Origin of the sequence: Sphingomonas aquatilis, from assembly GCF_014196115.1 — a bacterium.
In the GTDB taxonomy this organism is placed as follows: Bacteria; Pseudomonadota; Alphaproteobacteria; order Sphingomonadales; family Sphingomonadaceae; genus Sphingomonas; species Sphingomonas aquatilis.
The window spans coordinates 280,838-337,997 of record NZ_JACIDB010000001.1; the positions used below are offsets into that span (position 1 = coordinate 280,838).

Genomic DNA, 57,160 nt, shown 5'->3' on the forward strand with positions numbered 1-57,160 from the left:
CACCTCGTCTCGCGTCACGGCGTAATCGCCGAACCGTGCCGTGCTGCCGACCTCGATGTCCTCGAAATACTGCACCCGTCGCTCTCCTATCGTTTGAGCACCTGCCTAAACGGTGCGTCGTTCCCGTCCAGCCCCTGACCCGCGGGCAGGTTCAACAGATCGCGCAGCAAGGGATTGATGTCGGTATTGTCGAAGCTGGCCAGGCGCTTGCCGCCGACGAAAGCCGGGCCGTTGGCGATGAACAGCGCCGCCATGTCGGGCGCCTGATTGTCGTAACCGTGCGCGCCGCCGCTGAACGCGGTCTTCACCGCCGTCTTGGTGATCATCCAGCCCGGCTCGGCCAGACAGATATAGGGCGGCACACGCGGATTGGTGCCGTAACGCAGCCGCGCCGGGATCTCCCCCTTGCGCCAGCATTGCATGTGCGCGTGGGGTTTCAGCAGCGCCGTCTCCAGCGCCTGCTGCCGCCCCGGCATGGGGTACAGGCCCATATAGGGTCCGCTATTGAGCGTCCGATACGTGCGCGGGTCCGCGATCCGGTCGATCGCGATCGTGCGCGTGCTGCTGGTCGCGGACATGCCGTGGTCGGCGACGATGACCAGATTCGCCGGCAGGTTGAGGTCGCGCAGACCCGCGACCAGCCGCCCGATCTGGCTGTCGACCTTGGCGGCCGCCTGCGTCACCTCGGGTGATTGCGGCCCATACGCATGGCCGGCGCTGTCGACGATGTCGAAATACAGCGTCACGAAGCGCGGCCGTGTGGCCGCCGGGCGGCGCAGCCAATCGATCACCGAATCGACCCGCTGTTCGCCCGTCACCGCCTGGTTGAACTGCTGCCAGTCCTCGGGCCGGGTGGCATGCGCGACCGTGCCATGGCTGTCGGGCAGCAACGTGCCGCCCCAGCCGACGTTCGCGCCCGGCCAGAACATCGTCGCGGTGCGGACGCCCGCCTTTTCCGCGGTGACCCAGATTGGTTCGGCCTCGTTCCACCAGAAGGGGTCGTCGTTGGCCATGGTGAAGGTCTCGCCGGGGCGTGCCGAGTCCTCCATCGTGTTGCCGACGATGCCATGGTGGTCGGGCACCTTGCCCGTCACCAGCGTCCAGTGGTTGGGGAAGGTCACCGACGGGAAGGACGGCCGCATCGACGCCGACACCCCGCCTGCGGCCAGCGCGTTGAGGTTGGGCGTGACGCCACGGTCGAGATAATCGGGCCGGAAGCCGTCGATCGACACGAGGATCGTCACGGGCGGCGTCACCGTGCGCGGCAGCGGCGCGGGCGGCGCGTCGGGCTCGGCAGGCAAAGTCGCCGTTTGCGACGGCGCGGGCTGCGTCACCGGCGACAGCGCGGGCGGCGTGGCGGGCAGCGCGCAGGCGCCGAGCGCGAGCGTGGCGAGAAAAGCGGTCGGACGAAGGTTCACGCGGCGATCACCCCGATCATGGCAGGCATGCTTGCCTTTAGCCGCGAGCGGGGAGAGGCGACAAGGGCAGAGCAGGCGGCGCTTGCGTCCGCCCGTCCCAGGTCGTGCCCGAAGGCGAGAACGGTGAAGAGACGGGGCAAGGCGAGCCCGGCAGGCCGCCGCCTCGACCGCCCGCTTACACGTTGAACCGGAACAGCATCACGTCGCCGTCGTGGACGACATATTCCTTGCCTTCCTGGCGCAGCTTGCCCGCTTCGCGCGCGCCCGCTTCGCCCTTGCAGGCGACGTAATCGTCGAACGCGATGGTTTCGGCGCGGATGAAGCCGCGTTCGAAGTCGGTGTGAATCTCGCCCGCCGCGTTAGGCGCCTTGGCGCCGGCATGGACGGTCCAGGCGCGCGCTTCCTTGGGGCCGACGGTGAAGAAGGTCAGCAGCTTCAGCAGCTTGTACCCGGCGGTGATGACGCGGGCGAGGCCGGTTTCCTCCAGCCCCAGTTCGCTCAGGAACTCGCCCCGATCCTCGGGCGCCATCGTCGCGATCTCCGCCTCGATCGCCGCAGAGACGACCACCGCCTCGGCGCCTTCCGCCTTCGCCTTTTCGAACACCTTGGCCGACAGCGCATTGCCGTTCGCCGCATCGGCTTCGTCGACGTTGCAGACGTAGAGGACGGGCTTCGCCGTGATCAGCTGCGCCTGCGCGAAGACGCGTGCCTCTTCGGCATCCTTGGGCTGCGTCAGGCGCGCGGGCTTGCCGTCGCGCAGCAGCTCGAGCGCCTGGCCCAGCACCGCCGCGCCGATCTTGGCCTCCTTGTCGCCCTGCTGCCCCTTCTTGATGAGGTTGGGAACGCGCTTTTCCAGGCTTTCGAGGTCGGACAGCATCAGCTCGGTCTCGACCGTCTCGGCGTCGGCGATCGGATCGACCTTGCCCTCGACGTGCGTCACGTCGCCATCGGTGAAGCAACGCAGCACGTGGACGATCGCGTCCACCTCGCGGATATTGCCCAGGAACTGGTTGCCCAGCCCTTCGCCCTTCGACGCACCGCGGACCAGGCCGGCGATATCGACGAAGGCGAGCTGCGTCTCGATGATCTTCGCCGAGCCGGCGATCTCGGCGAGCTTGTACAGCCGCGGGTCGGGCACCGCGACGTTACCGACATTGGGTTCGATCGTGCAGAACGGATAATTGGCCGCCTGCGCCGCTGCCGTCTCGGTCAGTGCGTTGAAAAGCGTGGACTTGCCGACGTTGGGCAGGCCAACGATGCCGCAGCGGAAACCCATGGGTCGTGCTCTGTTTTCTGCAAAGGGAATGGAGGCCGCGGCCTTAGCCATATGGCGCGCGATTGACCAGCCGTTCCGCGGTTTTCGCACTTTGGCGATGGAATCCACCGGCTCGTCGCAGGCCAGCGCTGCCGCAATTGTGCCTTGATTGATACCGCGTCGTCTATGTCGTGCAGCGGATACGTCGCGGGAACGACGGCAGACAACACGCACGCTGCAACGGGGGCTTATGCGTCGGTCGGGGTGGATGATGGCAGGGCTGGCCGCGGCGACGGCCACGGGGGCACAGGCGCAGGTCGCGCCGCTTGCGATCCTGACCGCGCCTACGCCGATGGCGGCACAGCGAACGCCGCTGCTCGCGCCGATCGCGCTCGGCGGTACGCTCGATCGCACGACGCCGCTCACCGCACGGCTGCGCCTGCGGGTCGCGACGATGACGACCAGCGCGGGCCCCAATGAGCGCGTGCATCAGCGTCTCGCGAGTTCGATGGTCGAATATTATCCCTTTGCCGACAGCGGCTTCCACCTGTCCGCCGGAGGGCGACTGTACGACGTGCGGGCCGGCGAGCAGGTTGGCAACCGCCCGCTGATGCTGTCGCAGCGTCCGACGCTGGGCGCCGGTGGCGGCCGCATCGGCCTGCGCCGCACCCCGGCGCTGACCTTCGGCTATACCGGCACGATGCTGGCCGACACCACGATCGGGCTGGAGGTCGGCGCGATGAAGGGCCGCGCCTATGAAATCGGTGGTCGGCTGACCCGCCCGACCGCAGGCGAGCGCGGCGGCGTGGGCAATGGCCCGATCAACCCCGTGGTCAACGTCTCGTTCGGCCGGCGCTTCTGATCCGATCCTGCGATCGCGGCACGCGACCCGTTCAATCGCGCCGCCGCTTCGCCTAGGGTCGCCGACGATGCTGCCGCCCTTGCCCCATGGCGAATTGTCCGCCGACCTGATCCTGCCTGCCTTCGCACCCTGGTTCGATGTCGCGGGCCTCGCCGTGTTCGCCGCCTCGGGCGCGCTTGCCGCGGCGAAGCGCGGGCAGACCGCGGTGACGCTGGCCTTCTTCGCGCTGATCACCGGCGTCGGCGGGGGGACGGTGCGCGACCTGTTGATCGGTGCGCCGGTCTTCTGGGTCCACGATCCGCGCGCGGCGACCGTATGTCTTGCGATGGCCGCGGCGATCTGGGTGACGCCCGAACGCTGGTGGCGGGACGAGGCGCTCGCCTGGTTCGACGCGATCGGCCTTGCGGCCTATGCCGTCTACGGCGCGGCCAAGGCGCTGGGCTATGGCATCCCGCCGCTGCCCGCCGCGCTGATGGGCGTGGTGACGGCCTGTGTCGGCGGCATCATCCGCGACGTGCTGGCGGGCGAACCGTCGATCCTGATGCGCCCCGAACTCTACGTCACCGCCGCGGCGCTGGCCTCGGGCCTCTACGTCGCGCTGGGCCTCGTCGGCCTCGCCGGCGCCCCCGCCGCGATCATCGCCGCCGCCGCCGGCTTCACGCTGCGCGCCTTCGCGATCCGCTACCACCTCGCACTCCCCGCCTATCGCGGGCGGGGGTGAGGGCGGCCTGCCGTCGATCCGACACGAATCCGCCACCAACCGCGCGCATCCTGACGCCACCCGCATACGGCGGCTGGAGACGGTCATGCGCAAGACGATCGGTACTTTTCTCGCCCTTCTCACGCTCGCGCCATCTCCAGCGACCGGCCAGACGCCGCGCGATCCGGTTGGCGACCTGTGCGCCGCGCGCGCCGATATCGAGGTGCCTGCCACGCAGGTCTATCATCGCCGCAACGGCGCCACGATCGTCTTCGTCGCGGTCGCGCATGAACATGACGCGCAATCCCCCTCCGCGCAGGCGATCAAGGCGGCATTCGATCGCGTCCACCCGACGATCGTGCTGGTCGAGGGCGCCTCGGCGGACAAGAGCGCCGACCCCGCCTATCGCGCCTTCCTGTCGCAGCGCGCCGCCGACCAGTTTGCGCACGGCCATATCCAGGAGAATCTCTACGCGGTGAAGCTCGCTACCGACGCGAAGACGGCGTTTTCCGGCTGGGATATGAGCCCCCGCGACGAATATCGCGCCGATATCGACGCTGGCTACGACATGCGCGACGCGCTCGGCGCCCACCTGCTGCGCGCGCACGTCGATCCCTTCAGCCCGGTCCCCGCCAATCGCCTCGCCGAGGAGTTGCGGTCGATCCCGCACCTGCGCCAACCCAAGGACTTCGATTTCGCCGCCTGGTATCGCGGCGCTTATGGTGCTCGGCTCGACCCGATGGCCGGCACGCCCTGCGGCACCGGCCCGGCGAGCGCGATCGTCAAATTCGAAAGCATCGCGCGCACCCGCAATCTCGCCCGCCTGATCGATGCGAATGCCACGCCGGGCGCGGTGGTGCTGGTGGAAGCGGGCGCCAACCACTGGCTGGCGCTGCGCGACTATCTGGACCGCACGTCCTGACGGACGGTTAGGCGGCGGGGCGCCAGCAGGGTTCCAGTTGCTTCATGCTGGCCTCGGCCCAGTCCGCCAATGCGCCAACGCTGCTCGAAACGGTGACCCTCGCGCCCTGCGCGTTCGATAAAAGGCGGAGCGTGAACGTCGTTCCGTCCACGGCGACAAGTGGCGGGGGCGGCGGTAGCCGCGGATCGAATTTTGCGGGTGGTGGAAGTACAGACAGTGTGACAGGTACATCGGCCAGCTTTGCAAGCACGCTCATCATCGCAGGACAGGCGACGGCATCGGTCGTCGTCACGGTCAGCCGCCCAAGCGGATTCATGACCTTGCGACGCGCGCGCCAGACCGCCGACGCGCCGTAGCCGCTCCGCCACATGTCGATGATCTCCCATCCGCCACACAGCGAATGATGGGCTACGAGCTGAACATCGTTCATCGCTCTCGGCTCGGGAATGCCTTCCTCCCGCGACGTACCGATGGCCCGATCGATCTGCGTGCAATCGAGCAACCGCTGCGGCGCAGCCGCTTGCGCCGCACCCAGCAGCATGGCCAGGATCATTGCTCCGCCCCCGCGCACGCTGCCCCGACCGTGGCGGCGGGGCCGGTCACGCCCGGCGGAAGCGGCGTCGCGCCGCCCGGTCCGATATGCAGCGTCGCATTGGCGACCTGCCACGGCGTGCCGGCGGGAAAGCGCACGCCGTCCAGCGTCACGTCCAACGGGTGCCGCGCGTCATAGCCGCGCGCGATCAACTGCCCGCCATCGCCCCGCACATTCGCCAGCACGATGTCGCGATAGACTGGGATCGATCCGCCCTGCGCCTTGGGATCGTAGCGCGTGTCGAAATCGATCGGCCGCGCCACCCCGCGCAGGCAGATGTCCTGATAGCGTATGCGCTGCACCAGCCCGCCGCGGCTGGGGTCGCTCTTGATCCGCAGGCCCGATGTCGTGCCGTCGAAGGTCAGCCCGCGCACCAGCACGTCGGACACACCGCTCACCGTCTCGCTGCCGATCGACACGCCGTGCCCGGCATGGACGTGGCTGTCGAGGATCGAGACGTAGCGCACGCCGCCGCCGTTGCCGGCCTTGATCGCGATATCGTCGTCGCCGGTGCTGAAGCGGCTGTGTGCGATCGTCACGTCCTCGCTCGCGCCCGGATCGATTCCGTCGGTGTTGCGGGCATCGGCGGGCGCATCGATCGTTACGCCCCAGGCGGTGAAGCCCCGCACGTGATTGACCGCGACGTGGAAATTCGCCGCATTGGCGAAGCGCGTGGCGTACAGCACCAGATTGCGTCCGCCATCCACCGTCACCAGCCGCGGCACGTTCTGCTTGCCGCCTTCGCGCTGCGCGCGGCGTGCGAGCTGCCACCACGTCTCGGTGCCGCCTGCCATCGCCGCACCGCCCGCGCCGTCGATCGTGCCCGCCCCCATGATCGCCGCATCGGTGGCATCGGCCAGGTGGATCAGCGGGCGACAGCCATGGCCCTTGCCATCGATCGTCCCGCACAATCCCTGTCCGGCGTCGAACCGCCGCGGATCGGGGATCGCGCGCAGCGTCGCACCGGGGTCCAGCCACAGGGTCACGCGCGACGGCATCTCGATCGGCCCGCTCTCGTACAGACCGGGGCCGAGCCGCACCGCGGCCCCGCGACACCGCCGCAACGCCACCTCGATCTCGCGGCTCCGATCGCCGGACGTGGGGGACAGCGTGACGCAAGCGGTGGTGGGCAACTGCGGCTCCACCACGGTTCGCCGATCCTGTGCCGCGGCCGGTGCCGCCGCCACGCCCAACACAAGCACGACCGCAGCATACCGACGCATCGCCTCAGACCCTTACGACACCCACATCCGCGAACCGCTTCGGCTCGGCAGGCGGGCTGGCGGGGTCGGCCAGCTCGCATTGCCAATAGCCCACGTCGATCCACTGGCCCTGTTTGTAGCCGATCTCGCGAAACACGCCAGCGCGGCGGAAGCCGACCGTCTCGTGCAGCTTGATCGACTGGTTGTTGGGCAATGCGATCCGGCCGATCGCCTGGGTAAAGCCCTGCGCGCGCAGCGTGTCGATCAGCGCTTCGTACAGCAGCCGCCCGACGCCCTGCCGCTGCGCGACATCGGCGACGTAGATCGTCGTCTCCACCGCCCAGCGATACGCCTCGCGCTCCGAAAAGCGCGTCGCATAGGCATAGCCGAGCACGCCGCCCGTCTCCGCCCCGTTGGTCGCGACCATCCAGGGGTAGAGCCCCTGCGACGACGCCATCCGCGTCCGCATCGCGCGCGCGTCCGGCGCCTCCGTCTCGAACGACACCGTCCCGGCGAGCACGTGCGGCGCGTAGATGGCGGCGATCGCGCCGGCATCATCCGGCGTCGCGGCGCGCACCCCGATCATGCGCCGAAGCCCAGCTTCGCCAGCACCAGGTCGAACAGCCTGGCGTCGCTGTCGGCGGTCGCGCTCGGCCCGATGCCGCCACATTCCAGGCAGCGCGCCTGCACCGATCCGCTGCGCGCGAGGCGGCTGACGTCGCCCACCGCCTGCGCGACGAGGCCGCGGCGCTCGGCCGCGATCCGCCCGAAGACGTCCGCCGACGGGCTTGCGGCATCGTCGTCGTCCTTGCGGCTGGCCAGCGCGGCGGCGAATTGCGCGGCGGCGCTCGGTTCCTTCTCCAGATATTCGGCATGGACCTTAGCCGGGTCCAGCTTGGCCCGCTTGGCGGCTTCCGCCACCGCATCGTTCAGCCCGCCGAAGCGATCGACCAGCTTGATCTGCCGCGCGGTGCCGCCGTCCCACACGCGTCCCTGCGCGATCGCATTGACCTGATCGACGGTCATGTGGCGCGACTGTGCGACGCGGGTCAGGAACTGGCGATAGCCGTTCTCGATCCCCGCCTGCAGGATCGTGTCGAGCTCGGGCGTGGTGCCGGCAAACACATCGGGCTGGCCCGACAGCGGCGTCGTCTTCACGCCATCCGTCGTGATGCCGATCTTGGCCAGCGTCTTTTCGAACGTCGGGATGATCCCGAAGATACCGATCGACCCGGTGATCGTCGACGGTTCGGCGAAGATCACGTCACCCGGCGTCGACACCCAATAGCCGCCCGATGCGGCCAGCCCGCCCATCGACACGACGATCGGCAGGCCCTTCTGCTTGGCCTGCAGGATGGCGAGGCGGATGCGTTCCGACGCCATCACCGATCCGCCCGGCGAATCGACGCGCACCACCAGCGCCTTCAGGTCCTTCTTGGCGAGGCCGTTCAGGATCAGCTTGGCGATCGTGTCGCCATGCGCGCTGCCCGGGCCGCCTTCGCCGTCGACGATATCGCCCGCGATCGTGATGACGCCGATCGCATCGCCGGTCTTTGGCAGCGGATGCGCCGCGACCCAGCTGTCATAGCCGATGCGGTTGTAGAAGCCCGCCGCCTTCTTGGCATCGCCGCCGACGATGGCCGCGACGCGCGCACCGAAGGCGGTGCGATCGCCCAGCGTGTCGACGATGCCCGCCGCCTTGTTGGCTTGCGCGATGTCACCGCCCGCCGCGACGATCAATGTGTCCGGGCTGGCGAGGAACTGCGCCACCTGTGCCTTCGGCCGGGCCTTGGCGATCGCCTCCTTCCACTGGCTAAAGATCGACCCCAGCAGCGCCTGGCTCGCCTCGCGCGCCTCCGGGCTCTGGTCGGTGCGGGTATAGGGTTCGACGAAGCTCTTGAACTTGCCGACGCGATAGACGTGCGTGGTGACGCCCAGCTTGTCGATCAGCCCCTTGTAATATAGCTGGTTGCCGCCCGGCCCCATGAAGATCGTGCCGCCCAGCGGATTGACCCAGATCTCACTGGCGTTGGCGGCGAGGCGATAGCCCGCATCGGTATAGGCGGTGGCATAGGCCAGCACCGGCTTCTTCGTGTCGCGGAACTTGCGGATCGCGTCGGCCACCTCGTTCAGCGTCGCCGGATAGCCGCCGCCGAAGCGATCGAGGTCGAGCACCAGCGCCTTCACCCGGTCGTCGGTCCGTGCTTCGTCGATCGCGCGCAGCACGTCGCGCGCGCGATACTGGCGCGGCCCCTGCTGGCCCGACAGCATCGCGAACGGCGCCTGTTCCTCGGGCTGTTCGACGATCGTGCCGTTGAGGTCGAGCACCAGCGCCCCCGGGCTGATCGCCTTCATCCCTGGCCGCGCGCTCAGCGCCGCGAACAGCAGACCGAAGAACAACAGCATCGCGATCAGGACCAACCCGTCCTTGATCGCCACCAGCAGCTTCCATGCGCCCCGAACCAGCTTCACGCGATGCTCCTTATCGTTGCCTCTAGCGCTAGAGCAGGCGAAGGCGCCGCGCAACGGGGCGTGTTGGGCCGGTAATACGGATGTAGGCTCCGGTTCGTCAGTTCGGATTGATCCAGCTCGTCTTCTGATAAAAGTAACGGACTTTCCTGTCCGATGGCGAAAACCGGCCACGGGTCATCATGGCGGTGCATGTCGCTGAGTCCAACGACGGCACACCAGAGCTTCTTGCGACCCTGCAGGCGGTCGGCCTGCCGTTCGCATCGACCGTCACCAGAATGCGCACAATGCCCTGCTGACCGCTACGGAAGGCGTCTGCCGGGTAATCGGCAACCTGTATCCAGTCGCGGTTCAGCTGACCTCCCGTGTCGATCATGGCATCGGGATCGGCCCCCCAGGACTTGAGCAGGTCGCGGCCGCACGCCTTCGCGGCAGCGAAGGCTTTGTCGATACCCTCGACTGGCACGGACACCGGAAACATTGCTCCAGCGTCGATCGACAGCTGCTTGGCCGTCCTGATCTGCTGCCATTTTTCGGGCTCCAGCAACAGGCGCAACGCATAGCCGCCCTGCGGCGTCGGCGCAGCGATCCACGACGCTCGCAGCGACGGTCCCGTCGGCGCAAGCGTGATCGTAGCGACGCCGGACTTACCCCGAGACACGGGCGTCGCCGTCAACAGGACGAGGTCGCCGCCGCCGTACACCGGATCGACGTCGATCGCCAAAATCTCAGGCTTCGGCCCATCCCCGAACGCGCGGTTGATGATGCACTGGTTCGGTGCATATTCGACGCCCCATTTCGTCGCCGATCGGTCGACATGCGCCGCCGGAGTCGCGGCTTGCAGGGCGAGGGCGATGATCGCGCCAGCCGGGGCCCCCGCCGTCATCATGGCACCCTCCAGTCGGTGCGCTTAAACACGTAGCGCGTCTCTCGCGACGAGGGTTCGAACTTCGCGCGCGCCATCATGATCCGGCACGTCGTCGCATCGAGCGACGAAGAACGCGAGCTGACCACCACCTTGCAGTCGCGTGGCCGCCCCTTGGGATCGATCGTCAGCAGGATCTTCACCGTGCCCGATTCGCCATTGCGCAGCGCTTCAGGCGGATAGTCCGAATAGCTGATCCAGCTACCGGAGTTATTTGGACCGGAGGTGTCGATCATCGCATCGGGGTCCGCTCCCCAGGATGTCAGCAGCGTCCGGCCGCACGTCTTGGCAGCCGCGATGGCCTTGTCGATCCCTTGGATCGGCACGGATACGGGCGACGCGAACGGCCCCTGGATCGTCAGCGTGTCGCCCGCCGCAATCGCGGCCCAGCCGTCCTGGGTGATCCCGATATCGATCGCCGCCCGCGCGTCCTTTGATCCGCGCGCGAACCACATCTGCTGCAGCGTCGCGTTGCCCGGGGCGACGGTCATCGTGGCAGTGCCGAAAGTCCCCTTCGTCGCAACGCCGGGAACGAGCAGGACGATATTGCCGGTGCCGGTCACCGGACTTGCATCGATGGCAAGGAACGACTTGACCGGGCCGGACCCGAATTGCCGGTTGATGATGCACTGTTCGGGGCTGTAGTCCACGCCCCACTTGCCTGCCGCATCTATACTGCCGCCCGAAGGTGCGGAGGCCTGCAACGCCAGCGCGACCAGTCCGATCATCATGCTTATCCCCCGATATTTTTTGCGAGCCTAGCATTGCGGCGCGCCGCTGCAACGGGAGGCCACTGGCAGAACGATCGCGTCTCGCCTAACCTGCCGCCGCGCACCGCGAAAACGGCGTCGGGTGCAAGTATTGGGGGGAAGATGTATGCGTATCGTGCTGGGCGGCGTGGCGGTGTTGGCGTTGGCGATCGGCGGGGCGGGCGCCTTGCGCGCGCAGACCGGGGCCGGTGCGGTCGATGCACGCGCTTTCGGTGCGCGTGAGGACGTCCGGCAGGTCAGCATTTCCCCCGACGGCAAGCGGCTCGCGATGGTTCGCGCCGCGGCGGGGGCGGGCACCGCGCTCTACGTCGCCGATCTTACCGGCGACGCAACGCCCCGACCGATCCTCACCTCCAGCGGCCGGCCCGATCAGCTGACGGGGTGCAGCTGGTCGACCGCGACGCGGCTCGTCTGCAACATCTCGACGCTGATGACGACCAACGGCATGCGGCTGGGCTACAGCCGCGTGCTGACGCTCAACGCCGACGGCAGCGACATGAAGCCCCTGTCGGGCGAGACGCGCGACCGCATCGACGGGTTCGGCCAGTTCGGCGGCGGCATCATCGATTTCCTCGCCGATGACGCGGCGGGCGGTGATGCGAAGGGCGGTTCGGTCCTGATGACGCGCGATTACGGTGCGCAGATGACCACCGGCTCGATCACCGCGTCCACCGCGTCGGGCCTGGGCGTCGAGCGCGTCGATACGACGACGCTGCGCCGTCAGCAGGTCGAACGCCCCAGCGGCCGCGCCAGCGAATATATCACCGACGGCCACGGCACCGTCCGCATCATGGGCATCACTGCCGCCAGCGACAGCGGCATGCTGCGCGGCCGCACGACCTATATGTACCGCAAGGCGGGCGATCGCAGCTGGCAGCCGCTGTCCGTGGTCAGCGACGATGGCGGGGTATCGCGCGGCTTCGATCCCTATGCCGTCGATCGCGACGCCAATGTCGCCTATGGCTTCGACGATCACGGCGGACGCCAGGCGCTGTACCGCGTCGCGCTCGACGGCAGCCTGAAGCGCGAACTGGTGTTGGATCGCCCCGATGTCGACGTCGATTCGCTGATCCGCATCGGCCGCCAGCAGCGCGTCGTCGGCGCCAGCTTCGCGACCGACCGGCGCGAACGCGTGATCTTCGATCCCGCGCTGAAGGCGCTCGCCGCTTCGCTCGGCCGTGCCTTGCCGAAACAGCCGATCGTCAGCATCGTCGATGCCAGCGCCGACGAACAGAAACTGGTGCTGTTCGCCGGCAGCGACGTCGATCCCGGCAGCTTCTATTTGTTCGATCGCACCGCGAAGAAGCTGTCGCCGATCCTGTCGGTGCGCCCGCCGCTTGGCGGTCGCACGCTCGCCAGCGTCAAGCCGATCAGCTTCAAGGCGGCGGACGGCACGATGATCCCCGCCTATCTCACGCTGCCCGCCGGCAGCAGTGGCAAGGGGCTGCCCGCGATCGTCCTGCCGCACGGCGGCCCCGGCGATCGCGACGAATGGGGCTTCGACTGGTTGCCGCAATTCTTCGCGGCACGCGGCTATGCGGTGCTCCAGCCCAATTTCCGTGGCTCGACCGGCTATGGCGCGGCGTGGTTCCAGAAGAACGGCTTCCAGTCGTGGCGCACCGCGATCGGCGACGTCAACGATGCCGGCCGGTATCTGGTGTCGCAGGGCATCGCCGCGCCCGACAAGCTCGCGATCGTCGGCTGGTCCTATGGCGGCTATGCGGCGCTGCAATCGGCGGTGCTCGACCCGGCATTGTTCAAGGCGATCGTCGCGATCGCGCCGGTCACCGACCTCGAAACCTTGCGCGGCGAACACCGCAACTTCACCAATTTCGAACTGGTCGACGGCTTCATCGGCCATGGCGCCCATATCCGCGACGGTTCGCCCGCGCAGAATGTGGATCGCATCGCCGCGCCGGTGCTGCTGTTCCACGGCGACCTCGACCAGAATGTCGGCATCGGTGAATCGCGCCTGATGGCCAGCAAGCTGCGCGGGGCGGGCAAGCCCGTGACCTTCGTTGAATATAAGGGCCTCACCCACCAGCTCGACGATAGCGACGTGCGCACCGACATGCTCGGCAAGAGCGACGCCTTCCTGCGCACCGCGCTGCATATCGACGGGTAAGGGCTTTGGGAGCCAGCCCCTGCGGCCGGCTCCCCCTTTTGCCTTTAGTTGGTCGCGATGCGCAGCGTCGCCATCAGGCGGCGGCCCGGCATCACCACCAGGTCCTTGTTCAGCGCGGTGCTCAGCCGCTGCGTGTCGTTGGTCAGGTTCTGGCCGACCAGAGCGATCTCCATATTGGGATGCGAGGCGAACGGCCGCACCGCCAGCTGGCCGTCGAGCGCCACGTAACCCGGCGTCGGCGTATCGAACACGCCCGCCTTGTCCTGTTTGCCGGCGTAGATCAGGTTGAACCCGGCATCCAACCGGTCGCCGGTCCAGTTCAGTCCGCCGCCGATGCGATAGGGCGGGATGCGCGGCACGTTGTTGCCATCGTCCAGCGTCGCGCGCGTGTAGTCCGCGAGCACGTTGAACCGGTATACGCCGTGCGACGTGTGGACGAGGTCGTAGCTCGCCTCGCCCTCGAACCCGCGGAAATGCGCGCCCTGCTGGCGGTAGTTCAGCTCGCGCAGGTCGTGATCGTCGTCCTGCGTCGCCTGGCACGCGCCGTCGTCGGTGCAGTACAGGCCGGTCAGGTCGCCGTAGATATAGTTCTTGAACCACGAGCTGTAGACGCTGCCGTCGAAGCGGAACTTGCCCGACCGGATACGCAGCGTGCCCTCCAGCGAATTGGCACGCTCGATCTTCAGCCGGGGATCGCCCGTTTCGAACGTGTTCGGCCCGTCGTGCCCGCCGCGCGCGAACAATTCAGTCAGCGCCGGCGCGCGGCCGGTGCTGGAGAAGGTGACGCCCAGCTTCACCGCGGGGCTGACCGTGTACAGCGCGCCGATCGCACCGCTCAGCGGCGTGTAGCGCGGCGTGGCGGCGACGTTCGACGCGGGCGTGCCGGTCAGATGCACCTGCTCGATCCGGCCCGACGCCTCGACGTGCAGCGGCCCGGCGATCTTCGTGTCGGTGAAGACATATCCCGCGATGCTCTCCATCGTTGCGGGGAACAGGTACGAGCTGTCGTCGCCCACCGCCGAGAAGTTGCGGTGCTGATATTCGACGCCCAGCGCGGTGTTGTCGATGAAGCCGATCCGGTTGGTCAGCAGCTCGGCGCGCGCATTATATTCCTTGTTGCGGAACGTCGTGTCGATCGTGCCGTCCGGCTCCTTTTCGTCATGGCTGTAATTGGCGTAGCTGCCATCCAGGCTCAGCGACTTGAGCACGCCCGATCCCAGCGCGAACGACGATCGCGTCATCACCTTGGTCTGGCGCATGTCGATATAGGTGGTGTCGCTGGGGATGCCGTATTGCGCGTCATATTGCGTGATCGCCGCGCCGACATGGCTGTCCTTGTTGCTCCCGAAGAAATACGACCCGCCGACCGATCCGCCGAAGCCCTTGAAGAAGCTGTTCTGCTGGACGCCCAGCGGTGTGTCGTAATTGCCCTCGTGCCGGCCGAAGCCATCGGCGTGCAGCGCCAGATCGCCGACCGTCGCATCGACCAGCGCCGCGCCCTGATACAGGTTGGACACGGTGCCATAGGTGCCGTTCACCTCGCCCGAGAACGGCCGGTCGGACAGGTGCATCGGCACGCGATCGTTCAGCACGTTGACGACGCCGCCGATCGCCTGGCTGCCATAGCGCAGCGTGCCCGCGCCGCGCACCACCTCGATGCTGCGCGCGGAGAGCGGATCGATCGGCATGCCATGGTCGGGCCCGATGTCGGACACGTCGGAGGAGCTGAGGCCGTCTTCCAGGATGCGCACGCGCGTCGCGTCCATGCCGCGGATGATCGGGCGGCTGGCGCCGGTCGCGAAGCCGGTCGCGGCGATGCCGGGCACCTTGGCCAGCGCATCGGAAATGCTCGCGCCGCCGGCCTTCAGGATGTCCTCGGCATCCACCTTGGCAGAGATGGCGGGCGTGTCGTCGCGATCGTGCTGGATCGGGCTGGCGGTCACGATGATGTCGCGGCCGGTGTCAGCCGTCTGGGTGGCGGGCGCGGCGGTCTGGGCGAGCGCGCAGGCGGGGAACAGCGCGGCGCTGGCCGCGCCGAGGAACAGGAAAGAACGCATCGACGTCTCCGGGAAATCGGGCACAGGCGCGCATCGGCCGCAATCGGCGACGCGCGAGGGGGAGGGATCAGAGCGGAGAGTCGATCGGCGGCGCGCGACTGCGCCAGCCATGGCCGCGCGGCGCGGGCAGGGGATAAGCGGCAATGGCTTGGACGGGCCTGATCGCTGCAGCGGGCACCGCCGCGATCGCCGTCGGCACCGTATCGGGCAGCAGCGGTTCGAACGCCGCGCGCGCATAACAGAGCGCGCAATCCGCGTCCGCCGTCGCCAGCGTCGTCGACCGGTCCGTGCCGTCGCGCGCGGTGGCATGCAGCGGATGGACATGCGCCTGTGCGATGCCCCCCCCGCCCAGCAGCGCACACAACGCCAGCAGCGCAAGCATCAGCACGCCCGGCTGCGGCCGGCGCTGGCAGGGTCGCGTGTGTCTCATCCCGCCCCGTCCCGACACGAGCAAAGCTGTCTGAAAGCTGAACAAGAGACAACATATCATGCTTGTCATGTTGCCCCACGCGCAAGTCGCTGAAATTGCTTACAGGTGCGGATTGCGGCCGGATCGTCGTCGCCTGTCATCATGCCGTCGCACGCCGCGCGCAGACTGCACCGCCATCGGATTCGGATCGTTTCGGACGGGGCACATTGCTGTTACGATCGCGTCGAACCGCAAGGGGACCCAAGGCCATGATCCGCGCCCGCTGCCACGCCGTCCTGCTCGCCTGTACGATAGCGACCCCCGCCGCGGCCCAGCAGGCGACGCCCGCGTCCCCGCCTGTGACCCAGGCGGGCGACAAGGCTCCCGGCCCGGACATCGTCGTACAAGGGCTGAAGGACCGCAAGCGCGGCACGTGGCGCCGCGCCGACGCTGCCCATGTCGTCGTCTATAGCAAGGGAAGCGCCGACGAACTGATCCGCGTCACCCGCAACATCGAACGGCTGCACCAGCTGCTGACCCGTCTGTACCGGCGGGGCGGCGGCGCCGACGATATGGTCCGGCCGCAGATCACGCTGCTCGATCCCGACACCGATCTGTCGAGCCTCGGTCTGCAGAATGCGCGCTGGCAGCAGGGGCCGTTCATGGCGCCCTTCGCGGGCACCGTCTATTATGACCCGCGCGAGGATGGCGAGGTGATGGCCGTGTCGCGCCGTGCCGGGTCGATCAGGCTCGATACGCCACTCGCCCGTACCGCGGCCTGCGACGACGCGGTGCAGAATGCGGACCCGGATTCGAACGCGACGATGACCTGCTCCCGGTCCGCCGTCCGCCAAGCCCCGCTCGCGCTATCCTGGGAACAGGCGCTCTACGCCGCCTACGCCGAACGCTTCATCCTCACCTATGCGCCGGCCAGCGATCCGCGCTGGTATCTGGATGGCATCGGCGCACTCTTTTCCTCGATCGCGATCCGGCCCGACGGCGCGATCGACTATGCCCGCGTGCCCGATCAGTTCCAACAGGTGCTGACCGCCTATGGGCCGGCTGACGTGGCCGGCGTCCTGACAGGCCGCTACCTGACCGACACCGGCGACGCTGCGCGCTGGTCCCCCTATCACGCGTGGCTGGTCAGCCACTTCTTCCTCTATTCGGCGCTGTCGCCCCAGCGCAGCGACCAGTTCCGGCGCTACATGGCGGCGGTGCGACAGGGCAAACCCCTTGCCGAAGCCGCCACGGTCTTCGGCGACCTTGCTGCCTTGCAGCGGGAGATCGGCCGGTACGCGCGCCGCGACTTCGCCTACGCCCATGGCCAGGCGCCGCAGCCTGATGTGCCGCCGCCCGCCGTCACGCAACTCTCGCCCGCAGACTCCGCACTGGTCGAGGCGCGCCTTGCGCTGGGCGGCCGTGGCGACGGCTGGCTCGACACCATCCGCGCCGCCACCACCGGTATCGACGATCCCGACGCGTTGCGCGTCGCCGCGACGGCGGAATGCGGCAGCGGACATGCCGACGCCTGCCTCGCCGCCGCCGATCGTGTGCTGGCCGGCCGCCCCGACGATGCCGCGGCGCTCGCGTCGAAGGGGCGCGCGCTGACGCTGAAGGCAATCGCCGCGACCGGCACCGATCGGACGACCGGCCTCGCCGCCGCGCGGCAGCTTCTCGCCCGGGCGATCACGCTCGATCGGGACGCGCCCGCGCCGCGACTCGCCTATGTGCGAAGCTTTCTCGACGCGGGGCAGGCGCCGCCCGACGATGCGCTGCTCGGCCTCGCGCAAGTGATCCGCCGCGTGCCCGCCGCACCCGTGCCGCGCCTGCTGCTCGCCGAATCGTTACTGAAACAGGGCAAGGCGGATCTCGCCGGCCGTGTCGCCTTCTCGTTGACGCATGGCCCGTTCGATTCCCCGGAACGACGCACCGCGGCGACGCTGTTCGCCTCGACCGGCACCGCTGCACGCGGCATCTAAGTCGCCGCTTTTCGGGCCAGCGCGACGAGCCGCGCCAAAACGTCGACGACTTTCTTCGGTTCCCGTCCCGCCGATCTCTTGACGGTCCCCGGCCCGCGACACATATCCCGGCCGTTGGCACTCGCGCATCGTGAGTGCCAGATTTTTGTAACACTGACTGAAAAGAGGGACTTCGCAATGAACTTTCGTCCGTTGCATGACCGCGTCCTCGTCCGCCGTGTCGAGGCGGAAGAGAAGACGGCCGGCGGGATCATCATCCCCGACACCGCCAAGGAAAAGCCGCAGGAGGGCGAGGTCGTCGCCGCCGGCACCGGGCTGAAGGCCGAAGACGGCAAGGTCACGCCGCTCGACGTCAAGGCTGGCGACCGCATCCTGTTCGGCAAGTGGTCGGGCACCGAGGTGAAGGTCAACGGCGAAGACCTGCTGATCATGAAGGAAAGCGACATCCTCGGGATCGTCGGCTGATTGTGACGTGCAGGGCCGTTTTTGGCCCTGACGTACTGTCCACTTCCACAACTTCCAATTTTCGAAAGGGTAGCCACCATGGCAGCCAAGGACGTAAAATTCGGCCGCGACGCGCGTGAACGCATTCTGCGCGGCGTCGACATCCTCGCCGACGCGGTGAAGGTCACGCTGGGGCCGAAGGGCCGCAACGTCGTGATCGACAAGAGCTTCGGCGCGCCCCGCATCACCAAGGACGGTGTGTCGGTCGCCAAGGAAATCGAGCTCAAGGACAAGTTCGAGAACATGGGCGCGCAGATGGTGCGCGAAGTGGCCTCGAAGACCAACGACATCGCCGGTGACGGCACCACCACCGCGACCGTGCTCGCCCAGGCGATCGTGCGCGAAGGCATGAAGTCGGTCGCCGCCGGCATGAACCCGATGGACCTGAAGCGCGGCATCGACATCGCCGTCGCCAAGGTGGTCGAGGACGTGAAGTCGCGCTCGAAGCCCGTTTCGGGTTCGTCGGAAGTCGCGCAGGTCGGCATCATCTCGGCCAATGGCGACAAGGAAGTCGGCGAGAAGATCGCGGAAGCGATGGAGAAGGTCGGCAAGGAAGGCGTCATCACCGTCGAAGAGGCCAAGGGTCTCGAATTCGAGCTCGACGTCGTCGAGGGTATGCAGTTCGACCGCGGCTATCTGTCGCCCTACTTCATCACCAACCCGGAAAAGATGACGGTCGAACTGAACGACCCGTACATCCTGATCCACGAGAAGAAGCTCAGCAACCTGCAGGCGATGCTCCCGATCCTGGAAGCCGTCGTCCAGTCGGGCCGCCCGCTCCTGATCATCGCCGAGGACATCGAGGGTGAGGCTCTGGCCACGCTCGTCGTCAACAAGCTGCGTGGCGGCCTGAAGGTCGCAGCGGTCAAGGCACCGGGCTTCGGCGATCGTCGCAAGGCGATGCTGGAAGACATCGCGATCCTGACCAAGGGCGAGATGATCTCGGAAGACCTCGGCATCAAGCTCGAGAGCGTCACCGTCGGCATGCTCGGCACCGCCAAGCGCGTCACGATCGACAAGGACAACACCACCATCGTCGACGGTGCGGGTGAAGCCGATGCGATCAAGGGCCGCACCGAGGCGATCCGTGCGCAGATCGAGAACACCACCAGCGACTACGACCGTGAGAAGCTGCAGGAGCGTCTCGCCAAGCTCGCCGGCGGCGTGGCCGTGATCAAGGTCGGCGGTGCGACCGAGGTCGAGGTGAAGGAGCGCAAGGACCGCGTCGACGACGCGCTGCACGCGACCCGCGCGGCCGTCGAAGAGGGCATCGTCCCCGGCGGTGGTACGGCGCTGCTGTACGCGACGAAGGTGCTCGAAGGCGTCACCGGCGCCAACGAAGACCAGACCCGCGGCGTGGACATCGTCCGCAAGTCGCTGACCGCGCTGGTGCGTCAGATCGCGCAGAACGCCGGCCATGACGGCGCCGTCGTTTCGGGCAAGCTGCTCGACCAGACCGACACGTCGTTCGGCTTCAACGCTGCGACCGACCAGTATGAAAACCTGGTCGCCGCCGGCGTGATCGATCCGACCAAGGTCGTCCGCACCGCGCTGCAGAACGCAGCCTCGGTCGCCGGCCTGCTCATCACCACCGAGGCGACCGTCTCGGAACTGCCCGAGGACAAGGCTCCGGCCATGCCCGGCGGCGGCGGCATGGGCGGCATGGGCGGCATGGACTTCTGATTTGGCATCGGGGCAGGCACTGCCTGCCCCGAAGACCAAATCAGAACGGCCGGCGGGTCGGCTTCGCCGATCCCGTCCGACGTCACGGCAGCGGCTCCGCCGCTGCCCGCCAAGCAAAACAGGGGCCGGAGGAGCGATCCTCCGGCCCTTTGTTTGACCCCATAGTGGTGGTACGCTCGGGCTATGGAGTACGCATCCTCCTATGATCCGATCACGGCCGGGGCGTTTGCCCAGTTCGGCTTCCCCGAACACCTCAAATGCGAATTGGTCCACGGCATCATCCGCAGACGTAACGACCGCACTCCCGCCCAAGCGAAGATCAGCAGCAACGTCCTGACGTACTTGCGCAGCAAGCTTCGTGGGACCGACCGTCGGCCTTACGGTTTCGACACAGGCGTCCGTGTCACGGATGCCGACGTCCGCTACCCGGATGTCAGCGTCTGTTACGACAGCTCCGCTACTCACTGTCGTGAGGTGCCGCGCGTCCTCACTGACCCGATCGTTATAATCGAAGTCTGTTCAGGCTCGACCGGCCGCTTCGACGAAACTGTGAAGCTCGGCCAATATCGACACCTGCCGTCGCTCGACACGATCGTCTTCGTCGATCCCGAAGCGGAAACGGCCCGCGTCGTCCAGCGACTCGGCCCCCAGTCATGGCGTGACGACCTGTTCGCCCAGCCCCACGACGTCATGCTGCCGGCGCTCGACCTGACCATCCCGCACACCGAAATCTTCGCCCGGGACTGACCCCGCAACCCCATCGCCGCCCGCTCGTTACGCCGGCCATGAACCACGACGCGACCCGCACCGACATTCCCGCAGACGGTGCCATCCTCGGCTACGGACCGATGCTGCCACTGGTCGCTGCCGGGATCGGCGCATGGCTGCTGCCGCCGCCCTGGCCCTTCTGGGCGACGCATCTCGGCATCATCTGGGGCGCCTTGATCCTTGCCTTCATCGCCGGGGTACGGCGCGGCTTCGGCTTCGGCAATCCGGGCGCGTCGAAGCCGGTCGAGATCGCGACCTGCATCGCCTATTTCACGCTCGCCGGTCTGGCGCTGGTCGTCGAACAGGCGTCGACGGCGCTGCTCCTGCTGCTCGTCGGCTATGTCGCGGCGGGCTTTCTCGATCGCCGCGCCGCGATCGCCGGCAACGCACCCGCTTATTTCGCGGCGCTGCGGCTCCGCCAGCTGCTGATCGGCGCGGCCGGCATCGCCGCGCTGTTCGCCCGGGCCGTCATCGCCTGACGGCCCGGCGCGTCGCTTACTTCTGCATCGCCTCGATCAGTTTCTTGACGTCCTGGCTGCGACCGCGCGGCACTATCATCACGTCGTTGCCGCACGCCACCACGATCAGATCGCTGACGCCCACCGCCGAGATGCGGACGCCGTCCGATCGGATCAGGCAATTGTTCGTGTCGATCGCCAGCACCTCGCCGCGATGGTGGTTGCCACGCTCGTCGCACGGGCTGATCGCCAGCAGCGCGTCCCAACTGCCGACATCGCTCCAGCCCATCGCCACCGGCACCACGGCGACGCGATCGGCGCGTTCCATCACCGCATAGTCGATCGAATCCGACGGCGACGCCCCGAACGCGTCCGCATCCGGATAGACCCGCACGCCCTCGCGCCGGGCTTGCCGCATCGCCGTCTGCGCGGCAGTCAGGATCGCCGGAGCATGCGCCGCCAGCGCGCCCAGGAACATGTCGGCGCGGAACAGGAAGATGCCGCCGTTCCACACATGGTCGCCCGCCGCCAGCATCGCCTCGGCACGGTCGCGCGGCGGCTTTTCGACGAAGCGCGCGACGCGATGCACGCCTTCGGCCAGTGGGTCGCCCACCTGGATCCAGCCATAGCCGGTTTCGGGCGCATCGGGCGCGATCCCGAACGTCACCAGCCAGCCATCCGCGACCATCGGCATCGCGGCGTCCACCGCGGCGCGAAACGCCTCGACATCCGCGATGACGTGATCGGACGGCATGACGAGCAGCGCGTCCTCCGCCCCCGCTGCCAGCGCCGCCAGCGCGATCGCCGGCGCGGTGTTGCGGCCGACCGGTTCCAGGATCACCGCCTGCGGCTTGGCGTCGGCGGCCGCGAGCTGTTCGTCGATCGCATCGGCGTGCCGCGCATTGGCCACGACGATCGGCGCCGCAAACGCCTCGCCATGCGCCCGCCGCGCAGTCAGCTGCAGCATCGTCTCGTCCGCCGTCAGCGGCAGCAGCTGCTTTGGCATTTCGGGGCGCGACATGGGCCACAGCCGGGTGCCCGATCCTCCGGAAAGGATCACAGGAACGATCGTCATATAGGTCAGGCAACTCCTAGGAGGTCTTCTCCTAAACGAGAAAAGACCGGAAACGTAACGATAATCCTCGCCGCTTGTTCAAGCTTTCTTCGTATTTTTCTGCGACGCCGCTGACAGCCTGTCGGAAAAGCTTACAGGACGGCGTCGGAGGAGCCGGGCATGATCCGCCTGTTCAAGCATTACGTGCCGCATGTCGTGCTGCTGCTCGGCCTGGTCGACGCGCTGTTGCTGGTGCTGGCCGGCGAACTCGGCTGGGTGCTGCGCGCCTATCAGATCGGCATGCACGTCGATCCGATCACGACGCGCCTGCCGCAATTGCTGTCCTTCGCCTTCGCCTTGCAGGTCGCGCTGATCGCGGTCGGCGCCTATGGCGTTGCCTCGCTCCTGTCGCTCCGCTTCGCGGCGGCACGGCTGGCGGTGGCGCTGCTGATCGGCGTGTCGTGCCTGTCGATCCTGTTCTTCCTGATCCCGCCGCTCGCGCTGTGGCGATCGAACCTCGCCTATGCGACGCTGATCGCGGCGGTGTTGCTCGTGATCGTCCGCGGCGTCGTTGGGCGTCTCGTCGGCGGAGACCTGCTCAAGCGGCGCATCCTCGTGCTCGGGGCGGGCGCGCAGGCGAACCGGATCCGCGATCTGGCGCAGCAGCCCGGCGCCAACGTCATCGTCGCCGGCTTTATCGCGATGCGCGATGGCGAGACGGTGGTGCCGGATGCGATCCCGCGCGGCGCCATCCCGAATCTCGCCGCGCACGTCCTCGACCATCAGGTCGCCGAGGTGGTGCTGGCGCTGGAGGAACGCCGCAACGCGCTGCCGTTGCAGGACCTGCTGCGCGTGCGCACCACGGGTGTCGCCGTTACCAATATCTCCAGCTTCCTCGAACGCGAGACGGGGCGGATCGATCTCCGCTCGGTCAACCCGTCGTGGCTGATCTTTTCGGACGGTTTCGCCTCGGGCCGCATGGTGTCGAGCGCCTTCAAGCGCGCCTTCGACGTCATCGCCAGTCTGGTGCTGCTCGCCTTCACGCTGCCGATCATCCTGCTGACCGCAGTGGCGATCCGCCTCGAATCGAAGGGGCCAGCCTTCTACCGCCAGCGCCGCGTCGGCCTGTACAACCAGGGCTTCGACATTCTGAAGCTGCGCTCGATGCGTCAGGATGCCGAGGTGCCGGGTCACGCGGTCTGGGCGGAGAAGGACGATCCCCGCATCACCCGCATCGGCCGCATCATTCGCAAGGTGCGGATCGACGAACTGCCGCAGGCCTGGTCTGTCTTGAAGGGCGAGATGAGCTTCGTCGGCCCGCGCCCCGAGCGCCCGCAATTCGTCGCGCAGCTGGAACAGCAGCTGCCCTATTATGCCGAGCGGCATATGGTGAAGCCCGGCATCACCGGCTGGGCGCAGATCAACTATCCCTATGGCGCGTCGATAGAGGATGCGCGCCACAAGCTCGAATACGATCTCTATTATGCCAAGAACTATTCGCCGTTTCTCGACCTGCTGATCCTGTTGCAGACGTTACGCGTGATCCTGTGGCCGTCGGGCGCGCGCTAGCGTCATGGTGATGCTGATCCTCTGGGGGCATGCGCTCGCCGCGCTCGGTTTTGCGGCATTGACGCTCGCCTGGTCGCGTCGGGCGGCGGCGGTCGGCCTGCACAGTCGCATGCTGGTCGCGGCGCTGGCGGTGACGGCTCTGTGGGCGCTGGCGGTGGCGGGGATCGGCGAAGCCGACCTCGTCACGCGCGTCGTACAGTCGTTGCGCAACCTCATCTGGCTGGCGGCGATGCTGGTGCTGGTCCGGCATAGCGGCGCCGGCGTGGCGGCGGTGTATGCGCTCTACGTGGCGACCGCGACGGTCAGCGCGCTGGCGATCGGGTGCGCATTGCTCGAAACGCTGCCGTTCGCGGCGACGACGCTGGCGACGCTGGCCGATCTGCGGCTGATCGCGCGCATGCTGGCGGCGGTCGGCGGGCTGATCCTCGTCCACCAGCTCGCCTTCGTCGGGCGCGAGCGGGAACGCGGGCGGATCGTGCTGATCGCAGCGGCGATCGCCACCATCTGGGGCCTCGACCTGCTCGTCGCCGCGGCGGACTGGGGCTGGGGCGCGTCGCCCGGGGTGGTCGTGGTCCGCGGCTTTGCGCTGACGGTCGCCACCGTGTTCCTCGCAGTGCCGTTGCAGGCCGACCGGCGCGGCCTGTCGCTGTCGCACGACGTCGCGATGCGGCTGTTCGTCGCGACCGCGATCGCCGCCTATGTCGGCGCGACATTGCTCGCGACGCAGGTCGCTGGCCGGTACGCGGGCGATGCCGCGCGCGTGGCGCAGACCGCCATCGTGCTCGGCGCGACCACCGCGCTGATGACCTTGCTGTCGACCCCATGGCTGCGCGCCTGGACCAAGGTGAAGGTCGCCAAGCATTTCTTCGACCACCGCTATGACTATCGCGCCGAATGGCAGCGTTTCACCGCAACTTTGGGGTCGCCGGGCGAGGGCGCCGACCCGCTCGACCGCCGCATCGTCCGCGCGATGGCGGAGCTGACCGGATCGCCCGCCGGCCTGCTGCTGATCCCCGCCGGCATGGCCCTTGAGGCAGGCGCCGCATGGCACTGGCCCGAACACCCGCCCGAAGCGGCAGCGGGCGACACCGCGCTCTTCGCCTATCTGGCCGCGACCGGCCGCATCGTCGCGCTCGACCAAGTTCGCCGCGGCGACGCGCCGGAGGGCGAGGGTGCGGCGGTGCCGGCATGGATGTGTACGCAGGACGAGGCCTGGGCGCTCGTGCCCCTGTTGCACGGCACCAGCCTGATCGGGGCGATCCTGCTGGCCCGCCCGGCGGTGGACCGCGCGCTCGACTGGGAGGACCTTGATCTGCTGCGCGTCGCCGGGCGGCAGGCGGCGAGCTACCTTGCCGAGGATCGCGCGCATGCCGCGCTCGCCGATGCCGCGCGCTTCGATGAATTCAACCGACGCTTCGCATTCATCCTCCACGATATCAAGAACATGGTCAGCGGCCTCAGTCTGGTCGCGCGCAATGCGGAGCGGCATGCCGACAATCCCGCATTCCGCGCCGACATGGTCGAAACCCTCAAGGATTCCGCCGCCCGCATGAACGCGCTGCTCGCCCGCCTGTCGCAGCATCACCGCAGCCTGCCCGAACCGCTACAGCCGGTCGATGTCGCCGTGCTCGCCGCACGCCTGGCCGGCGCCCGCCGCGCGCAGCATGTCATCGAGGTCGCGGGGCAGGGGACGGCGCTCGCGCAGCCCGGGCGGCTCGAACAATTGCTCGGTCACCTGCTCCAGAATGCGGTGGAGGCCTCGCCCGCCGACGCGCCGATCGTGATCGCGATCACGACGGAGGGCGCACGCGTCGAGATCGACGTGGTCGATCAGGGATGCGGCATGAGCGCTGCCTTCATCCGCGACCAATTGTTCCGCGCTTTCGCCTCGTCCAAGCCCGATGGCTTCGGCCTCGGCGCCTATGAGGCGCGCGAACTGGCGAGCGCGATGGGTGGCACGCTCACCGTCACCAGCCGCGAAGGCGCAGGCACCCGCTTCCGCGTCACGCTGCCGGCCGCGACGGTGCTGGAGGCGGCGGCATGAGCGAGGTGCGGCCCGTCCTGCTCGTCGTCGAGGACGACCTCGCGCTGCAACGCCAGCTGCGCTGGGCCTATGAGGGCTATGAGATCGTCACCGCCGCCACCCGGGCCGAGGCGATCGACGCGTTGCGCCTGCACGAACCCGCCGTCGTCACGCTCGACCTCGGCCTGCCGCCCGATCCCGACGGCACCAGCGAAGGCTTTGCGACGCTGGCGGAGATGCTGGCGCTCAAGCCCGATACCAAGATCATCGTCGCCTCCGGCCATGGCGCGCGCGCGAGTGCGCTGGACGCCATCGCGCTGGGGGCCTGGGACTTTTACGCCAAGCCGATCGACATCGATGCGCTGGGCCTGATCGTCGCGCGCGCCTTTCACGTCCACGGGCTCGAGGCGGAAAACCGCCGCCTCGCCGCTCGGGATACGGGTCACGCAGGATTCGGCGGCCTGATCTACGCCTCGGATGCGATGGCGAAGGTGGTGCGCACCGTCGAACGCGTCGCGCCGGCCGACGTCTCGGTCATGCTGCTCGGCGCCAGCGGCACCGGCAAGGAACTGCTGGCGCGCGGGCTGCATCAGGCCTCGCCACGACGCTCCGGTGCTTTCGTCGCGATCAACTGTGCGGCCATCCCCGAAACCCTGCTCGAAAGCGAATTATTCGGCCACGAAAAGGGCGCGTTCACCGGCGCGGTGAAGACGACGCCCGGCAAGATCGAACAGGCCGCCGGCGGCACCCTGTTCCTCGACGAAATCGGCGACGTGCCGCTGCCGCTCCAGGTCAAGTTGCTGCGCTTCCTGCAGGAACGCGTCATCGAACGCATCGGCGGGCGCAAACCGATTCCGGTCGACACGCGCATCGTCTGCGCCACGCATCGCGACGTCGATGCGATGGTCGCCGAGGGCAGCTTTCGCGACGACCTCTATTACCGCCTCGCCGAGATCGTCGTGCGCATCCCCGCGCTCGCCGAACGGCCGGGCGACGCCGCACTGCTCGCCCGCGCGCTCGTTCACCGCCATGCCGCGGCGATGAAGCTGCCGGTCACCGGCCTCGCCCCCGATGCACTCGCCGCGATCGAGGCATGGGGCTGGCCCGGCAACGTCCGCGAACTCGAAAACCGCATCAAGCGCGCGGTCATCATGGCGGACGGCAAGCTCGTCACTGCCGCCGACCTCGATCTCGTCGCCGCGTCCGACGACGGCCTGCCGCTCAACCTGCGCACCGCGCGCGAGGCGGCCGACCGGCAGGCGATCCGCCAGGCGCTGGCGCAGGCGGGCGGCAACATCTCCGGCGCGTCGCGGTTGCTCGGCATCAGTCGCCCGACGCTGTACGACCTCCTGAAGAGCTACGACCTGCATGGCTGATCCGCGCTATCCGATGCTGCGCCGTCGCCGGCGGCGGCGCGGGATGCGGCTCAGGCTGCCGGCGTTCACCCGCGCCCGCGCGGTTGCGCTCGGGGTCCTCCTCCTCGCGCTGATCGCCGCCGCCGCACTCGTGCTGCGCCCGCATGCCCGCCCCGCACCGGCCCAGGCGCTCGCCGATGCACGCACCGCCTTCGGGCTCGGCAATTTCAGCGCCGCACGCAATCACGCGCTTGCCGCGCTGGCCGGCGACCCCGCGTCACGCCCCGCGATGCTGCTGCTCGCCCGCAGCTATCTGCGGCTGGGCGAGGGCGCCGCGGCGGAGGGCACGCTCGCACGGGCCGGCAAGCTCGGCGAACCGGCGGCGACGCTCGCCGGCCTGCAGGCGCAGGCGCGGCTGTTGCAGGGCGATCCGCAGGGCGCGCTCGACCGCGCAGACCAGGCCGCGGCGAACGATGGCGACGCGGTCCGCGCGCGGGCGCGCGCCACGGCGCTCGGCGGCGATGCCGGTGAGGGCGCGCGCCTGCTGACCGACTGGATCGCCGCGCACCCCGATGACGCGCTGGCGATGATGGACTTCGGCCGCATCCGCCTCGATGCCGGCGAACTCACCGGCGCCACGCAGGCGGCGGCGCGCGCGGTGCGGCTCGCCCCCGGCGATCCCGGCCCGCTGACCTTGCAGGCGGAGGTGGTGCGCACCCGCTATGGCCTCACCGCCGCATTGCCCTGGTTCGAGGCGGCGTTGCAGCGAGATGCTTATTATACGTCGGCGCTGATCGGCTATGCCGCGACGCTGGGCGAGCTGGGGCGCAACGCCGATCTGCTCGACGCCGCCCGCGCGGCGCTCGCCGCCCGGCCGGGCCATCCGCAGGCGCTGTATCTGCAAGCCGTGCTCGCCGCGCGCGCGGGCAAACCGGGGCTCGCCCGCGCGATGCTCTACCATGCCGGGGGCGCGCTCGCCGCAACGCCGGGGGCGATGCTGCTCGACGGTGGCGCCGATCTTCAGGCCGGCCGGTATGAGGGTGCGACCGGCACCTGGCGCCGGCTCGCCGAGGCACAGCCCGCCAATCTCGTCGTCCGCCGCCTGCTCGGCGACGCGATGCTGCGCGCGGGCGATCCCGCTGGCGCGCTCGACTGGCTGGGCCCCGCGATCCAGCGCCGCGACGCCGACGCCTATACGCTGACGCTCGCCGCCCGCGCCTATGAAGCGCGCGGCGACCGCCTGACCGCCGGGCAATTGCTCGACCGCGCGGCCCGCGGCGCCTCCGACAGCGCGGGCGGCTTCGCCAGCGACGATACCGTCGGCACGCTGCGCGCCGCAGCGGCGGGCGATCCCGGCGACCCGCATGCGCTGATCGAGGTGATCCGCGGCCAGCTCTCCGCCGGCGACACCGCGGGCGCCATCGCCCAGGCGCGCGTGCTGGTCGCGCAAAGCCCCGGCGCGCCGCCCGCCCAGCTCGCGCTCGGCGACACGCTCGCCGCCGCGGGCCGCTATGCCGAAGCCGCGCCCGTCTATGCCCGCGCCGCCAGCCTGTCGTTCGACGAGGCGACGATGCTGCGACTGGTCGACGCCTGGGGCCGCGCCGGCCGCCCCGAAGAGGCGGCGGCGGCGCTGTCGCTGTTCCTCGAACAAAATCCGCAGAACCTGACCGCGCAAGGCCTGCGCGGCCGCCTCCAGATCGAAAATGGCGAAGCCGATGCCGGTATCGAGACGCTGGAGGCGGTGCGCCGCATCGCCGGCAACCGCGACGCCGCGCTGCTCGCCGATCTCGCGCGCGGCTATGCCGCCACCGACGACGGCGCCATCGCCCGCCGCTACGCCCGCGCGGCCTATGCGTTGTCGCCGATGAACCCCGGCGTGTGCGACGCCTATGCGCTCGCCCTTGCCGCGGACGGCGACCTTGCCGGCGCGCGCCAGCTCGCGACTAAGGCGTTGGCGCTCGCCCCCGGCGACCCGCGCATCGCCGCGCATGCCCGAGCGCTCGCACACTGACCGCTCGCCCGCTGATCGCTTGCGCGCGGCCGAGGGCCACGCCATGACGCACGCCATGGCCGATCCCGCCACCGACCCGCTGCTGCGTATCGCCGCGGCCCTCGACCGCCTGTCGCCCCCGCCGCCGCCGGGCGCCGACCCCGCCGCGCACCCCGCGTATGTCTGGCGGGGGGACGTGCTGGTCGCCGCCCGTGCCTTCGCGCCGCTGCCGCCCGAATTGCTGGTCGGTATCGACAAGCAGAAGACCGCGCTGATCGAGAATTTACGCCGCCTTGCGGCAGGCGCCGCGGCGCAGGACGTGCTGCTGTGGGGCGCGCGCGGCACGGGCAAGTCGGCGTTGGTCAAGGCCGCGGTCGGCGCGGTGCAGGCCGAGGGCGGCGCCATCGCGCTGGTCGAGGTCGCGGCGCTCGACACGCTGCCGCAGCTCTTCGCCCGCCTCGCCAGCGTCACCCGCGCCTTCGCGCTGTTCCTCGACGATCTCGGCGTCGAAGCGCCCGCTGAGGGCCGCATCCTGCGCTCGCTGCTCGAAGGCGGCGCAGAGGCACGCCCGGCCAACGTCCGCCTGCTCGTCACCGCCAACCGCCGCCACCTGATGCCGCGCGACATCGAGGAACAGAGCAGCGCGATCAACCCGCGCGACAGCATCGACGACCAGCTCGCGCTCGCCGATCGCTTCGGTCTCAGCCTCGGCTTCCACGCGCTCGACCAGGACGGCTATTGCGCGATCGTCGCCGGCTACGCCGCCCGCTACGACCTGCCCTTCGACGCGGCGGAGGCGATCAACTGGGCTACCCGCCGCGGCAGCCGCTCGGGCCGCGTGGCATGGCAATATGTCACCGAGGTCGCCGGCCGCCTGGGGCGCAGCCTGCCCTAATCCGAAGGAAGACGCCCCTCCTTCGTCATCCCGGCGAACGCCGGGATCAATGGACACGGTGAAGCAGGCGAGGGCACGCGACCCACAAGCCGCCCGCAACCATAAATCCCGGCCTCCGCCGGGATGACGAAGGGGGGCGACGCCTTTCAAAAAAACCGTCATTCCGGCCCGCAGCGCCCTCTCCCTCTGGGAGAGGGAAGGGGCCCGCCGCTTTAGCGGTGGGAAGGGTGAGGGTGGGTGCGGAACGGTCACCGACTGCCACCAGCCGTCCCGCACCTACCCTCACCTGTCGCCGGCAGCGCGCTCACCCCATCCCCTCAACCTGCTCCGCCAGTTCCAGCCAGCGCATCTCCGCCGCGTCCTTCTCGGCCCGCGCCGCCTCGATCGCCGCGCTCAGCGCCGCGAAGCGTTTCGGATCGCGCGTGTAGAGCGCCGGGTCCGCCATCGCCGCCTCGTCGCGTGCGATCGCCGCATCCAGCGCCTCGATCCGGCTGGGCAGCTGGTCGTAATCGCGCTGGTCCTTATAGCTGAGCTTGGTCTTCGCCTGTACCGGCGCCACCGCGACCGGCTTGGGCGCCGCCTTCTTCGCGGCCGCGACCGGCGTCTTCCGCTGCCGCTCCCAATCCTCATATCCGCCCGCGACCACGTCGACCGTCCCCGATCCGTCGAGGCCCAGCGTCACCGTCACCGTGCGGTCCAGGAAGTCGCGATCGTGGCTGACGATCAGCACAGTCCCCGCATAATCGGCGATCACCTCCTGCAACAGGTCGAGCGTTTCGAGGTCGAGGTCGTTGGTCGGCTCGTCGAGCACCAGCAGGTTCGATTCGCGCGCAAACTCGCGCGCCAGCAGCAGACGTGAGCGCTCGCCGCCCGACAGCGTCCCGACCTTCGCCTCCGCCAGCGAGGGATCGAAAAGGAATTCCTTCAGATAGCCGTGGATGTGCTTCCTCACCCCCAGCACGTCGATCCAGTCGCCACCGTCGGCCAGCACCTCGCGCACCGTCTTGGTCGGCGCCATCAGGCTGCGCTGCTGGTCGATGACGATGCCGTCCAGCGTCTTGGCGAGCTTCACCTCGCCGTCGTCGGGCGCCATCTCGCCGGTCAGCAGCTTCAGCAGCGTCGTCTTGCCCGCCCCGTTGCGGCCGACGATGCCGATCCGGTCGCCGCGCGTGACGCGCAGGGTGAGGTCCTTGATGATCGCACGCTCACCAAAGCTCTTCGACGCATGCTTCACGTCGATCACGACCTTGGTCTTGCTGTCGTCCGCCGCCGTCGCGAGGTTCGCTGCCCCCTGCGGCCCGATCATCGCCGCGCGTTCGGCGCGCATCTCCTTCAGCTTCGCAAGCCGGCCCTGGTTACGTCGCCGCCGCCCAGTGACGCCACGTTGCAGCCAATGCTCCTCGATCTTCAGCTTGGCATCGAGCCGCTGCGCATTGCGCTCTTCCTCGGCATAGACCTGCTCGGTCCACGCCTCGAACCCGCCGAAGCCGATTTCGGCACGCCGGATCGACCCGCGGTCCATCCACAGCGTCTGCTTGGTCAGGCGCGTCAGGAAGGTGCGGTCGTGGCTGATGACGACGAACGCGCCCTTGAACCGGCCCAGCCAGTCCTCCAGCCAGTCGATCGCGGCGATGTCGAGGTGATTGGTCGGCTCGTCGAGCAGCAGTACGTCGGGGTCCTGCGCCAGCGCACGCACGATCGCCGCGCGCCGCCGCTCGCCGCCCGATGCGGACGCCGCCTCCCGGCCAAGGTCGATACCCAATTGATCGGCGATCGCCTCCGCTTCATGGCGTAAGGGCGCATCGTCGCCGCGCAGCACGTAATCGGCGAGGGTCGCGCAGCCCGCCAGGCTCGGCTCCTGCTCCAGCAGGACCACGCGCGTACCCGGTACGATCACGCGCCGCCCCTCGTCGGCGTCGATCGCGCCGGCGATCAGCTTCAGCAGCGTCGTCTTGCCCGCGCCGTTGCGCCCGATCAGCGCCAGCCGGTCGCGTGCGCCGATGTGGATGTCGAGGTGGCGGAACAGCCAGCCGTGGCCCTGGATAACGCCAAGGTCTTCGTAAGCGAGAATGGGGGCAGCCATGATGCGCCCGCAGGTAGGCGGCGGCGCGGGCTGCGGCAAGCGTGGCGAGTGGCTGTGCCTGAATGGTATGCAACCGTGTCATTCACAGGGTGTTCAATGCCTCCCGCTTATGCAAGGCGTCATGAAGATGGTTCTGCCCGTGTTGCTCCTTGCCCTGGCCGCGCCGGTGCCCGCGTTCGCGCAGGCGCCCGACCAGCGTCGCAGCGACCAGGAGCGCGCCTATGACGCCCGCCGCAAGGGCGAGATGCTGTCGCCGCGCGCGATCGAGGCGCGGGTGATCCCGACGATGAAGGGCTATGAATATCTGGGCTTCGACCTCGATTTCGGCAGCTCGGTTTACACGCTCAAGTTCATGCGCGATGGCGTCGTGGTATGGGTCGATGTCGATGGCCGCTCGGGCCAGATCATTGGCCGGACCGGAAGATAAAGAGGGACTGACATGCGCGTTCTGATCGTCGAGGACGAGCCGAATCTCGGGACACAGCTCAAGAACACGCTCGAAGGCGCGGGCTATGCCATCGATCTCGCCACCGATGGCGAAGAGGGGCACTTCTTGGGGTCCACCGAGAATTACGACGCGATCGTCCTCGACCTCGGCCTGCCCGAGATCGACGGCTTGACCGTGCTCGACCGTTGGCGCAAGGAAGGCAAAACGATGCCCGTCCTCGTCCTCACCGCGCGCGACAGCTGGTCGGACAAGGTGGCGGGGCTCGACGCCGGCGCCGACGATTACGTCGCCAAGCCGTTCCAGACCGAGGAACTGATCGCCCGCCTTCGCGCGCTGATCCGCCGCGCGTCGGGCAATGCGTCGAGCGAGCTCACCGCCGGCGACGTCCGCCTCGACACGCGTTCGGGCAAGGTGACCAAGGCCGGCGAACCGGTGAAGCTGACCGCGCAGGAATACAAGTTGCTCAGCTACCTGCTCCATCACAAGGGCAAGGTGGTCAGCCGCACCGAGCTGATCGAACATATCTACGATCAGGATTTCGACCGCGATTCGAACACGATCGAAGTGTTCGTGACGCGCATCCGCAAGAAGCTGGGCCAGGACGTCATCACCACGATCCGCGGCCTCGGCTACAGCCTCGAAGATCCCGACGCCTGACCGGCGCCCGTCCGCCCATCCCACCCCGTTCGCCCTGAGCCTGTCGAAGGGCAGGTGAGCCCAAGCCCTTCGACAGGCTCAGGGCGAACGGCTGGAGAAGGTCCTCATCGTCATGGACACCCCCCCGCTCGCCGAATCGCCGCCCAGCAAGCGCGCGAAGACCACCGGATCGCTGTCGCGCCGCATGATCCTGATTGCGGCGGCGTGGATCGGGCTGCTGCTGGTCGGCGGCGGCTTCGCGCTCGATCGCGTGCTGGTCTCCGCCGTCACGCGCAACTTCGACGACCAGCTGCAATATGTGCTGCGCTCGCTGCTCGCCTCGTCCGAGATCGGGCCGGATGGCGAGGTGCTGTTCGGCCGCGACGCCGCGACCGATCCGCGATTCGTCGAGCCCTATTCAGGCCTGTACTGGCAGGTGTCTGCGCCAGGGGCGCGGGGCAGCAGCGACACGGTCTTCCCCTCTCGCTCGCTGTGGGATCGCCGACTGCAATTTGGCGCCACCCATGATGACCGCAACGTCCATATCTACGACAGCCGTCAGTTTCGTGACGAAAAGCTGCGGATCGTCGAGCGCGACGCGCAGCTGCCCGGCTCTCCGATCCATTGGCGCTTCCAGGTCGCACAAAGCCGTGCGGCGCTCGATGCGCAGATCACCGTGCTGCGGCGGACGTTGGTGCGCAGCTTCGCGCTACTCGGGCTGGGCCTCGTCGTGCTGGCGTGGCTTCAGACCTCCTACGGTCTGTGGCCGCTGCGCCGGGTGCGCGAAGAGATCGCCCGGATGCGCGCCGGCCAGTCGAACCGCATCGACACCGCCATGCCCGACGAGGTCGCGCCGATGGTCGAGGAGTTGAACGCGCTCATCGAACACAACGAACGCCAGGCCGAGGAAGCGCGCCGCCACGCCGGCAACCTCGCCCATGCGCTCAAGACGCCGCTGACGGTCATCATGAACGCCGCGACCGCCCAGTCCGAAGACCTCGCCGACACGGTGATCCGCGAAGCGCGCACGATGCGGCGCCAGGTCGACCACCATCTCGCTCGTGCCCGCGCGGTCGGCCGCCGCGGCTCGGCGCACAGCCGTGCGGACGTCTGGCCCAGCCTCGAATCGGTCGAGCGCGCGGTGGCGCGGCTGTACCGCCACGTCCGCATCGACATCACCGGCCCCAAGGATCTGCAGGTCCATGTCGAACGGCAGGACCTCGACGAAATGCTCGGCAATTTGGTGGAGAATGCGGCGAAGTACGGCGGCGGCAGCGTCTTCGTGACGGTGACGGGGCAGGCGGGCTTCGTCGAACTGATGATCGAGGACGACGGCGTCGGCATCCCCGAGGAAGACCGCATCCGCATTTTCGACCGCGGTGTCCGCCTGGATACGGGCAAGCCCGGCACCGGGCTGGGCCTCGCGATCGTCCGCGACGTCGCCGAAATCTACGGCGGCACCGTCGCACTCGAGGAAAGCGAGGACCTCGGCGGCCTCCTCGTCCGCCTGCGACTGCCCGCCGCCAACTGAGGCACGGCACCGCCGCCCCATCCCCCCGTCACCCCGGACTCGTTCCGGGGTCCACTCTGCGGCGAGGGGGATGATCGAGCCTCTTGCTTCCCCCAGCGGCCCAGTGGACCCCGGAACAAGTCCGGGGTGACGGACAGAAGGGGGAAAGGATTGCCGAAATCGGGCTGGGCTTGGCGATTATCCGCGACGTCGCCAAAATCTCATGCGACGGCGGCGCGTTGGAGGAACGCGAGGACCCCGGCGGCCGTCTCGTCCGGCTAAGGCTGCCCGCCGCAAACTGAAGCGCGGCACGGCCGCCCCAATCCCCCCGTCACCCCGGACTCGTTCCGGGGTCCACCGGGCCGCAGGGGGAAGGCGAGAGGCGTTAGCCTTTCCCCTCGCCGCAGAGTGGACCCCGGAACAAGTCCGGAGTGACGGAAGGGAAGGGCGAAAGGATTGCCGCCCCCACACCTCCACCGCTAACGCGCGCCCAATGCCCGCCTTCCGCCCGATCCTCGCCGGCGCCCAGTTCGGCGACCGCCTCCGTGCCGGCCTTGGCGCCGCCTGCGGCATCCTGTTCACCGGCCTGATCGCTGCGCTCGCCACCCACGCGGGCACCTCGCCGCTGCTTGTCGCCCCGATCGGCGCGAGCGCGGTGCTCGTATTCGCCGTCCCCGCCAGCCCGCTCGCGCAGCCCTGGTCGGTGATCGGCGGCAACAGCGTCTCGGGCTTATGGGCGCTGCTGGTGGTCGCGCTCGTGCCACACACGGCGCTCGCGGCCGCAATCGCGGTCGGCGGCGCGATCGTCGTCATGTCGCTGGCGCGCTGCCTGCATCCGCCCGGCGGCGCGGTGGCCTTGAGCGTCGTGCTGCTGACCGCCGCACACACGCCGGCCAGCCCGTGGTTTCCGCTCTCGCCGGTCGCGCTCGACTCGGCGCTGCTTGTGCTCGCGGGCCTCGCCTTCCATCGCGTGTCAGGCCACGCCTATCCGCACCGGGTCGCGCCGGTGCCGGCCTCCCCCTTCACCGATGGCGACATCGACGCCGCGCTCGCCGACATGCACGAGACGTTCGACATCGCGCGCGAAGACCTCGACGCGCTGCTCGCCCGCGCGGCGCATCACGCGCGGGTCAGGCAGGCACCGCCAGCCCGCTCAACACCTCGGCGGTGATAGCCAGGCTCCGCTTGCGCGCCTCGTGATCGTAGATCGCGCTCGCCACCATCACCTCGTCCACACCCGTCCGCTCGAGGAACGCCGCGGTCTGGCGCGCCACCGTCGCGGGCGATCCCACCGCCGAACATTGCAGCACATGGTCGAGGATCCCCGACCCCTGCGGCCCCAGCGACGCGCGATAGCCTGCGACTGGCGGCGGCAGCTGGCGCGGATTGCCGGTGCGCAGCGCGACGAACGACTGCTGCTGCGAACTCGCCAGCAGCTCGGCCTCCTCATCGGTGTCGGCGGCGAAGACGTTGAACCCCGCCATCGCATACGGCCGGTCGAGCTGCGCCGAGGGGCGGAAGTCGCGCCGATAGATCGCCAGCGCCGCATCCAGCGCATCGGGCGCGAAGTGCGAGGCGAAGGCATAGGGCAGCCCCAGCGCCGCCGCGAGCTGCGCCCCGAAGGTGCTCGACCCCAAAATCCACAGCGGCACGTTCGCACCCGCGCCCGGCGTCGCGGCGATCCCGGTGCGCCCGTCGTCGGCGAAATAGCTCTGCAATTCCATCACGTCGCGCGGGAAGGCATTGGGGTCGCTGTCCAGCGTCCGCCGCATCGCCTGCGCGACGCGCTGGTCCGATCCCGGCGCGCGGCCCAGGCCCAGGTCGATCCGCCCGGGGAACAGCGCGTCGAGCGTCCCGAATTGTTCGGCGATGATCAGCGGCGCATGGTTGGGCAGCATGATTCCGCCCGCACCGACGCGGATCGTCTTCGTCGCCGCGGCGACATGGCCGATCACCACCGCGGTCGCCGCGCTGGCGATGCCGCGCATGCCATGATGCTCCGCCACCCAATAGCGCTGGAAACCCAGCGTCTCGGCGTGGCGCGCCAGGTCGGCGGCACGGCTGAGCGATTGCGAGACGGTGCCGCCTTCGACGACGGGCACCAGATCGAGCAGGGAAAAGCGTGTCATGCCACGAATATGGTTATGCGAGTGATCGCTCGCAATCATAGAGTGGCTTGTCCCGCCCCAAGCCAAAGCACGCCGCCCTTGCTTGTGCAGGGCCGCCGCCCCGCCTAGACGCGCGGCGATGCTGCCTGCGCTCGCCCATATCGACACCTGGATCTTCGATCTGGACAATACGCTCTATCCGGCGCGCGCGAACCTGTTCGCGCAGATCGACCAGCGGATGACCGATTATGTCGCGCGGCTGCTCGAACTGCCGTGGGACGAGGCGCGCCGGCTGCAGAAGGACTATTTCCACCGCCACGGCACGACGCTGACCGGGCTGATGGCCGAACATCACGTCGATCCGCACGATTTCCTGGCCGATGTCCATGCGATCGAGATGGACGTGCTGGAGGCCGACGCCCCGCTCGCCGCCGCGATCGCGCAACTGCCGGGCCGCAAGCTCGTCTTCACCAACGGCGACAAGCCCTATGCGCTGCGCGTCCTCGACCGTCTGGGCCTGGGCGACGCGTTCGAGGCGGTGCACGACATTCACGCAATGGATTTGGTGCCGAAGCCGCACGCCTCGGCCTATGCCGGTCTCTGCGCCGCCTTCGGTATCGATCCCACCCGCGCGATCTTCTTCGAAGACATGGCGCGCAACCTCACGCCCGCCAAGGCGATCGGCATGACCACGGTCTGGATCGACAACGGCTCCGAACAGGGGCCGGAAGCGGCACGCGACCATATCGATTTCACCGTCCACGACCTCGCGCCGTGGCTGCAACATGTCATGGAGGCATCATGAGCCAGGATCTTCAGCCCATCATCGATTCCGCGTGGGAGGCCCGCGCCGATCTGGGCTTCGGCACGATGGGCGAGGTCCGCAATGCGGTCGACAGCGCGCTTGCGCTGCTCGACGCTGGCACGGCGCGCGTCGCCGAACCGGACGGCAATGGCGGCTGGCGCGTCAATCAGTGGCTCAAGAAAGCGGTGCTGCTGAGCTTCCGCCTCAACGACAACAGCCTGATCGATAACGGCCCCGGCGCCGGCCATTGGTTCGACAAGGTGCCCTCGAAGTTCTCGGGCTGGAGCGAGGCCGAATTCCGCGCCGCCGGCTTCCGAGCCGTCCCCGGCAGCGTCGTGCGCCGCGGCGCCTATGTCGCCCCCGGTGCGATCCTGATGCCGAGCTTCGTCAACATCGGCGCCTATGTCGGCGAAGGCACGATGGTCGACACCTGGGCGACCGTCGGCTCCTGCGCGCAGATCGGCAAGAACGTCCACCTGTCGGGCGGCGCCGGGATCGGCGGCGTGCTCGAACCGCTCCAGGCCGATCCCGTCATCATCGGCGACGGCGCCTTCATCGGCGCCCGCGCCGAGGTCGCCGAGGGCGTCCGCGTCGGCGAAGGTGCGGTGCTGTCGATGGGCGTCTATCTCGGCGCCTCGACCAAGATCGTCGACCGCGAAACGGGCGAAGTCTTCAAGGGCGAAGTGCCGCCCTATGCCGTTGTCGTCCCCGGCTCGATGGGCGGCGGTGACGGGAAGCCGTCCCTGTACTGCGCCGTCATCGTCAAGCGCGTCGACGCCCAGACGCGCAGCAAGACCAGCATCAACGACCTGCTGCGCGACTGAGTCTCCACCCAACCCACTCCGTCATTCCCGCGAAGGCGGGAATCCAGACGCGCTATCGTCTCGATTCTATCGCTGACGTCAGAGGTTATGGATCCCCGCCTTCGCGGGGATGACGAATGGGGCGCACCGCCACCCCCCGGTCGAATCAGCGTTGTACCCCGCTCCGCCAGCGTCTATCAGGCCCGTTATACACGTTAAACGGAAGGCTCCCATGTCCGACGCCAGCACGCTCCTCGACCGGGTTCTCGTCCTCGAAATGGTGCGTGTCACCGAAGCGGCAGCGATCGCCGCCTCGACGCTGACTGGGCGCGGCGACGAAAAGGCGGCGGATGCCGCGGCGGTCGAGGCGATGCGCGCCGCGCTGAATGAACTCGACATCGACGGCACCGTCGTGATCGGCGAGGGCGAGCGCGACGAGGCGCCGATGCTGTTCATCGGGGAAAAGGTCGGCAGCGGCAACGGCCCGGCGATCGACATCGCGCTCGATCCGCTGGAAGGCACGACGATCTGCGCCAAGGCCGGCCCCAACAGCCTCGCGGTGCTCGCCATCGCCGAAGCGGGCGGCCTGCTCAACGCGCCCGACGTCTATATGGACAAGATCGCGGTCGGCCCGGGCCTGCCCGCCGGCGTCATCGACCTCGACAAGTCGCCGACCGAGAATATCAAGGCGATCGCCGCGGCCAAGGGCGTCGCCCCCAATGAGATCATCGCCTGCGTCCTCGACCGCCCGCGCCACGAAGCGCTGATCGCCGAGCTGCGCAGCCTTGGCGTCGGCGTGATGCTGATCGGCGACGGCGACGTCGCGGGCGTCATCGCCACCGCCGATCCCGACACGACGATCGACGTCTACATGGGTTCGGGCGGCGCACCGGAGGGCGTCCTCGCCTGCGCCGCGCTGCGCTGCGTCGGTGGCCAGTTCAAGGGCCGGCTGCTGTTCCGCAACGACGACGAACGCGCCCGCGCCCGCAAATGGGGCATCGCCGACCTCGACAAGCAGTACGACCTAGAGGAACTGGCCAAGGGCGACTGCATCTTCGCCGCGACCGGAGTCACCGACGGTTCGCTGCTCGAAGGCGTCAAGCGCCGCAAAGGCAAGATGACCACCGAAAGCGTCGTCATGCGCGCGTCCACCGGCACTGTCCGCTGGGTCAAGGGCGAACACCGCACCGCGTAAAGGGGCAGGGGGGAGGGACCCTTCTCCCTCCTCCGTTCGCCCTTCGACAGCCTCAGGGTGAACGGCGCGCATGGGGGCGGCTCCCCGCGCGCGCCAAGTGGCCGACGGCTTTTGCGCGCAGAGGCGCAGAGGACGCAGAGCCGATATCGCGCGACAGCGCGCCCACACCCTCCCAAAACATCGCGAGCAATGCCGCCGCACCCGCGCCCCCTCCGCGTCCTCCGCGCCTCTGCGCGCATCCCTCTTCTTCTTCGCGGCGTCGCGTCTCCGCGCGAACCAAAACCCCGCTCACCCCCCGTTCACCCGCGCGCCGCTAACCACCCGTCGCATGCCCGCCAGCGTCCGTCGTTTGCCCGTGACCCCGCCGCCCGGCCCGCCTATGATCGCTCGCGTGTCTGCCCTGAAGCGCCTCGTCATCGCCGCCGCCGCCAGCGTGCTGCTGGCCGCCCAGCCGGCCTATGCCCAGTCGATCCTGCGCGATGCCGAGACGGAGGCGATGTTTGCCGACATGTCCACGCCGCTGGTCAAGGCGGCGGGCCTGTCGCCGCGCGACGTCAAGGTCGTCCTGATCAACGACGATTCGATCAACGCCTTCGTCGCGGGCGGCCAGACCGTCTACGTCCATTCGGGCCTGCTCCAGGCGGCGACCAGCGCCAACCAGGTGCAGGGCGTCATCGCGCACGAACTGGGGCATATCGCCGACGGGCACGTCGTTCTCGCCGATGCCGGCATCAAGCCTGCGATGCACATTACGCTTCTGTCGATGGTCCTCGGCCTCGCCGCCGTCGCAGCCGGCGCGGGCGAGGCGGGGGCGGGGCTGATGGCGCTCGGCCAGCAGGCCGGCATGGGCAAGTACCTCTCGTTCAGCCGCACGCAGGAATCCTCCGCCGACGCCGCCGGCGCGCGCTTCCTCACCACCGCCGGGATCACGGGGAAGGGGATGCTCACCTTCTTCAAGACGTTGCAGCAGCAGGAATATCGCTACGGCGTCGAGAATATCGATCCGTTCATGCAGACCCACCCGCTGTCGGGCGAGCGCATCGCCAATCTGACCGCGGTGCTCACCGCCGCGCCGTCGTGGAACACGCCGTCCGATCCGGCGCTCGAGGAACGCTTCCGCCGCGTGAAGGCGAAGCTCGAAGGCTATGTCATGCCGCCCGAACGCACGCTGCGCGACTTCCCCGACACCGACACCAGCATCTACGCGCATTACGCGCGCGCCTATGCCTATCATAAGGCCGGCTATCCCGACAAAGCCGACGCCGAATCGCTGGCGCTCATCAAGGCCAAGCCCGACGATCCTTATTTCCAGGAAATCCGCGGCCAGATCCTGCTCGAAGCCGGCAAGCCCGCCGACGCCATCGCGCCCCTGCGCGCCGCGACCGAAGGCTCGCGCAACAACCCGCTGATCGCCACCACCTTCGGCCACGCGCTGATCGCGACCGAGGACAAGACGCACTATCCCGAGGCGATCCGCGTGCTGCGCGTCGCCACGGGCCGCGACGATCAGAACCCCTTCGCCTGGTATCAGCTCGGCACCGCCTACGAACTGACCGGCGACACCGCGCGCGCCGCGCTCGCCACCGCGGAGCGCGCCAGCATGGACGGCGACATGCGCACCGCCGCGCAAAGCGCGCGTTACGCGCTCGCCAATATCCCGAAAAACACGCCCGACTGGATTCGGGCGCAGGACATCGCCATGGCCGCGCAGAACGACATGGACGACAACCCCAAGAAATATAAGAAGAGATGACCCGATACACTTTCCCGCTGATCGCGGCTCTCGGTGCCGTGATCGGCGCCGGCGCCGTCTGGAGCTACGATCGCTTCGCCTCGCCGGGCGGCCCCGACCAGGCGCGGATCGAGCGCGTCGTCCACGACTATGTCCTCAGCCATCCCGAGATCATTCCGCAGGCGATGCAGAAGCTGCAGGACCAGCAATCGGGCCAGGCCGTCGCCGCCAACCGGCGCGACATCGAAACGCCGTTCGGCAGCGCCTGGGCGGGCAATCCCAACGGCGACGTGACGCTGGTCGAATATTTCGACTATAATTGCGGCTATTGCCGCGCGTCGCTGCCCATGATCGCCGACCTCATCAAGCGCGATCCCAAGCTGCGCGTCGTCTACCGCGACCTGCCCATCCTGTCCGACGAAAGCCGCGTCGCCGCCCGCGCCAGCTTGCTCGCCGCGCAGCAGGGCAAGTTCCAGGCCTTCCACGATGCACTCTACGCCGGCGGCCCGGTCAGCGACGCCTCGATCCAGGCGGCGGCAGCGAAGGCAGGCGTCAGCCTGTCGGGCCTGCAAAGCCCCGTCATCACCGCCGAAATCGCGAAGAACATGCAGACCGCGGTCAAGCTCGGCATGAACGGCACGCCCAGCTGGGTCGTCGGCGACCGCATTCTGTCGGGCGCGCTGCCGATCGAGGAGATCGAAAAGGCGATTGCTGCGGCGCGGGCACGGTAGGCGGACCGGCCATCGCATTAGCACTTTGTCAAAGTCCGGAATGCTAGTCCTGTCGAAAGGACAATTCATGACGGTCTTCAAGCGCTTGCATTTCGACCGGTCGCTATCCTAGCGGTTCACGGCACCGCGAACGATCCTGCTGGCGACGCTCGCGATCGTCCTTGCGCAGCTGACCGCCTACGCCCTGATCCACGCCAGTCGCGAACAGCGGACCCGGTTCGATGCGCATGCCGCCGCGCTCGCCGATCTGTCGCGCGCTTTGTCCAACGCCGAGGATGCACTCCACAACGTCGCGGGCGTCCGCCACGATGGCAGGGCGATCGCGCAATTCTACACCTCGCTGCGCGACGTCGAAACGATCGTGCCGCGCCTGCGCATCGACCAGCGCAGCTATGCGCTGGATCCGGGCATCCATGGCGAAATCCAGACGCTGGTGCAGGGGTGGCGCCGCACCGTCGCCGCCTATGAAACGCACGATGACGCGCGCGCGGTCGGCATCCTCACGCTGCCCGCCGCCGAACGGGCGATGGAGGCAGTGCAGGCATCGGTCGGGCGGGCGATCGATCGCAGCCGGGCGGATGCCGCGGCCGCATCGCAGCGCATCTGGATGATCTTCAACCTGTTGTTCTGGTTCCAGATAGCGTCGGTGATCCTGCTCGCGCTGGCGATCGGCCGGTCCTACCGTCGCGTGATCGCCCAATCGCGTGGCCGCCTGGATGCGATGACCAGCGAAGCGGCGACCCGGCGTCGGCTGGAGCTGCTGTTCGGCATGCACGACATGCTACAGGCGGCGGAGGATCATCGCGACGCGAACCTGATCCTGTCGGCGACCGCCTCGCAGCTGGCGCCGAGCGTGCTGGGCGCGCTGTACGTCTTCAACAATTCAGGCGACCGGCTGCATTTGTCCACCCAATGGGGCGATGCGCGCGCCGACCAGCTGTTGCCGATGACGATCACGCCCAACGAATGCTGGGCGCTGAAGCGGGGCAAGCCGCACGTCAACGGCGATGGCGACCAGTCGCTACGCTGCATGCATGCGCACCACGGCGCGTCGGCCTCGATCGAGGTGCCGATGATCGCGCGCGGCAACATCCTCGGCATGCTGGTGATGGTCGCCCCGGAAGGCGAATCTGCCGACACCGGCGAACTGCGCGTCGTCGCCACCGCGCTCGCCGACGGCATGTCGCTCGCGCTGTCGAACATCGCGTTGCGCGAACGCCTGCGCACCCAGGCGCTGCGCGACGGGCTGACCGGCCTGTACAATCGCCGCTACATGGAGGACGCGCTCGAACGGCTGTTCGACGGGAACGGCCCCGCCGCGCCCGCTTCGTCGATCATCATGATCGATCTCGATCACTTCAAGAGCATCAACGACGAACACGGACACGCCGTCGGCGACAACATTTTGCGCGACGTCGGCCCGCTGCTGCTGGTCGGCCTGCGCAAGACCGACGTCGCCTGTCGCTATGGCGGCGAGGAACTCGTCGTCGTCCTACCCAATTGCGACCACGACCACGCCGTCGCCCGTGCCGAGGTGATCCGCAGCCGGATCGCCGAGCTGTCGAGCGCCTATAATTTCCCGATTTCGGCATCGCTCGGCGTCGCCACGTCGGAACGGCACGGCCGCACGATCCCGGCGCTGATGGCCGCCGCCGACGCCGCGCTCTACGATGCCAAATCCGCGGGCCGCAACCGGGTGATGAGCGCCGACCGCGCCCGCGACGCGATGGCGGACATGCCCCTCGCAGCGGAATGACGGACGGGCGCCGATCGCAGACGGATCGGTGCCCCCCTTTTTCCAGCCGCTTGAGCACCCTATCTCCCGCCCCGCAAAGGGGGCGCAACGATGCCGGAACCGATCCTCGCCGTGTCCGGCGTGTCCAAGACCTATAAGGGCGGCTTCACCGCCCTCCACAGCGTCGACCTGACGATCAACAAGGGCGAAATCTTCGCGCTTCTCGGCCCGAACGGCGCCGGCAAGACGACGCTGATCAGCATCATCTGCGGCATCGTCACGCCGTCGACCGGCACGATCCACGTCGCCGGGCATGATGCGGTGCGCGACTATAAGGCCGCCCGCCGCCGTATCGGTCTCGTGCCGCAGGAACTGTCGGTCGACATGTTCGAAACCGTACTCGCCACCGTCACCTTTTCGCGGCGGCTGTTCGGCCGCTCGGGCCACAGCGCCTATATCGAACAGATCCTTCGCGACCTGTCGCTGTGGGACAAGCGCGACGCCAAGATCATGGAGCTGTCGGGCGGCATGAAGCGCCGCGTGCTGATCGCCAAGGCGCTGGCGCACGAACCCGAGATCCTGTTCCTCGACGAACCCACCGCCGGGGTCGACGTCGCGCTGCGCCGCGACATGTGGAAGCTGGTGCACGGCCTGCGCGAACGCGGCGTCACGATCATCCTGACGACGCATTACATCGAAGAGGCCGAGGAAATGGCCGACCGCGTCGGCGTCATCAACAAGGGGCAGCTGCTGCTGGTCGACGAGAAATCGGCGCTGATGAAGAAGCTCGGCAAGCGCGAACTCGACCTCGCGCTGGTCGAACCGCTGTCGGCGGTGCCCGACGGCCTCGACCGCTGGCACCTCACCCTCGAAAACGACGGCAAGACGCTGCGCTACGTCTTCGACGCGACCGAGGAGCATACCGGCATCCCCTCGCTCCTGCGCGAACTCTCCGCACGCGACGTCGCGTTCAAGGACCTCGAAACCTCGAAATCGAGCCTCGAGGACATCTTCGTCGACCTGGTGGGCGAGCGGGCATGAGCGCGCAAAACACCGTCGTCGGCGCGACTTTTGTGACTTTCCGAAAGGCCGGCCGCGCATGAATCTCCACGGCGTCTGGGCGATCTATCGCTTCGAAATGGCCCGCGCGTTGCGCACGCTCTGGCAAAGCCTCGTCGCGCCGGTGCTCACCACCAGCCTCTATTTCATCGTCTTCGGCGGCGCGATCGGCAGCCGGATGCAGACGGTGGACGGCGTCGGCTATGGCAGCTTCATCGTGCCGGGCCTCATCATGCTGAGCCTTTTGACGCAGAGCGTCGGCAATGCCTCGATCGGCATCTATTTCCCCAAATTCACCGGCACGATCTTCGAACTGCTCTCCGCCCCCGTCTCGGCGATGGAGATGGTGCTGGGCTATGTCGGCGCAGCGGCGACCAAATCAGTCGTGCTGGGGATCATCATCCTCGTCACCTCAGCCTTCTTCGTGCCGATCCGCGTCGATCATCCCGCCGCGATGGTGGCGTTCCTATTGCTCACCGCGGTCGCGTTCAGCCTGTTCGGCTTCATCCTCGGCATCTGGGCCAAAAGCTTCGAACAATTGAACTTCGTGCCGATGCTGCTGATCACCCCGCTGACGTTCCTCGGCGGCAGCTTCTATTCGATCGACATGCTGCCCCAGCCGTGGCGGACGGTCAGCCTATTCAACCCCGTCGTCTATCTGGTCAGCGGCTTCCGCTGGAGCTTCTTCGGCAAGGGCGACGTCGACATCGCCGTAAGCCTCGGCGTCACGCTCGGCTTCCTCATCCTCTGCCTCGCCATCATCGCCTGGATCTTCAAAAGCGGCTGGCGCCTGAAGAACTAACTCCGTCACCCCGGGCTTGACCCGGGGTCCCGCTTCTTCCGCCGCGTCGCGATCAGCGGGACCCCGGCTCTTCGGCCGGGGTGACGAAGTGGGACCTCAATCCGCCGCCCGCACCCGCGACGCCACCCACGGCCGCAGCACGAGTGCGTTGAGGTCGACCAGCGCATGCACCGCGATCGCCACCCATAGGCTGCCGGTCCCCATGTACAGCGCCGCGAGCAGGGCGCCGCCAATCAGATTCGCTGCCATTCCCGCCCAGCCCTGATAGCGGTGCATGGCGGCAAAGGCGGCGGTGCCCACGCCCATCCCCACTGCGCCCGACCCGCAGGCCAGCGTCACGATCAGCGGCAACCACAGGCGGAAGAACAGCTCCTCCGTCACCCCCGCCGATATCGCCAGCACCGCCGCCGGCCACAGGTCGCCGTCGCGCCGCGGCAGCAGCGCGCTGGCGTCGCCGATCGTCCACGGCCCGCGCCCGCGCCGTGCTCGCCACCAGGTCAGCGCCAGGCCCAGCGCGCTGCCGCCCGCCAGCCCCAGCGCGATCGTCGTCGGCGCAATCGCGCCCGGCGGCAGGCCGAGCCCTTGCGCCAGCGGCAGGAAGGCAAGCGGCATGCCGCCGATCGCCCCCAGACCCCCGATCGCCGCCAGCCCCGCCAGCGCCGGCAGGCCATATCCCAGCCACAGCCCCGACGCCCAGCGCAGGTGCCGCGCGGCAAAGCCGATCCGCCACCCCGCCATCAGCTGCCCGCGCCACAGGATCAGCGCCTGATAGCCCAATGTCAGGACGAGGAGGATCGCGACCAGCATCGCCGCCGCCTATCGGTTCGTGCCCCTTCGCACCAGTCCGCCCGCCCACAGGCTGGCAAGCGCGGCCAAAGCCGTGTAGATGCGCGCTCCAGTCTATGGCGTCCGATCCCCCCCGCACCAGCCGATTCACCGCCTTCCGCGACGCCGGCGGCGTGCGTGGCCTCGTCAGCCGCTCCTGGGGGCGCTGGTGGGTGAAGGGGCTTGCCATCCTCGCCGTGCTGGCGGTCGCCGGATACGGTGTGCTGTGGGTGACGGTGCTGCGGCAATTGCCCTCGGTCGACCAGCTGCGCAGCTACGAACCGCCGTTGCCCACCAACGTGCGCGGCGCCGACGGGGCGCCGATCCAGTCCTACGCCCGCGAACGCCGCGTCGAGCTGAGCTATGCCGAATATCCGCCGCTGCTCGTCCGCGCCTTCCTGGCGGCGGAGGACAAGACCTTCTTCGAACATCACGGCGTCGACTATCCGGGCCTGGGCGGCGCGGTGATCGATTACGTGCGCAAGTTCGGCACCGGCCGCCGCGCCAAGGGCGGATCGACCATCACGCAACAGGTCGCCAAGAACCTGCTGATCGGCAACGAATATTCGCCGACGCGCAAGTTCAAGGAAGCGATCCTCGCCTATAAGATCGAGGACACGCTCACCAAGCCGCAGATCCTGGAACTGTACCTCAACCAGATCGCGCTGGGCCGGAACGCTTTCGGCGTCGAGGCGGCGAGCCATGCCTATTTCGACAAGGAGCTGAACGAGCTCGACCTCGCGCAGCTCGCCTATCTCGCCATCTTGCCGAAGGGCCCGTCGAACTACGATCCCGTTCGCCACGCCGATCGCGCGCTCGCCCGCCGCAATTACGTGCTGGGCGAGATGCTGAAGAACGGCTTCATCACGCAGGCCCAGCACGATCAGGCGGTGTCAGAACCGCTCGGCACCATCCTGCGCCGCACGCCGAAATACGAACGCGTCGGCGGCTATTTCGTCGAAGAGGTCCGCCGCCAGCTGATCGACAAGTTCGGCGAGACCGAGCGCGACGGCCCGTTTAGCGTCTACGCCGGCGGCCTGTGGGTGCGCACCAGCCTCGATACGCGGTTGCAGGACCTCGCCGCGCAGGCGCTGCGCGACGGCCTGCTCCGCTACGATTCGGGACGCGGCTGGTCCGGCCCGCTGCGCCACGTCGACCTCGACGACGCGGACGGCTGGTTGCAGCCGTTGCTCAACACCAACATCGGCCTCGACTATAAGGACTGGCGCGCGGCCATCGTGATCGCGCGAGAGGGCGACGCGTGGCAGATCGGGTTCGCCGACGGCAAGACCGGCACGCTGCCGCGCGGCGCTGCGCAGATGCCCGTCCGGGGCAAGGGCGGCACCGCCTTTGCCGCGCTGAAGGCCGGCGACATCATCGCGGTCGCGCCGCAGGGCGGCAGCTACGCCATCCGCTCGGTGCCGAAGATCAGCGGCGGCTTCGTCGTCGAAGAACCGCAGACCGGCCGCGTGCTTGCGATGCAGGGCGGGTTCGACAGCCGCTTGCAGGCGTTCAACCGCGCGACGCAGGCGATGCGCCAGCCCGGATCGACCATCAAGCCGATCGTCTATTCCGCCGCGCTCGAAAACGGCATGACGCCCGCCAGCATCATCGTCGACGGCCCGTTCTGCGTCTACCAGGGCGCGCGGCTGGGGCAGAAGTGCTTCCGCAACTTCGGCAATTCGCGCGGGGCGGGGCCGCACACGATGCGTTGGGGCATCGAACAGTCGCGCAACCTGATGACCGTCCGCGCCGCCGCGACCACCGGCATGCCGCGCGTCGTCGACGTCATGAAGCGGATGGGCGTGGGCGATTACCAGCCCTATCTCGCCAATGCGCTCGGCGCGGGCGTCACCACCGTCAGCCGCATGGTCAACGCCTATGCGACGCTCATCAACCAGGGCCGTGCCCATGCACCCACGCTGATCGACTTCGTGCAGGACCGCCACGGCAAGGTCATCTGGCCGGAGAATTGGCGCGGCTGCGACGGCTGCAACGCGCCCGATTACAATGGCAAGCCGATGCCGCGCCCGGGCGACCGCACGCGCCAGGCGATCGACCCGCTCACTGCGTACCAGATGGTCCACATCACCGAAGGCGTCATCCAGCGCGGCACCGCCGTCGTGCTGCGCGATCTCGACCGGCCGATGATGGGCAAGACCGGCACGACGACCGGCCCGACCGACGTCTGGTTCGTCGGCGGCACGCCGCAGTTCATCGGCGGCCTCTACGTCGGCTACGACACGCCCTCGAACCTCGGCGGCTATGCGCAGGGTGGCACCTTCGCCGCGCCGATCTTCAAGGAATTCGCGGTCAAGGCCTATGAGGGGCTCGACAAGATCCCGTTCCGCGCCCCCGCCGGCATCCGCATGGTCCGCATCGATCGCGCGACCGGCCGCCCGGTCTACGGCACTTTCCCGACCGACACCGATCCCAAGGCGGCGGTGATCTGGGAAGCGTTCAAGCCGCAGAGCGAGCCGCGCCGCGCGATCCACCGCGGGCCCACGCCCGCCGCGACCGCCACCGCCGCCGCCCCGCAACGCGCCACCAACACGCAGCGCGACAGCGATTTCTTGCAAAGGGAAGGCGGAATCTACTAGCGAACATTCTGTTCGTCATCCCGGCGCAGGCTGGGATCTTCCTCGTGGGGCACCATCTTTGCCGCATGAGATGCCAGCCTTCGCTGGCATGACGTTTGGTTTTGGAGAAGTTTCATGCGCGCCGAAGCGCAGTCCCACGTCGACCGTATCAATGACGCGCTGGCGCTGCTGCGCCGGTTCCTCGATTGGGACCGCGCGCTGCGCCGCCTCGACGAGCTGAACGCGCGCGTCGAGGACCAGGCGCTGTGGAACGATCCCAAGGCCGCGCAGGAGGTCATGCGCGAACGCCGCCGCCTGGACGAGGCGATCACCGCCACCCGCGCCATCCAGTCCGAGATGGACGACACCGTCGAACTCATCGAGATGGCCGAGGCCGAGGGCGACACCGCGATGGAGCAGGAGGGCGTCGAGGCGCTCGCTGCGCTGGCGGAACGCGCCGACCACGACAAGATCCAGGCGCTGCTGGCGGGCGAGGCCGACGCCAACGACACCTATATCGAAATCAACTCGGGCGCCGGCGGCACCGAGAGCCAGGACTGGGCGGGCATGCTCCAGCGCATGTATACGCGCTGGGCCGAACGCCGCGGCATGAAGGTCGAGCTGATCGACTATCACGCCGGCGAACAGGCGGGCATCAAGTCCGCGACGCTGCTCGTGAAGGGCGAGAACGCCTATGGCTATGCCAAGACCGAAAGCGGCGTCCACCGCCTCGTCCGCATCAGCCCGTATGACAGCGCCGCGCGCCGCCACACCAGCTTCTCCAGCGTCTGGGTCTATCCGGTGATCGACGACAATATCGTCGTCGATTACAACGAAAGCGACCTTCGCATCGACACGTACCGCGCGTCGGGCGCCGGTGGCCAGCACATCAACACAACCGATTCGGCGGTGCGCATCACGCACATCCCGACCGGCATCGTCGTCCAGTGCCAGAACCAGCGTTCGCAGCACAAGAACAAGGCAGAGGCGTACAACCAGCTGCGCGCGCGCCTTTACGAACTCGAACTGCAGAAGCGCGAACAGGCCGCCAACGCCGAAAACGCCACGAAGACCGACATCGGCTGGGGCCACCAGATCCGCAGCTACGTGCTCCAGCCGTATCAGCTGGTGAAGGACCTGCGCACCGGCACTACCTCCACCGCACCCGGCGACGTGCTCGACGGCGCGCTCGATCCGTTCATGGCCGCCGCGCTGTCGCAGCGCGTGACGGGTGAAAAGGTCGACGTGGAGGACGTGGATTGATCCGGCCCCGGGCCCGCGCCATCGCCGCCGCCACGGGGCTGTGCCTCGTCGCGTCCGCGTGCGACGGGTCCAAGCCGCTGCTGAAGCGCGACGACGCGCCCAGCCAGTTCCCGGTCGCCGACCGCCCGGTTGCGCATATCGTCTCGGCCCGCTGGTCGAACGAAGAGGCGCGCGATCGCCTCAACGAGGCGTCGGAGGTGATGGACAAGGCCGGCATCGCCAAGGGCATGACCGTCGCCGACATCGGCGCGGGCGAGGGCTATTACACCATCCGTCTCGCGCAACGTGTCGGCGAACACGGCCGCGTGCTGGCCGAGGATATCGTCGCCAGCGTCCGCGATGCTTTGGCCGAACGCGTCGCCCGCGAAGACCTCGAAAACGTCGCCGTCCGCCTCGGCACCCCCGCCGACCCCAAGCTGCCCCCGGCGAGCTTCGATCGCGTCCTCATGGTCCACATGTACCACGAGATCGAACAACCCTACGAATTCCTCTGGCGCCTCAGGCCCTCGCTCAAGCCCGAAGGCCTGGTCGTCGTCGTCGACGCCAACCGCCAGACCAAGAACCACGGCACGCCACCTGCACTGCTCAAGTGCGAGTTCGAGGCGGTCGGCTACCGTCAGGTCGCGATAACCGACATGCCGTCCGCCGGCGGCTACATGGCGACGTTCAAGGCGGTCGGCCCCCGGCCGGAGCCCGAGGCGATCAAGCCGTGCGTGATGCGGGATTGATTGGGGGCGTTGTGCAATGTGACGGGTCGACGACGACACCGCACCACACTGCGCGGAGGTATGCTGATCATCGCGCTGAAATGAATCGAAGGCGGGCTCTGGTTTCCGGCGCCCAAACTCTTATGTTGATCCAATCGCTGCTTTACCCAAGGTAGGCCGCAGCGGCTGAGAGACGGTCGCGCTCCCGCTTACGCAGTGGGATGACATATGCCTCCAGATTGCCACCCGAGCCGCCGTTACTGGCCGCTGCCGACAGCAGCAGCCTCTGAGGCAATCGAAGTTCATTGGGCGCATGAGGGTTTCGCCGCGCAACATCCTGATTGCATGCAGCCGATCGCGCATGGTGCCGCATCCGCTATCGCCTCACGCGCTCGTTCGTGACGCCTTTGGAACAGGAACAGCCCGCCGACCGGGTTAAGCCGCGTTCTCAGCGGTTTCGCCGTGCCTCCAACGCTGTCGCGCTCACATCGGATCAACGCAGGCGGCAAGCGAGGATCATGGCTGCCGCATGGCGGATCCTGGGATCGCGTGATGCTGTAATCGGCTTCTTCAATAGCTGGTCGAAAGATCTCGCTGGAAGGCCGCTCGACCTTGCTACGGACAGCGAGGATGGGTTTGCAGCCGTCGAGCAAGTGTTGCTGGGCGCCGAGATAAGCCCCGTCGCAATGGACTTGCTGATCCGCTCTACGACAGCGGTAGCGGCGTCAGGCCTCGTGGCCTGCGTTCCGGCTGTCGGCAACGACGGGCACGACAGTGATGGAGGCGGGGCGGCGTCTGAGGAGGCGTCCTTACATGACTGATCGCATAGCGCTGGCCGCCTCGAAACTCCGGTCCAGCGATGGGGGCTAACGAATTAGGGCTCGATCCTCTCGTCATCTTGGAGGCGGTCGAACTTGAGCGAACGCACCGATCGGACGCGCTGGCCGTCGCGCAGGCGAGGCTCAACGCGTCTTACAAGTATGACGACATAGATTTCTGGTCAGCCGTGTGCGCCTACTTGGCGGTCCGATCGTCGGCCGTGACGAAAAGGCCGTGAGGAAGCGACGGCGCGTGCTCGATGCCACGATCAAGATATCGGATCGATGATAGCGGTTTAGCCGATATGTCGCGGCCAGGTGTCGCTTTGGGGTAAGCGCATGGAAATGCATGATGACCGTGATGACTTGGTATCGGCGTTCAACGAGGGAAAGGACGCCGGATATAACGAGGATCGGTGGGCGGGTGAGTGCCCATACAAACCTCACGACAACCTGGCCATGCGAGACGAATGGATGAAAGGCTTTTCGGCCGGCCGAAAGATGATAGCCGAAATGCGCCCGAAGCTATCGTTTTATCGTGATCCTAAAGCTGCCCCGCGTTGCTGATCACCTGCGCCAGTCGATTCACCGATCCGCGCTGAATTTGGCCGCATGTATCCACGCCAGAACATCTATCAGTCGCCTGCCTTGAAAAAGAAGGCGGTGGCACCCATGTTGTTTGCACCGCGTACTCTCCTGAGCTTTGCGTGGCTGAGAGACTCTGCGCTCCCGCTCGACGGAGGCGCCGATATGGACGTAAACTACATTCTTGGCCGGGATCAGGTCTCCCTTCATAACGCCGACATAGCCAGCGATGTGTCGGCTCGCCGTTCGCATCGCGAAATGGCTCGATCATATGGCCGCATGTTGAGCGATGCTGGCTTCCCGCATTCCGATTCGTCTCTTGACGAAGCACAGCGAGCCTCCTTCCATGATGGGCTTGCCGCTAACAAGGGGGCGGCGAAGTGAGCAGGGCGATCAACGTCAATCTCGAGGTTGCGACCGTACGTCAGTTATCGGCAAAGCATAATGCAGCGATAAGTGTCGTCGAATCCCTCATATCGGGTGGCACGCGGGTTGTTTACAACAATTCGGTCGATGCTCAAGAAATGCGAGCCGTCTTCACCAAGTCCATCATCAACGGCACCGTGACCCGGACGAAATGGGTACGAAATGCTTGATGCCGCACTTTCGGCGCGCTGGACGCAAACGGATATCACAAGTCTGCGTGCGCTTCAGGCAACGGGCGCTGACCTGATCGGGTTGACGAAAGCCCTGGGTCGATCGGCAGGTGACGTTTCTCGCATGGCGCGAAGGTTGCGGCTGCCGTTATAGGTGTGAAGGCTGGATGGCAAAGCGCAGGCGGCCCGTAGGCTGTCATTCTGGTCGCACCGAAGTGATCGCCGGCCCTTCTAATTTCACCCCATCCGCCCCACATACCATCTCATGCCGCGAGCGCTTTGCCCCGCTGCCCCCTTCCAGTCTCCGGTTCGAACATTCGGGTCTCCGATCCCGCACGTTACGTATCGTCCACATCGTCCACTTTGGAATCCGCGGTACGGCCCCGCCGCGTCCGAATCCGCGCCCGATTCACACCATCCCGAGCGCGCGCAGACTGATGATGCGGTCGCCCGCCAGGATCAGATGGTCGAGCAACTCCACCTCCACCGCCGCGCACACACGGGCGAGCGCACGGGTGTAGGCGAGGTCGGCGGGGCTGGGGGTGGCATCGCCGCTCGGGTGGCCGTGGCCCAGGATCAGCGCGGCGGCGTCATGCGCCAGCGCGCCCGCGATCACCATGCGCAGCGACAGCGCGACCGACGCCCGCCCGCCGCCGACATCGATGCGTCCGAGAAGCCTCCGTTTCGGATCGAGATACAGCACCGCCGCGCGCTCCACCGCGTCCTCCGCCAGCCCGGCGAACAGCCGCGCCGCCGCCGCGACGCCGGTCACCACGGGGGCGGGGGGCGAAGCGGGCAAGGGGGCCATGACCGGGAAGGGGGGCGTCGTCGTCACGCTTATGTCCTGTCACGCCGCGCCATGCCGTGCAGCGCCCCGCGCATCCGTTTCGGAGCAAGTCCCGCCGGACTGGCGACTCGCACCCGCCTCCGCTACCCAGCGGGGATGCGCCAATATCTCGACCTCATGGACCGCGTGCTCACCAGCGGTGCCGAGCAGATGGACCGTACCGGCACCGGCACGCTCTCCGTCTTCGGCGCGCAGATGCGCTTCGACCTGCGCCAGGGCTTCCCCGTGCTCACCACCAAGAAGCTGCACCTGCGCTCGATCATCATCGAACTGCTGTGGTTCCTGCGCGGCGACACCAACGTGCGCTGGTTGCAGGAGCAGCGGGTGAGCATCTGGGACGAATGGGCGGACGAGGCGGGCGAGCTCGGCCCCGTCTACGGCAAGCAATGGCGCGACTGGGATGCGGGCGACGGCCGCCACATCGATCAGATCGCCGAGCTGATTCAGCAGATCAAAACGCAGCCCGCCTCGCGTCGCCAGATCGTGTCGGCGTGGAATCCGGGCGAGCTGCATGCGATGGCGCTCGCGCCGTGCCATTGCCTGTTCCAGACGCATGTCGCGAACGGCCGGCTGTCGCTGCAACTCTACCAGCGCTCGGCCGACATCTTCCTCGGCGTGCCGTTCAACATCGCCAGCTATGCGCTGCTCACCCACATGCTCGCGCATCAATGCGGGCTGGAGGTCGGCGAGTTCATCTGGACCGGCGGCGATTGCCACCTGTACACCAACCACCTCGATCAGGCGCGCCTGCAGCTGACCCGCCAGCCCGGCCCGCTGCCCCGCCTTGAAATCCGGCGCACGCCGCCAGGGATCGATCAGTACGAATACGAAGACTTCGTCCTGCACGATTACGCGGCGCAACCGCATATCAAGGCGGCCGTGTCGGTATGATCACCTTCCACCTCGCGCGCGCCGACAACGGCGTCATCGGCCGCGACGGGCAGCTCCCCTGGCGGCTGCCCGCCGATCTGAAGCGCTTCAAGGCGCAGACGATGGGCCGCGCGATGGTGATGGGGCGCAAGACGTTCGAAAGCTTCCCGTCGCCGCTCTCCGGCCGTCGCCACATCGTACTGACCCGCGATCCCGCTTGGACCGCCGAGGGCGCCGAGGTGGCCCACACCCCCGCCGCCGCGCTGGCGCTGGCGGGCGACGACGTCGCGGTGATCGGCGGCGCAGAGGTCTTCGCGCTGTTCCTCCCCCAGGCCGACCGCATCGAACTCACCGAAGTCCACGGCGACTATTTCGGCGACGCCACCGTCCCCCCGTTCCGGGGCTGGCGTGAGGTGGCCCGCGAGGATCACCCCGCCGGGGGCGACCGCCCCGCGTACAGCTTCGTGACGCTCGTCCGCCCCGACGCGGCGCACTGAAGGCACCGCCATCGCTTGACGCGGCGGCGATCCGTTTCCACTGGTAGCCGGTGGGTCATTCACGCGCTTCGTGCGTTGGGGGTGGCTGCCTCTTGCCTCGCTTCGAAAACGGTGCCCCGACCCGATGACCGACATTCCCAACACCCAGCCTGACAGCCGCGAAACCACGATCCTCGACGCCCCCGACAAGATGGTCGGCGTCCGCGACCTGTTCGGCATCGACAGCGACATGGAAGTGCCGGCGTTCAGCGAGGCGGACGAACGCGTCCCCGATCTCGATCCCGCCTATGTCTTCGATCCCGACACGACGCTGGCGGTGCTGGCGGGCTTCGCCCACAACCGCCGCGTGATGGTGCAGGGCTATCACGGCACCGGCAAATCGAGCCACATCGAACAGGTCGCGGCGCGCCTCAACTGGCCGTGCATCCGCATCAACCTCGACGCGCATATCAGCCGCATCGATCTGATCGGCCGCGACGCGATTGTGCTGAAGGACGGCCAGCAGATCACCGAATTCCGCGAAGGCCTGCTCCCCTGGGCGCTGCAGACGCCGACCGCGCTGGTCTTCGACGAATATGACGCCGGCCGCCCCGACGTGATGTTCGTCATCCAGCGCGTGCTGGAAACCGAAGGCAAGCTGACGCTGCTCGACCAGAATCGCGTCATCCGCCCGAACAAATGGTTCCGCCTGTTCGCGACCGCCAACACCGTCGGCCTTGGCGACACGAGCGGCCTCTATCACGGCACGCAGCAGATCAACCAGGGTCAGATGGACCGCTGGAACATCGTCGTCACGCTCAACTATCTGCCCGCCGCGACCGAGGCGCAGATCGTGCTCGCCAAGTCGGGCGAATACGACAAGCCCGAAGGCAAGAAGCAGGTGGATAACATGGTCCGCGTCGCCGATATGACGCGCAAGGGCTTCATCAACGGCGACATCTCGACCGTCATGAGCCCGCGCACCGTCATCACCTGGGCGCAGAACACGCTGATCTTCGGCGACGTCGGCTTCGCCTTCCGCCTGTCGTTCCTCAACAAGTGCGACGAGAACGAACGGCCGCTGGTGGCGGAATATTACCAGCGCGTCTTCGGCAAGGACCTGCCGGAGAGCGTGGTGGGGAAGGCTTGACGGCCGGCGTGTCGAACGAAACCCCTCTCGACCAGTTCAAGGCGGTCCTGTCCGGCACCGCGCGGGCGATTGCTGAGGAGCCGGAGGTGGAGCTCGCCTTCACGGCCGATGCGCCGTCACAATCGGGCAAACATATCAAGATTCCGATGCCCGCGCGCGCGCTGCCGGCCGAGCAGGTGGCGGAGGCGCGTGGTTTCGCCGACGGGTTCGCGCTGCGGTTGAAGCATCACGATAGCGCGATGCACCTGCGCCACGCCCCCGCCGAGGCGGTGGCGCGTGCGGTGTTCGACGCGGTCGAGGGTGCGCGCGTCGAGGCGCTGGGCAGCCGCGGCTATGCGGGTATCGCCGACAATCTGCGCCATGCGCTCGACGTGCGGTTGCGCGCCGATCCGATCACCCGCGCCCGCACGCGCGAGGAGGTGCCGCTGTCGACCGCTTTGTCGCTGATGGTGCGCGAGGCGCTGACCGGCCAGCAGGCACCCGCCGCCGCCGCGCCCGGCCTGGCGCTGGTGCGCGACTGGATCGAGCAGCGCACCGATCTGTCCGGCCTCGCGCTCGCGCTCGACGACCAGCGCGCCTTCCAGTCCCTCGCGATGAAGATGCTCGCCGAGTTGGAGCTGATCGAGGGCGAGGTGAAGCCCGAGGAGGCGGACGACGGCGGGTCGGAGGACGAGGGCACCGACGATCAGCAGCAGGACGAAGGCGAGGACAGCGAGGACGAAGACGCCGGCCAGGGCGAAGGCCAGGTCGACGCGCGCGGCGAACAGCAGCAGTCGGACAGCGACGATAGCGAGGGCGAAGAGTTCGGCG

Annotated in this window: 52 protein-coding genes (2 of these 52 cut by a window edge); 36 read left to right on the plus strand and 16 right to left on the minus strand. The window is 68.1% G+C overall.

All coding sequences use genetic code 11. The features are described 5' to 3' along the window. From GGR47_RS01350 to ychF, 3 genes are all read right to left on the minus strand, one after another. A protein-coding gene (locus GGR47_RS01350) for a MaoC family dehydratase (RefSeq protein WP_147035713.1) crosses the window boundary here: on the minus strand, positions 1-75 show its beginning. Its footprint begins 372 nt before the window's first position; 75 of the gene's 447 nt are visible here — the first part of the coding sequence; its start codon is at positions 73-75; its stop codon lies off the left edge, out of view. An 11-nt stretch (positions 76-86) separates the two neighbouring features. After that, a complete protein-coding gene (locus GGR47_RS01355; RefSeq protein ID WP_147035712.1) occupies positions 87-1,418 on the minus strand; it encodes an alkaline phosphatase family protein in 1,332 nt (443 codons plus the stop codon). 175 nt (positions 1,419-1,593) lie between these two features. Continuing rightward, positions 1,594-2,694 (minus strand): redox-regulated ATPase YchF, encoded by a 1,101-nt coding sequence (gene ychF, locus GGR47_RS01360; protein ID WP_116461987.1) that lies wholly within the window; start codon positions 2,692-2,694, stop codon positions 1,594-1,596. 247 nt (positions 2,695-2,941) lie between these two features. On the opposite strand from ychF, the gene GGR47_RS01365 reads away from it, so the two are divergent. The 3 genes from GGR47_RS01365 (at position 2,942) to GGR47_RS01375 (ending at position 5,157) form a co-directional block, all read left to right on the plus strand. Then, positions 2,942-3,535, plus strand: a complete 594-nt coding sequence (locus GGR47_RS01365) for a hypothetical protein (RefSeq protein ID WP_241890782.1) — start codon at positions 2,942-2,944, stop codon at positions 3,533-3,535. Between the two features lie 67 nt (positions 3,536-3,602). Then, positions 3,603-4,256, plus strand: coding sequence for a trimeric intracellular cation channel family protein (locus GGR47_RS01370; RefSeq protein ID WP_017977522.1), 654 nt, complete (start codon positions 3,603-3,605; stop codon positions 4,254-4,256). 85 nt (positions 4,257-4,341) lie between these two features. After that, positions 4,342-5,157 carry a hypothetical protein gene (locus GGR47_RS01375; RefSeq protein WP_147035710.1) on the plus strand — a complete coding sequence of 272 codons (816 nt, stop codon included), beginning with the start codon at positions 4,342-4,344 and terminating at the stop codon, positions 5,155-5,157. Positions 5,158-5,164: 7 nt separating this feature from the next. Here GGR47_RS01375 and GGR47_RS01380 read toward each other — a convergent pair whose 3' ends face one another. The 6 genes from GGR47_RS01380 to GGR47_RS01405 form a co-directional block, all read right to left on the minus strand. Beyond that, positions 5,165-5,710: a hypothetical protein gene (locus GGR47_RS01380; RefSeq protein ID WP_221204563.1), complete on the minus strand. Its 546-nt coding sequence runs from the start codon at positions 5,708-5,710 to the stop codon at positions 5,165-5,167. Next, positions 5,707-6,972 (minus strand): glycoside hydrolase family 28 protein, encoded by a 1,266-nt coding sequence (locus GGR47_RS01385; RefSeq protein ID WP_147035708.1) that lies wholly within the window; start codon positions 6,970-6,972, stop codon positions 5,707-5,709. The genes GGR47_RS01380 and GGR47_RS01385 overlap by 4 nt, the downstream gene beginning before the upstream one ends. A gap of 4 nt (positions 6,973-6,976) precedes the next feature. Beyond that, positions 6,977-7,537, minus strand: coding sequence for a GNAT family N-acetyltransferase (locus tag GGR47_RS01390; RefSeq protein ID WP_017977526.1), 561 nt, complete (start codon positions 7,535-7,537; stop codon positions 6,977-6,979). After that, positions 7,534-9,423: a signal peptide peptidase SppA gene (gene sppA / locus GGR47_RS01395; protein ID WP_147035707.1), complete on the minus strand. Its 1,890-nt coding sequence runs from the start codon at positions 9,421-9,423 to the stop codon at positions 7,534-7,536. The genes GGR47_RS01390 and sppA overlap by 4 nt, the downstream gene beginning before the upstream one ends. 97 nt (positions 9,424-9,520) lie before the next feature. Further along, the gene (locus GGR47_RS01400; protein ID WP_147035706.1) at positions 9,521-10,309 is read right to left on the minus strand and encodes an energy transducer TonB; all 789 of its coding nucleotides are present in this window, start codon (positions 10,307-10,309) and stop codon (positions 9,521-9,523) included. Then, positions 10,306-11,076 (minus strand): TonB family protein, encoded by a 771-nt coding sequence (locus tag GGR47_RS01405; RefSeq protein ID WP_147035705.1) that lies wholly within the window; start codon positions 11,074-11,076, stop codon positions 10,306-10,308. Before GGR47_RS01405 ends, GGR47_RS01400 begins: the two co-directional genes overlap by 4 nt. Before the next feature lie 145 nt (positions 11,077-11,221). Here GGR47_RS01405 and GGR47_RS01410 point away from each other — a divergent pair, with 145 nt between their 5' ends. Then, a complete protein-coding gene (locus GGR47_RS01410; RefSeq protein WP_147035704.1) occupies positions 11,222-13,240 on the plus strand; it encodes an alpha/beta hydrolase family protein in 2,019 nt (672 codons plus the stop codon). 44 nt (positions 13,241-13,284) lie between these two features. Here GGR47_RS01410 and GGR47_RS01415 read toward each other — a convergent pair whose 3' ends face one another. After that, positions 13,285-15,297 carry a TonB-dependent receptor gene (locus tag GGR47_RS01415; protein ID WP_147035703.1) on the minus strand — a complete coding sequence of 671 codons (2,013 nt, stop codon included), beginning with the start codon at positions 15,295-15,297 and terminating at the stop codon, positions 13,285-13,287. 67 nt (positions 15,298-15,364) lie between these two features. Further along, positions 15,365-15,727 carry a DUF2946 family protein gene (locus tag GGR47_RS01420; RefSeq protein ID WP_147035702.1) on the minus strand — a complete coding sequence of 121 codons (363 nt, stop codon included), beginning with the start codon at positions 15,725-15,727 and terminating at the stop codon, positions 15,365-15,367. Between the two features lie 248 nt (positions 15,728-15,975). Between GGR47_RS01420 and GGR47_RS01425 the strand changes: the two genes are divergently transcribed. From GGR47_RS01425 to GGR47_RS01445, 5 genes are all read left to right on the plus strand, one after another. Further along, complete coding sequence (locus GGR47_RS01425; protein ID WP_147035701.1) at positions 15,976-17,688, plus strand: hypothetical protein; 1,713 nt, start codon at positions 15,976-15,978, stop codon at positions 17,686-17,688. Positions 17,689-17,865: 177 nt separating this feature from the next. Further along, the gene (gene groES, locus GGR47_RS01430) at positions 17,866-18,153 is read left to right on the plus strand and encodes a co-chaperone GroES (protein ID WP_017977532.1); all 288 of its coding nucleotides are present in this window, start codon (positions 17,866-17,868) and stop codon (positions 18,151-18,153) included. Positions 18,154-18,231: 78 nt separating this feature from the next. Continuing rightward, positions 18,232-19,875: a chaperonin GroEL gene (gene groL / locus GGR47_RS01435; RefSeq protein ID WP_043060274.1), complete on the plus strand. Its 1,644-nt coding sequence runs from the start codon at positions 18,232-18,234 to the stop codon at positions 19,873-19,875. Positions 19,876-20,058: 183 nt separating this feature from the next. Then, the gene (locus GGR47_RS01440) at positions 20,059-20,622 is read left to right on the plus strand and encodes a Uma2 family endonuclease (RefSeq protein ID WP_147035700.1); all 564 of its coding nucleotides are present in this window, start codon (positions 20,059-20,061) and stop codon (positions 20,620-20,622) included. 38 nt (positions 20,623-20,660) lie between these two features. After that, a complete protein-coding gene (locus GGR47_RS01445) occupies positions 20,661-21,122 on the plus strand; it encodes a DUF3429 domain-containing protein (RefSeq protein ID WP_147035699.1) in 462 nt (153 codons plus the stop codon). A 16-nt stretch (positions 21,123-21,138) separates the two neighbouring features. Here GGR47_RS01445 and GGR47_RS01450 read toward each other — a convergent pair whose 3' ends face one another. Next, a complete protein-coding gene (locus GGR47_RS01450) occupies positions 21,139-22,176 on the minus strand; it encodes a mannose-1-phosphate guanylyltransferase/mannose-6-phosphate isomerase (protein ID WP_147035698.1) in 1,038 nt (345 codons plus the stop codon). 159 nt (positions 22,177-22,335) lie between these two features. On the opposite strand from GGR47_RS01450, the gene GGR47_RS01455 reads away from it, so the two are divergent. Genes GGR47_RS01455 through GGR47_RS01475 form a run of 5 tightly spaced genes read left to right on the plus strand, consistent with a single transcriptional unit; the run spans position 22,336 to position 29,987 of the window. Then, complete coding sequence (locus GGR47_RS01455; RefSeq protein ID WP_017977537.1) at positions 22,336-23,724, plus strand: TIGR03013 family XrtA/PEP-CTERM system glycosyltransferase; 1,389 nt, start codon at positions 22,336-22,338, stop codon at positions 23,722-23,724. Positions 23,725-23,734: 10 nt separating this feature from the next. Further along, positions 23,735-25,768, plus strand: coding sequence for an XrtA/PEP-CTERM system histidine kinase PrsK (prsK, locus tag GGR47_RS01460; RefSeq protein WP_244304999.1), 2,034 nt, complete (start codon positions 23,735-23,737; stop codon positions 25,766-25,768). Further along, positions 25,765-27,123, plus strand: coding sequence for a PEP-CTERM-box response regulator transcription factor (gene prsR, locus GGR47_RS01465; protein WP_147035696.1), 1,359 nt, complete (start codon positions 25,765-25,767; stop codon positions 27,121-27,123). The genes prsK and prsR overlap by 4 nt, the downstream gene beginning before the upstream one ends. Continuing rightward, positions 27,116-29,113, plus strand: a complete 1,998-nt coding sequence (locus tag GGR47_RS01470) for a tetratricopeptide repeat protein (RefSeq protein ID WP_183949411.1) — start codon at positions 27,116-27,118, stop codon at positions 29,111-29,113. Before prsR ends, GGR47_RS01470 begins: the two co-directional genes overlap by 8 nt. Positions 29,114-29,156: 43 nt before the next feature. Beyond that, positions 29,157-29,987, plus strand: coding sequence for a DUF815 domain-containing protein (locus tag GGR47_RS01475; RefSeq protein ID WP_246342836.1), 831 nt, complete (start codon positions 29,157-29,159; stop codon positions 29,985-29,987). A 304-nt stretch (positions 29,988-30,291) separates the two neighbouring features. Here GGR47_RS01475 and GGR47_RS01480 read toward each other — a convergent pair whose 3' ends face one another. Continuing rightward, on the minus strand, positions 30,292-32,070 hold the full coding sequence (locus tag GGR47_RS01480; protein WP_147037406.1) for an ABC-F family ATP-binding cassette domain-containing protein: 1,779 nt from the start codon (positions 32,068-32,070) through the stop codon (positions 30,292-30,294). Positions 32,071-32,191: 121 nt separating this feature from the next. On the opposite strand from GGR47_RS01480, the gene GGR47_RS01485 reads away from it, so the two are divergent. The 4 genes from GGR47_RS01485 to GGR47_RS01500 all read left to right on the plus strand — a co-directional run bounded on the left by GGR47_RS01485 (position 32,192) and on the right by GGR47_RS01500 (position 35,835). Further along, complete coding sequence (locus GGR47_RS01485; RefSeq protein WP_286165152.1) at positions 32,192-32,497, plus strand: hypothetical protein; 306 nt, start codon at positions 32,192-32,194, stop codon at positions 32,495-32,497. A 12-nt stretch (positions 32,498-32,509) separates the two neighbouring features. Next, a complete protein-coding gene (locus GGR47_RS01490) occupies positions 32,510-33,175 on the plus strand; it encodes a response regulator transcription factor (protein ID WP_017977544.1) in 666 nt (221 codons plus the stop codon). A gap of 184 nt (positions 33,176-33,359) precedes the next feature. Next, entirely contained in the window at positions 33,360-34,685 is a 1,326-nt protein-coding gene (locus GGR47_RS01495; protein ID WP_147037477.1) for a sensor histidine kinase, read from the plus strand. A 472-nt stretch (positions 34,686-35,157) separates the two neighbouring features. Further along, positions 35,158-35,835, plus strand: a complete 678-nt coding sequence (locus GGR47_RS01500; protein ID WP_147037044.1) for an HPP family protein — start codon at positions 35,158-35,160, stop codon at positions 35,833-35,835. Here GGR47_RS01500 and GGR47_RS01505 read toward each other — a convergent pair. Next, positions 35,795-36,793, minus strand: coding sequence for an LLM class flavin-dependent oxidoreductase (locus GGR47_RS01505; protein ID WP_147037045.1), 999 nt, complete (start codon positions 36,791-36,793; stop codon positions 35,795-35,797). The two genes, GGR47_RS01500 and GGR47_RS01505, sit on opposite strands and share 41 nt — an antisense overlap. A 118-nt stretch (positions 36,794-36,911) precedes the next feature. Here GGR47_RS01505 and GGR47_RS01510 point away from each other — a divergent pair, with 118 nt between their 5' ends. From GGR47_RS01510 to GGR47_RS01545, 8 genes are all read left to right on the plus strand, one after another. Then, positions 36,912-37,577 (plus strand): pyrimidine 5'-nucleotidase, encoded by a 666-nt coding sequence (locus GGR47_RS01510; protein WP_147037046.1) that lies wholly within the window; start codon positions 36,912-36,914, stop codon positions 37,575-37,577. Then, positions 37,574-38,401 (plus strand): 2,3,4,5-tetrahydropyridine-2,6-dicarboxylate N-succinyltransferase, encoded by an 828-nt coding sequence (dapD, locus tag GGR47_RS01515; protein WP_043059883.1) that lies wholly within the window; start codon positions 37,574-37,576, stop codon positions 38,399-38,401. The genes GGR47_RS01510 and dapD overlap by 4 nt, the downstream gene beginning before the upstream one ends. Positions 38,402-38,612: 211 nt before the next feature. Continuing rightward, positions 38,613-39,575: a class II fructose-bisphosphatase gene (gene glpX, locus GGR47_RS01520; RefSeq protein ID WP_043059882.1), complete on the plus strand. Its 963-nt coding sequence runs from the start codon at positions 38,613-38,615 to the stop codon at positions 39,573-39,575. 400 nt (positions 39,576-39,975) lie between these two features. Further along, positions 39,976-41,328, plus strand: coding sequence for a M48 family metalloprotease (locus GGR47_RS01525; RefSeq protein ID WP_458635221.1), 1,353 nt, complete (start codon positions 39,976-39,978; stop codon positions 41,326-41,328). After that, positions 41,325-42,038, plus strand: a complete 714-nt coding sequence (locus GGR47_RS01530) for a DsbA family protein (protein WP_147037048.1) — start codon at positions 41,325-41,327, stop codon at positions 42,036-42,038. The genes GGR47_RS01525 and GGR47_RS01530 overlap by 4 nt, the downstream gene beginning before the upstream one ends. Before the next feature lie 259 nt (positions 42,039-42,297). Beyond that, the gene (locus tag GGR47_RS01535) at positions 42,298-43,794 is read left to right on the plus strand and encodes a sensor domain-containing diguanylate cyclase (RefSeq protein WP_244305243.1); all 1,497 of its coding nucleotides are present in this window, start codon (positions 42,298-42,300) and stop codon (positions 43,792-43,794) included. A gap of 90 nt (positions 43,795-43,884) precedes the next feature. Then, the gene (locus GGR47_RS01540; RefSeq protein ID WP_147037049.1) at positions 43,885-44,814 is read left to right on the plus strand and encodes an ABC transporter ATP-binding protein; all 930 of its coding nucleotides are present in this window, start codon (positions 43,885-43,887) and stop codon (positions 44,812-44,814) included. A 58-nt stretch (positions 44,815-44,872) separates the two neighbouring features. Beyond that, on the plus strand, positions 44,873-45,634 hold the full coding sequence (locus GGR47_RS01545) for an ABC transporter permease (RefSeq protein WP_147037050.1): 762 nt from the start codon (positions 44,873-44,875) through the stop codon (positions 45,632-45,634). A gap of 96 nt (positions 45,635-45,730) precedes the next feature. Here the strand turns inward: GGR47_RS01545 and GGR47_RS01550 are convergent, their stop codons facing one another. Continuing rightward, positions 45,731-46,441, minus strand: coding sequence for a CPBP family intramembrane glutamic endopeptidase (locus GGR47_RS01550; protein WP_183949412.1), 711 nt, complete (start codon positions 46,439-46,441; stop codon positions 45,731-45,733). 95 nt (positions 46,442-46,536) lie between these two features. On the opposite strand from GGR47_RS01550, the gene GGR47_RS01555 reads away from it, so the two are divergent. From GGR47_RS01555 to GGR47_RS01575, 6 genes are all read left to right on the plus strand, one after another. Further along, positions 46,537-49,059: a penicillin-binding protein 1A gene (locus tag GGR47_RS01555; protein WP_147036097.1), complete on the plus strand. Its 2,523-nt coding sequence runs from the start codon at positions 46,537-46,539 to the stop codon at positions 49,057-49,059. Positions 49,060-49,173: 114 nt separating this feature from the next. Then, positions 49,174-50,301 (plus strand): peptide chain release factor 2, encoded by a 1,128-nt coding sequence (gene prfB / locus GGR47_RS01560; protein WP_147036098.1) that lies wholly within the window; start codon positions 49,174-49,176, stop codon positions 50,299-50,301. Next, positions 50,298-51,029, plus strand: a complete 732-nt coding sequence (locus tag GGR47_RS01565) for a class I SAM-dependent methyltransferase (protein WP_147036099.1) — start codon at positions 50,298-50,300, stop codon at positions 51,027-51,029. The genes prfB and GGR47_RS01565 overlap by 4 nt, the downstream gene beginning before the upstream one ends. 497 nt (positions 51,030-51,526) lie before the next feature. Beyond that, complete coding sequence (locus GGR47_RS01570) at positions 51,527-51,829, plus strand: hypothetical protein (protein ID WP_147036100.1); 303 nt, start codon at positions 51,527-51,529, stop codon at positions 51,827-51,829. Positions 51,830-52,171: 342 nt separating this feature from the next. Beyond that, positions 52,172-52,393, plus strand: a complete 222-nt coding sequence (locus tag GGR47_RS19360) for an Rmf/CrpP family protein (protein WP_371859735.1) — start codon at positions 52,172-52,174, stop codon at positions 52,391-52,393. Positions 52,394-52,791: 398 nt separating this feature from the next. Next, positions 52,792-53,007 (plus strand): hypothetical protein, encoded by a 216-nt coding sequence (locus tag GGR47_RS01575; protein ID WP_147036102.1) that lies wholly within the window; start codon positions 52,792-52,794, stop codon positions 53,005-53,007. Positions 53,008-53,416: 409 nt separating this feature from the next. On the opposite strand, the gene GGR47_RS01580 is transcribed toward GGR47_RS01575, so the two are convergent. Further along, positions 53,417-53,842, minus strand: a complete 426-nt coding sequence (locus GGR47_RS01580) for a JAB domain-containing protein (RefSeq protein WP_244305038.1) — start codon at positions 53,840-53,842, stop codon at positions 53,417-53,419. Between the two features lie 108 nt (positions 53,843-53,950). Between GGR47_RS01580 and GGR47_RS01585 the strand changes: the two genes are divergently transcribed. The 4 genes from GGR47_RS01585 to cobT form a co-directional block, all read left to right on the plus strand. Further along, positions 53,951-54,745, plus strand: a complete 795-nt coding sequence (locus GGR47_RS01585; RefSeq protein ID WP_147036103.1) for a thymidylate synthase — start codon at positions 53,951-53,953, stop codon at positions 54,743-54,745. Next, entirely contained in the window at positions 54,742-55,221 is a 480-nt protein-coding gene (locus tag GGR47_RS01590) for a dihydrofolate reductase (RefSeq protein ID WP_147036104.1), read from the plus strand. Before GGR47_RS01585 ends, GGR47_RS01590 begins: the two co-directional genes overlap by 4 nt. Before the next feature lie 124 nt (positions 55,222-55,345). Continuing rightward, the gene (gene cobS, locus GGR47_RS01595) at positions 55,346-56,350 is read left to right on the plus strand and encodes a cobaltochelatase subunit CobS (RefSeq protein ID WP_017977566.1); all 1,005 of its coding nucleotides are present in this window, start codon (positions 55,346-55,348) and stop codon (positions 56,348-56,350) included. An 8-nt stretch (positions 56,351-56,358) separates the two neighbouring features. Beyond that, on the plus strand, positions 56,359-57,160 hold the 5' end (the start) of the coding sequence (cobT, locus tag GGR47_RS01600; RefSeq protein ID WP_147036105.1) for a cobaltochelatase subunit CobT. It continues 1,025 nt past the right edge of the window; 802 of the gene's 1,827 nt are visible here — the first part of the coding sequence; it begins with the start codon at positions 56,359-56,361; its stop codon lies off the right edge, out of view.

Bases quoted from the DNA above. Each gene is read 5' to 3' on its own strand.
- GGR47_RS01470 (WP_183949411.1), top strand. From the start codon at position 27,116: ATGGCTGATCCGCGCTATCCGATGCTGCGCCGTCGCCGGCGGCGGCGC.
- GGR47_RS01485 (WP_286165152.1), top strand. From the start codon at position 32,192: ATGAAGATGGTTCTGCCCGTGTTGCTCCTTGCCCTGGCCGCGCCGGTG.
- groL (WP_043060274.1), top strand. From the start codon at position 18,232: ATGGCAGCCAAGGACGTAAAATTCGGCCGCGACGCGCGTGAACGCATT.
- GGR47_RS01400 (WP_147035706.1), bottom strand. From the start codon at position 10,309: ATGATGACGGCGGGGGCCCCGGCTGGCGCGATCATCGCCCTCGCCCTG.
- GGR47_RS01510 (WP_147037046.1), top strand. From the start codon at position 36,912: ATGCTGCCTGCGCTCGCCCATATCGACACCTGGATCTTCGATCTGGAC.
- GGR47_RS01425 (WP_147035701.1), top strand. From the start codon at position 15,976: ATGATCCGCGCCCGCTGCCACGCCGTCCTGCTCGCCTGTACGATAGCG.
- GGR47_RS01440 (WP_147035700.1), top strand. From the start codon at position 20,059: ATGGAGTACGCATCCTCCTATGATCCGATCACGGCCGGGGCGTTTGCC.
- GGR47_RS01585 (WP_147036103.1), top strand. From the start codon at position 53,951: ATGCGCCAATATCTCGACCTCATGGACCGCGTGCTCACCAGCGGTGCC.
- GGR47_RS01555 (WP_147036097.1), top strand. From the start codon at position 46,537: ATGGCGTCCGATCCCCCCCGCACCAGCCGATTCACCGCCTTCCGCGAC.
- GGR47_RS01385 (WP_147035708.1), bottom strand. From the start codon at position 6,972: ATGCGTCGGTATGCTGCGGTCGTGCTTGTGTTGGGCGTGGCGGCGGCA.
- GGR47_RS01570 (WP_147036100.1), top strand. From the start codon at position 51,527: ATGGCTGCCGCATGGCGGATCCTGGGATCGCGTGATGCTGTAATCGGC.
- GGR47_RS01500 (WP_147037044.1), top strand. From the start codon at position 35,158: ATGCCCGCCTTCCGCCCGATCCTCGCCGGCGCCCAGTTCGGCGACCGC.
- GGR47_RS01450 (WP_147035698.1), bottom strand. From the start codon at position 22,176: ATGACGATCGTTCCTGTGATCCTTTCCGGAGGATCGGGCACCCGGCTG.
- GGR47_RS01505 (WP_147037045.1), bottom strand. From the start codon at position 36,793: ATGACACGCTTTTCCCTGCTCGATCTGGTGCCCGTCGTCGAAGGCGGC.
- GGR47_RS01420 (WP_147035702.1), bottom strand. From the start codon at position 15,727: ATGAGACACACGCGACCCTGCCAGCGCCGGCCGCAGCCGGGCGTGCTG.
- groES (WP_017977532.1), top strand. From the start codon at position 17,866: ATGAACTTTCGTCCGTTGCATGACCGCGTCCTCGTCCGCCGTGTCGAG.
- GGR47_RS01480 (WP_147037406.1), bottom strand. From the start codon at position 32,070: ATGGCTGCCCCCATTCTCGCTTACGAAGACCTTGGCGTTATCCAGGGC.
- GGR47_RS01380 (WP_221204563.1), bottom strand. From the start codon at position 5,710: ATGATCCTGGCCATGCTGCTGGGTGCGGCGCAAGCGGCTGCGCCGCAG.
- GGR47_RS01550 (WP_183949412.1), bottom strand. From the start codon at position 46,441: ATGCTGGTCGCGATCCTCCTCGTCCTGACATTGGGCTATCAGGCGCTG.
- prfB (WP_147036098.1), top strand. From the start codon at position 49,174: ATGCGCGCCGAAGCGCAGTCCCACGTCGACCGTATCAATGACGCGCTG.
- GGR47_RS01490 (WP_017977544.1), top strand. From the start codon at position 32,510: ATGCGCGTTCTGATCGTCGAGGACGAGCCGAATCTCGGGACACAGCTC.
- GGR47_RS01495 (WP_147037477.1), top strand. From the start codon at position 33,360: ATGATCCTGATTGCGGCGGCGTGGATCGGGCTGCTGCTGGTCGGCGGC.
- GGR47_RS01455 (WP_017977537.1), top strand. From the start codon at position 22,336: ATGATCCGCCTGTTCAAGCATTACGTGCCGCATGTCGTGCTGCTGCTC.
- prsR (WP_147035696.1), top strand. From the start codon at position 25,765: ATGAGCGAGGTGCGGCCCGTCCTGCTCGTCGTCGAGGACGACCTCGCG.
- GGR47_RS01410 (WP_147035704.1), top strand. From the start codon at position 11,222: ATGCGTATCGTGCTGGGCGGCGTGGCGGTGTTGGCGTTGGCGATCGGC.
- GGR47_RS01545 (WP_147037050.1), top strand. From the start codon at position 44,873: ATGAATCTCCACGGCGTCTGGGCGATCTATCGCTTCGAAATGGCCCGC.
- GGR47_RS01390 (WP_017977526.1), bottom strand. From the start codon at position 7,537: ATGATCGGGGTGCGCGCCGCGACGCCGGATGATGCCGGCGCGATCGCC.
- GGR47_RS01475 (WP_246342836.1), top strand. From the start codon at position 29,157: ATGACGCACGCCATGGCCGATCCCGCCACCGACCCGCTGCTGCGTATC.
- prsK (WP_244304999.1), top strand. From the start codon at position 23,735: ATGCTGATCCTCTGGGGGCATGCGCTCGCCGCGCTCGGTTTTGCGGCA.
- ychF (WP_116461987.1), bottom strand. From the start codon at position 2,694: ATGGGTTTCCGCTGCGGCATCGTTGGCCTGCCCAACGTCGGCAAGTCC.
- GGR47_RS01375 (WP_147035710.1), top strand. From the start codon at position 4,342: ATGCGCAAGACGATCGGTACTTTTCTCGCCCTTCTCACGCTCGCGCCA.
- GGR47_RS01365 (WP_241890782.1), top strand. From the start codon at position 2,942: ATGATGGCAGGGCTGGCCGCGGCGACGGCCACGGGGGCACAGGCGCAG.
- GGR47_RS01370 (WP_017977522.1), top strand. From the start codon at position 3,603: ATGCTGCCGCCCTTGCCCCATGGCGAATTGTCCGCCGACCTGATCCTG.
- glpX (WP_043059882.1), top strand. From the start codon at position 38,613: ATGTCCGACGCCAGCACGCTCCTCGACCGGGTTCTCGTCCTCGAAATG.
- GGR47_RS01590 (WP_147036104.1), top strand. From the start codon at position 54,742: ATGATCACCTTCCACCTCGCGCGCGCCGACAACGGCGTCATCGGCCGC.
- GGR47_RS01530 (WP_147037048.1), top strand. From the start codon at position 41,325: ATGACCCGATACACTTTCCCGCTGATCGCGGCTCTCGGTGCCGTGATC.
- GGR47_RS01405 (WP_147035705.1), bottom strand. From the start codon at position 11,076: ATGATGATCGGACTGGTCGCGCTGGCGTTGCAGGCCTCCGCACCTTCG.
- GGR47_RS01415 (WP_147035703.1), bottom strand. From the start codon at position 15,297: ATGCGTTCTTTCCTGTTCCTCGGCGCGGCCAGCGCCGCGCTGTTCCCC.
- GGR47_RS01445 (WP_147035699.1), top strand. From the start codon at position 20,661: ATGAACCACGACGCGACCCGCACCGACATTCCCGCAGACGGTGCCATC.
- cobS (WP_017977566.1), top strand. From the start codon at position 55,346: ATGACCGACATTCCCAACACCCAGCCTGACAGCCGCGAAACCACGATC.
- dapD (WP_043059883.1), top strand. From the start codon at position 37,574: ATGAGCCAGGATCTTCAGCCCATCATCGATTCCGCGTGGGAGGCCCGC.
- GGR47_RS19360 (WP_371859735.1), top strand. From the start codon at position 52,172: ATGCATGATGACCGTGATGACTTGGTATCGGCGTTCAACGAGGGAAAG.
- GGR47_RS01540 (WP_147037049.1), top strand. From the start codon at position 43,885: ATGCCGGAACCGATCCTCGCCGTGTCCGGCGTGTCCAAGACCTATAAG.